Annotated in this window: 46 protein-coding genes and 2 riboswitches (2 of these 48 only partly in view); of the genes, 5 read left to right on the top strand and 41 right to left on the bottom strand. The window is 46.3% G+C overall.

Features of this window, described 5'->3' with window-relative positions:
• Nucleotides 1-1,330, top strand: partial view of a transglycosylase domain-containing protein gene (locus tag BN3261_RS16925; protein ID WP_059086826.1) — the 3' portion only. 1,307 nt of this gene lie to the left of the window's left edge; the window shows 1,330 of its 2,637 coding nt (coding positions 1,308-2,637); the start codon falls outside the window, past its left edge; the stop codon is at nt 1,328-1,330.
• Between the two features lie 177 nt (nt 1,331-1,507).
• Here the strand turns inward: BN3261_RS16925 and BN3261_RS16920 are convergent, their stop codons facing one another.
• The 4 genes from BN3261_RS16920 to ftsH all read right to left on the bottom strand — a co-directional run bounded on the left by BN3261_RS16920 (nt 1,508) and on the right by ftsH (nt 7,573).
• Nucleotides 1,508-2,443: an ROK family glucokinase gene (locus BN3261_RS16920; RefSeq protein ID WP_021651514.1), complete on the bottom strand. Its 936-nt coding sequence runs from the start codon at nt 2,441-2,443 to the stop codon at nt 1,508-1,510.
• A 13-nt stretch (nt 2,444-2,456) separates the two neighbouring features.
• The gene (hprK, locus tag BN3261_RS16915) at nt 2,457-3,404 is read right to left on the bottom strand and encodes an HPr(Ser) kinase/phosphatase (RefSeq protein ID WP_021651515.1); all 948 of its coding nucleotides are present in this window, start codon (nt 3,402-3,404) and stop codon (nt 2,457-2,459) included.
• 110 nt (nt 3,405-3,514) lie between these two features.
• Nucleotides 3,515-5,362, bottom strand: a complete 1,848-nt coding sequence (uvrC, locus tag BN3261_RS16910) for an excinuclease ABC subunit UvrC (RefSeq protein WP_059086825.1) — start codon at nt 5,360-5,362, stop codon at nt 3,515-3,517.
• 72 nt (nt 5,363-5,434) lie between these two features.
• Nucleotides 5,435-7,573, bottom strand: coding sequence for an ATP-dependent zinc metalloprotease FtsH (gene ftsH / locus BN3261_RS16905; protein ID WP_059086824.1), 2,139 nt, complete (start codon nt 7,571-7,573; stop codon nt 5,435-5,437).
• Nucleotides 7,574-7,748: 175 nt separating this feature from the next.
• Between ftsH and BN3261_RS16900 the strand changes: the two genes are divergently transcribed.
• Entirely contained in the window at nt 7,749-9,233 is a 1,485-nt protein-coding gene (locus tag BN3261_RS16900; RefSeq protein WP_059086823.1) for a DUF1846 domain-containing protein, read from the top strand.
• Between the two features lie 121 nt (nt 9,234-9,354).
• On the opposite strand, the gene BN3261_RS16895 is transcribed toward BN3261_RS16900, so the two are convergent.
• The 4 genes from BN3261_RS16895 to BN3261_RS16880 form a co-directional block, all read right to left on the bottom strand.
• Nucleotides 9,355-12,639 (bottom strand): SbcC/MukB-like Walker B domain-containing protein, encoded by a 3,285-nt coding sequence (locus BN3261_RS16895; protein ID WP_059086822.1) that lies wholly within the window; start codon nt 12,637-12,639, stop codon nt 9,355-9,357.
• Nucleotides 12,636-13,784, bottom strand: a complete 1,149-nt coding sequence (locus BN3261_RS16890; protein ID WP_059086821.1) for an exonuclease SbcCD subunit D — start codon at nt 13,782-13,784, stop codon at nt 12,636-12,638. The genes BN3261_RS16895 and BN3261_RS16890 overlap by 4 nt, the downstream gene beginning before the upstream one ends.
• On the bottom strand, nt 13,781-14,821 hold the full coding sequence (locus BN3261_RS16885) for an aldo/keto reductase (protein ID WP_059086820.1): 1,041 nt from the start codon (nt 14,819-14,821) through the stop codon (nt 13,781-13,783). The genes BN3261_RS16890 and BN3261_RS16885 overlap by 4 nt, the downstream gene beginning before the upstream one ends.
• 161 nt (nt 14,822-14,982) lie before the next feature.
• The gene (locus tag BN3261_RS16880) at nt 14,983-16,779 is read right to left on the bottom strand and encodes an L-fucose isomerase (protein WP_015525941.1); all 1,797 of its coding nucleotides are present in this window, start codon (nt 16,777-16,779) and stop codon (nt 14,983-14,985) included.
• A 205-nt stretch (nt 16,780-16,984) separates the two neighbouring features.
• Between BN3261_RS16880 and BN3261_RS16875 the strand changes: the two genes are divergently transcribed.
• A complete protein-coding gene (locus BN3261_RS16875) occupies nt 16,985-17,833 on the top strand; it encodes an AraC family transcriptional regulator (RefSeq protein ID WP_021651531.1) in 849 nt (282 codons plus the stop codon).
• A gap of 614 nt (nt 17,834-18,447) precedes the next feature.
• Here BN3261_RS16875 and recQ read toward each other — a convergent pair.
• Complete coding sequence (gene recQ / locus BN3261_RS16865) at nt 18,448-20,277, bottom strand: DNA helicase RecQ (RefSeq protein WP_059086818.1); 1,830 nt, start codon at nt 20,275-20,277, stop codon at nt 18,448-18,450.
• A gap of 288 nt (nt 20,278-20,565) precedes the next feature.
• On the opposite strand from recQ, the gene BN3261_RS16860 reads away from it, so the two are divergent.
• The gene (locus BN3261_RS16860; RefSeq protein ID WP_059086817.1) at nt 20,566-21,876 is read left to right on the top strand and encodes a hypothetical protein; all 1,311 of its coding nucleotides are present in this window, start codon (nt 20,566-20,568) and stop codon (nt 21,874-21,876) included.
• 110 nt (nt 21,877-21,986) lie between these two features.
• Here BN3261_RS16860 and BN3261_RS16855 read toward each other — a convergent pair whose 3' ends face one another.
• From BN3261_RS16855 to BN3261_RS16780, 16 genes are all read right to left on the bottom strand, one after another.
• Nucleotides 21,987-23,204 carry a cob(I)yrinic acid a,c-diamide adenosyltransferase gene (locus BN3261_RS16855; RefSeq protein WP_059086816.1) on the bottom strand — a complete coding sequence of 406 codons (1,218 nt, stop codon included), beginning with the start codon at nt 23,202-23,204 and terminating at the stop codon, nt 21,987-21,989.
• A 344-nt stretch (nt 23,205-23,548) separates the two neighbouring features.
• Entirely contained in the window at nt 23,549-24,700 is a 1,152-nt protein-coding gene (locus BN3261_RS16850) for a 1-propanol dehydrogenase PduQ (RefSeq protein ID WP_015525945.1), read from the bottom strand.
• 136 nt (nt 24,701-24,836) lie between these two features.
• The gene (locus BN3261_RS16845; protein ID WP_059086815.1) at nt 24,837-25,601 is read right to left on the bottom strand and encodes a DeoR/GlpR family DNA-binding transcription regulator; all 765 of its coding nucleotides are present in this window, start codon (nt 25,599-25,601) and stop codon (nt 24,837-24,839) included.
• A gap of 72 nt (nt 25,602-25,673) precedes the next feature.
• On the bottom strand, nt 25,674-26,222 hold the full coding sequence (locus tag BN3261_RS16840; RefSeq protein ID WP_015525948.1) for a BMC domain-containing protein: 549 nt from the start codon (nt 26,220-26,222) through the stop codon (nt 25,674-25,676).
• Between the two features lie 16 nt (nt 26,223-26,238).
• Complete coding sequence (locus tag BN3261_RS16835) at nt 26,239-27,567, bottom strand: 4Fe-4S dicluster domain-containing protein (protein ID WP_015525949.1); 1,329 nt, start codon at nt 27,565-27,567, stop codon at nt 26,239-26,241.
• A gap of 4 nt (nt 27,568-27,571) precedes the next feature.
• Complete coding sequence (locus BN3261_RS16830) at nt 27,572-27,838, bottom strand: EutN/CcmL family microcompartment protein (protein ID WP_015525950.1); 267 nt, start codon at nt 27,836-27,838, stop codon at nt 27,572-27,574.
• Nucleotides 27,839-27,906: 68 nt separating this feature from the next.
• Nucleotides 27,907-28,518 carry a phosphate propanoyltransferase gene (locus tag BN3261_RS16825; RefSeq protein WP_373152625.1) on the bottom strand — a complete coding sequence of 204 codons (612 nt, stop codon included), beginning with the start codon at nt 28,516-28,518 and terminating at the stop codon, nt 27,907-27,909.
• Between the two features lie 141 nt (nt 28,519-28,659).
• Nucleotides 28,660-28,938, bottom strand: a complete 279-nt coding sequence (locus BN3261_RS16820) for a BMC domain-containing protein (protein WP_005427721.1) — start codon at nt 28,936-28,938, stop codon at nt 28,660-28,662.
• Between the two features lie 72 nt (nt 28,939-29,010).
• Nucleotides 29,011-29,352 (bottom strand): BMC domain-containing protein, encoded by a 342-nt coding sequence (locus BN3261_RS16815; protein WP_021977483.1) that lies wholly within the window; start codon nt 29,350-29,352, stop codon nt 29,011-29,013.
• A gap of 43 nt (nt 29,353-29,395) precedes the next feature.
• A complete protein-coding gene (gene pduA / locus BN3261_RS16810) occupies nt 29,396-29,671 on the bottom strand; it encodes a propanediol utilization microcompartment protein PduA (RefSeq protein WP_015525952.1) in 276 nt (91 codons plus the stop codon).
• Between the two features lie 85 nt (nt 29,672-29,756).
• Nucleotides 29,757-30,071, bottom strand: a complete 315-nt coding sequence (locus BN3261_RS16805; protein ID WP_015525953.1) for a BMC domain-containing protein — start codon at nt 30,069-30,071, stop codon at nt 29,757-29,759.
• A gap of 24 nt (nt 30,072-30,095) precedes the next feature.
• The gene (locus BN3261_RS16800; RefSeq protein ID WP_059086814.1) at nt 30,096-31,328 is read right to left on the bottom strand and encodes a zinc-binding dehydrogenase; all 1,233 of its coding nucleotides are present in this window, start codon (nt 31,326-31,328) and stop codon (nt 30,096-30,098) included.
• A gap of 18 nt (nt 31,329-31,346) precedes the next feature.
• The gene (locus BN3261_RS16795; protein ID WP_059086813.1) at nt 31,347-32,735 is read right to left on the bottom strand and encodes an aldehyde dehydrogenase family protein; all 1,389 of its coding nucleotides are present in this window, start codon (nt 32,733-32,735) and stop codon (nt 31,347-31,349) included.
• 32 nt (nt 32,736-32,767) lie between these two features.
• Complete coding sequence (locus BN3261_RS16790; RefSeq protein WP_059086812.1) at nt 32,768-33,655, bottom strand: class II aldolase/adducin family protein; 888 nt, start codon at nt 33,653-33,655, stop codon at nt 32,768-32,770.
• A 186-nt stretch (nt 33,656-33,841) separates the two neighbouring features.
• A complete protein-coding gene (locus tag BN3261_RS16785) occupies nt 33,842-34,633 on the bottom strand; it encodes a glycyl-radical enzyme activating protein (protein WP_059086811.1) in 792 nt (263 codons plus the stop codon).
• A gap of 11 nt (nt 34,634-34,644) precedes the next feature.
• A complete protein-coding gene (locus tag BN3261_RS16780; RefSeq protein WP_059086810.1) occupies nt 34,645-37,170 on the bottom strand; it encodes a glycyl radical protein in 2,526 nt (841 codons plus the stop codon).
• 398 nt (nt 37,171-37,568) lie between these two features.
• Here BN3261_RS16780 and BN3261_RS16775 point away from each other — a divergent pair, with 398 nt between their 5' ends.
• The gene (locus BN3261_RS16775; RefSeq protein WP_015525959.1) at nt 37,569-38,285 is read left to right on the top strand and encodes a phosphatase; all 717 of its coding nucleotides are present in this window, start codon (nt 37,569-37,571) and stop codon (nt 38,283-38,285) included.
• Between the two features lie 107 nt (nt 38,286-38,392).
• On the opposite strand, the gene BN3261_RS16770 is transcribed toward BN3261_RS16775, so the two are convergent.
• The 16 genes from BN3261_RS16770 to BN3261_RS16695 form a co-directional block, all read right to left on the bottom strand.
• On the bottom strand, nt 38,393-38,680 hold the full coding sequence (locus BN3261_RS16770; protein ID WP_173723397.1) for a cysteine-rich small domain-containing protein: 288 nt from the start codon (nt 38,678-38,680) through the stop codon (nt 38,393-38,395).
• Between the two features lie 266 nt (nt 38,681-38,946).
• Nucleotides 38,947-39,117: riboswitch (cobalamin riboswitch) on the bottom strand.
• A gap of 232 nt (nt 39,118-39,349) precedes the next feature.
• Nucleotides 39,350-40,810 (bottom strand): C40 family peptidase, encoded by a 1,461-nt coding sequence (locus BN3261_RS16765; RefSeq protein WP_059086809.1) that lies wholly within the window; start codon nt 40,808-40,810, stop codon nt 39,350-39,352.
• Nucleotides 40,811-41,093: 283 nt separating this feature from the next.
• Nucleotides 41,094-42,584, bottom strand: coding sequence for an N-acetylmuramoyl-L-alanine amidase family protein (locus tag BN3261_RS16760; RefSeq protein ID WP_227588551.1), 1,491 nt, complete (start codon nt 42,582-42,584; stop codon nt 41,094-41,096).
• Nucleotides 42,585-42,868: 284 nt separating this feature from the next.
• The gene (locus tag BN3261_RS16755; RefSeq protein WP_015525965.1) at nt 42,869-43,855 is read right to left on the bottom strand and encodes a diaminopimelate dehydrogenase; all 987 of its coding nucleotides are present in this window, start codon (nt 43,853-43,855) and stop codon (nt 42,869-42,871) included.
• A gap of 193 nt (nt 43,856-44,048) precedes the next feature.
• A complete protein-coding gene (locus BN3261_RS16750) occupies nt 44,049-44,696 on the bottom strand; it encodes a J domain-containing protein (RefSeq protein ID WP_015525967.1) in 648 nt (215 codons plus the stop codon).
• Nucleotides 44,690-45,538, bottom strand: coding sequence for a DUF5685 family protein (locus tag BN3261_RS16745; RefSeq protein ID WP_015525968.1), 849 nt, complete (start codon nt 45,536-45,538; stop codon nt 44,690-44,692). The genes BN3261_RS16750 and BN3261_RS16745 overlap by 7 nt, the downstream gene beginning before the upstream one ends.
• Before the next feature lies 1 nt (nt 45,539).
• The gene (locus BN3261_RS16740; RefSeq protein ID WP_015525969.1) at nt 45,540-45,953 is read right to left on the bottom strand and encodes a hypothetical protein; all 414 of its coding nucleotides are present in this window, start codon (nt 45,951-45,953) and stop codon (nt 45,540-45,542) included.
• Between the two features lie 74 nt (nt 45,954-46,027).
• A complete protein-coding gene (locus BN3261_RS16735; RefSeq protein ID WP_059086808.1) occupies nt 46,028-47,230 on the bottom strand; it encodes a class I SAM-dependent rRNA methyltransferase in 1,203 nt (400 codons plus the stop codon).
• A 232-nt stretch (nt 47,231-47,462) separates the two neighbouring features.
• The gene (locus BN3261_RS16730) at nt 47,463-49,166 is read right to left on the bottom strand and encodes a DUF1002 domain-containing protein (RefSeq protein WP_059086807.1); all 1,704 of its coding nucleotides are present in this window, start codon (nt 49,164-49,166) and stop codon (nt 47,463-47,465) included.
• A 398-nt stretch (nt 49,167-49,564) separates the two neighbouring features.
• Nucleotides 49,565-50,668 (bottom strand): ABC transporter ATP-binding protein, encoded by a 1,104-nt coding sequence (locus tag BN3261_RS16725; RefSeq protein WP_059086806.1) that lies wholly within the window; start codon nt 50,666-50,668, stop codon nt 49,565-49,567.
• 3 nt (nt 50,669-50,671) lie between these two features.
• Nucleotides 50,672-51,691 carry a FecCD family ABC transporter permease gene (locus BN3261_RS16720; RefSeq protein ID WP_044961544.1) on the bottom strand — a complete coding sequence of 340 codons (1,020 nt, stop codon included), beginning with the start codon at nt 51,689-51,691 and terminating at the stop codon, nt 50,672-50,674.
• A 97-nt stretch (nt 51,692-51,788) separates the two neighbouring features.
• Entirely contained in the window at nt 51,789-52,934 is a 1,146-nt protein-coding gene (locus tag BN3261_RS16715) for an ABC transporter substrate-binding protein (RefSeq protein ID WP_059086805.1), read from the bottom strand.
• Complete coding sequence (locus BN3261_RS16710; RefSeq protein ID WP_059086804.1) at nt 52,931-53,830, bottom strand: hypothetical protein; 900 nt, start codon at nt 53,828-53,830, stop codon at nt 52,931-52,933. Before BN3261_RS16710 ends, BN3261_RS16715 begins: the two co-directional genes overlap by 4 nt.
• Nucleotides 53,831-53,951: 121 nt before the next feature.
• Complete coding sequence (locus BN3261_RS16705; protein ID WP_015525974.1) at nt 53,952-55,244, bottom strand: sirohydrochlorin cobaltochelatase; 1,293 nt, start codon at nt 55,242-55,244, stop codon at nt 53,952-53,954.
• Nucleotides 55,245-55,405: 161 nt separating this feature from the next.
• Nucleotides 55,406-55,581, bottom strand: a riboswitch (cobalamin riboswitch).
• 319 nt (nt 55,582-55,900) lie between these two features.
• Nucleotides 55,901-57,280: an NAD(P)/FAD-dependent oxidoreductase gene (locus BN3261_RS16700; protein WP_022426410.1), complete on the bottom strand. Its 1,380-nt coding sequence runs from the start codon at nt 57,278-57,280 to the stop codon at nt 55,901-55,903.
• A gap of 89 nt (nt 57,281-57,369) precedes the next feature.
• A protein-coding gene (locus BN3261_RS16695; protein ID WP_059086803.1) for a DNA internalization-related competence protein ComEC/Rec2 crosses the window boundary here: on the bottom strand, nt 57,370-57,671 show its 3' end. The gene runs 1,978 nt beyond the window's last position; the window shows 302 of its 2,280 coding nt (coding positions 1,979-2,280); its start codon lies off the right edge, out of view; its stop codon occupies nt 57,370-57,372.

Below are 57,671 nucleotides of genomic sequence, written 5' to 3'. Positions count from 1 at the left end.
CTTTGCGCCACAGCCACAGTCTTCCATGACTGTCATTGACCAGCATACCGGTTACGTAAAAGCCCTGATCGGAGGCCGTGGTGAAAAAACAGCCAGCCTGACTCTGAACCGTGCCACTGATACGACCAGACAGCCTGGTTCTACCTTTAAGATCGTTTCCACCTATGCACCGGCGTTGAACGAAAAAGGCGATACCCTTGCTACAACCTTTATGGATGAGCCTTACGAATACCCGGACGGATCTCCTGTCAACAACGCCTCAAGAAGCTACGGCGGCGAGACCACCATCCGCAAAGCGATCCAGAATTCTATCAACGTTGTAGCTGTTAAATGCCTGGAGCAGGTTACCCCGGCTCTCGGCCTTAAATATCTGGATGATTTCGGTTTCACCACACTAGCTCACGGAACTGAGGCAGATAAAGATGCCAACGGAAATATCTGGAGTGACGCCAACCTGGCTACTGCTCTTGGCGGTATCACCAAAGGTGTCAAGAACGTGGAACTTTGTGCTGCATATGCAGCCATTGCTAATGGCGGGAACTATATCAAACCGATCTATTATACACAGATCCTTGATCATGACGGAAATGTTCTGATCGAGAACTCCTCCGTTTCCAGATCTGTGATCAAAGACAGTACCGCTTATCTTCTTACAAGCGCCATGGAAGACGTTGTAAAAAAAGGTACCGGTACCGCCTGCCAGTTGGACAATATGACTGTAGCCGGAAAAACAGGTACTACAGAGGACTACAATGACCTGTGGTTCGTAGGCTACACACCGTACTACACCTGTGCAGTATGGTCCGGCTATGACAACAACGAAAAAATTCCGGAAGATGCCCGTAACTTCCACAAAAATCTCTGGAAAAAGGTTATGACCCGTATCCACGAGGGCCTGGAGGACAGAGATTTCGATATGCCTTCCAGTGTGGAAAAAGCCAGTGTCTGCGCAGAAACCGGTCTTCTTCCCAGATCCGGATGCCCGACTATCACAGAGTATTTTGATATCTCCAGTCTTCCCACCGAATACTGTGATCAGCATTTCTACGGCAGCAGCGATTACGATGAAGAGGACTATTATTATAACGAAGATACGGACGCCGATACCGATGCAGCAGCTGAAGCGATTCCAAGCGCAGCTCCGGACAGTACTGACAGCACCGACACTGACAATACTGACAATTCCGATGACGGTTCCGATAATACCGGTGATGATACTGACAATTCCGGAACAGACGACAACACCGGTGGTGATGACGGCAGCTATGATAACAGCAATGATACCGGTGGCGATGACACCGGCGAAGATCCGGTAGAATATTATGAATGATCTCCATTATAGGTATCTTTCATAAACAACATATAAAAAAAGTGGTTTCCTGAAATATGGAAACCACTTTTTTTACTTTTAATAACTTCTTACTGTCTCGCAGTTTATCAGTTCAGGCAAGTCCCACCCACCGCTTATTACTTTTCGCAATTGAAGCAGGGTACTTCCCTGGTTCGGTTAAAGTACCATCTTGGCTGCACCGTAGATTCCTGCATCATTGCCAAGTGTCGCGATCACGATAGGAGTATCCTTGCAGGATTCAAAAGCATACTCTCTGTAATATTTCCGGATACAGTCAATAAGCGGCTGTCCGGCCTTGGAAACTCCTCCGCCGATAACAATGGTCTCCGGATCTGTCACACAGCAAATAATGGCAAGAGCACCACCCAGCTGCTCTCCGACCTTTTCCATGGTTGCTACAGCTACCGGATCATTCTCCTTAAATGCGTCCAGAACTGCTTTTGCTGAAATCTCTTCGGCATCTCTGAGAACACTGTTCTCACCGGAAGCTGCAAGCTCTTTTTTTGCCATGCGGACAATTCCGGTCGCAGAAGCATACTGTTCCAGACAGCCCCTGTTTCCGCAGTTGCAGGATTCTGTTTCATGATGATCCACATTGGCATGTCCGATCTCACCGCCAGCTCCGTGATGTCCGGTCACGATCTTTCCATCAACAATGATACCACCGCCTACACCTGTTCCAAGTGTGACCATGATCACATCGGAGGAGCCTGCTGCAGCACCCTTCCATGCCTCTCCCAATGCCGCTACATTGGCGTCATTTCCAGCTTCCGCATGAAGACCTGTAAGTTCTTCCATCTCTCCCACAACGTTCTTATATCCCCAGAAGAGATTTACTGCACGTGATACTTCGCCTTTGGAGTTTACCGGTCCCGGAACACCGATCCCGACGCCTTCCACCTCCTCTTTGGAGATACCCTTTTCTTCCATCTTGGCATTTACTGCTGCTGCCACATCAGGAAGGATCTGATCTCCATTGTTTTCTTTACGGGTTGGAATCTCCCATTTCTCAACAAGAGTACCATCCGTACGGAAAAGTCCGCATTTTACAGTTGTTCCACCTACATCGATTCCAAAACAATATGTTCCCATTTCTTACCCTCTCTTATTCTTCGTCATCCGGATTTTCTCTTTTTTTCGCAAGATTTGCCTGTACACGCTTGTACAGAGCCTCTGCCGCATTGTATCCCATCTTCTTCTGTCTGTGATTGACAGCCGCTGCCTCAACGATGATCGCCAGGTTACGGCCCGGACGGATCGGAAGAGAATGGCATACTACCTTATTTCCAAGGTACTCTGTATACTCCTCATGCAGTCCAAGACGATCGTATTCCTTGTCTCTGTCCCACTCCTCAAGCTTGATCACGAGATCGATAGACTGGGTATCCTTAACGCTCTCAACACCGAACAGTGTTTTTACATCGATGATACCGATACCACGAAGTTCGATAAAGTGACGTGTGATATCCGGCGCAGATCCCACCAGTGTTACGTCACTGACCTTACGGATCTCAACAACATCATCACTGACAAGACGATGACCTCTCTTGATCAGCTCCAGGGCTGCCTCACTCTTACCGATACCGCTCTCACCTGTGATCAGGATTCCCTCGCCGTAAACATCAACCAGCACACCATGAATAGAAATACATGGTGCAAGCTGCACGCCCAGCCAACGGATGATCTCTGCCATAAAACTGGAAGTTGTTCTTTCTGTCACGAATGTCGGAACATTATATTTAACAGCCAGATCGATCATGTCCTGAGACGGACGAGTCATGGTACTGAAAATAACACATGGGATCTTGCTGGAAATGAAACGTTCATATTTAAAACGTCTCTCCTCCTCATTAAGCTGCATCAGATACGTATACTCTACATATCCGATGATCTGAACTCGTTCATTGGCAAAATGCTCCAGATATCCGGTAAGCTGAAGCGCAGGTCTGTTGATCTCTGCAGTCTTGATCACGATGCCTGACAGGTCGATCTCCGGAGTCAGATTATTAAGCTCCAGTTCCTGTACCATCTTTGTCAACTGTACACCCTTCATACTTTTGTCTCCTTTTCGCTGAAAGTTTGCATTCTCACTGCCGTTTTACCGGGGCGTGAGACACCTTATCTTCAATTATACACAATCACTGCTGAAACTGCAATGCAGCATCAGGATTTATGAAAAAATTCATAGACCTGACGGGCGCTTCTGGCATTCATGCTCTCTGTCTGTGCCAGTTCTTCCTCCGATGCATCCCGGATATTTTCCACAGATTTAAATTTACGCAGAAGGGCTTTCCTTCTGGTATCACCGATCCCCGGGATATCATCCAGGATAGAATGGACCTGTTCCCTGCTCCTGAGAGAACGATGGTATTCAATGGCAAACCGGTGGGCTTCATCCTGGATCCTGGTGATCAGGCGAAAGCCTTCGCCGGATGTGTCAATAGGAATCTCCACATTGTTGAAATACAGGCCTCTCGTCCGATGATGATCGTCCTTGACCATACCGCAGACCGGGATGCTTATCCCAAGCTCATTCAGCACCTTCAGAGCGATATTTACCTGCCCTCTTCCACCATCCATCAGGATCAGATCCGGAAGCCTTGCAAAGCTGTCAAATTCTCCGTTACTCTCATGAGTGAACCTTCGGGTCAGAACCTCTTCCATGCTGGCATAATCGTTGGGTCCCTGTACCCATTTGATCTTGAACTTACGGTAATCACTTCGTTTGGGACGGCCTTTTTCATAAACCACCATGGATCCCACAGACTCAAAGCCACTGATATTGGAAATATCGTAAGCTTCCATGCGCACCACGTTTTTCAGTCCCAGCCATTCTTCCACCTCGTGAACAGCTCCGATGGTTCGTCCTTCCTCCCGCCTGATCCGTTCTCTGTCCTTGGCAAGTACCATACGGGCATTTTCCAGGGCAAGTTCTACCAGCTTTTCCTTGGTTCCCTTCTTCGGGACCCGGATGTGTACCTTCTGCTTTCTTCTTCCTGACAGCCACTCCTCGATGATATCTGCATCTTCGATCTCACTTTGCAGCATGATCTCAGATGGGATAAATGGCGTTCCCGCATAAAACTGTTTCAGAAAGCTTGAAAGGACCTGCGCCTTTGTATCACCTTTTGCCACACGGAGATAAAAATGATCTCTGCCGATCAGCCTGCCATCCCGGATAAAAAATACCTGGACAACCGCATCCTGATCCCTGAGGTCTTCACTGTCATCCATGGCTACTGCAATGATGTCCCTGTCTTCCTGCCCGTAGCCGGTAATCTTCTGCCGTTCCCCGATCTTCCGGATACTGCTGATCAGGTCCCGGTATTCCATAGCATCTTCGTAGCGCATTTCCTCCGAAGCTTTCTGCATTTTTTCCATCAGCTCACTAATGGCGTCCTGAAAATCTCCATTCAGAAATTTGATCACCTTATTGATATTCTTCCGGTATTCTTCCTGGCTGATATATCCCTGGCAGGGTGCCTTGCACTGTTTCATATGATAGTACAGACAGGGCCGGTCCTTTCCGGTATCTCTCGGAAGACTGCGGTTGCAGGAGCGCACCTGATACAGCTTTCGCACCAGTTCGATCACGTCCTTTACTGCTCCGCCGCTTGTATAGGGACCAAAATATTTTGCCTTGTCCTTTTTCATTCTCCTGGCAAAAAGCACTCTCGGGTATGGCTCATGAACTGTCACCTTAATAAACGGATAGCTCTTGTCATCTTTGAGCATGGTATTATATTTCGGACGATGTTCCTTGATAAGATTACACTCCAGCACAAGGGCTTCCAGCTCCGAATCCGTAATAATGTACTCAAATCTCGTAATATGTGTAACCATCCGTTCAATCTTGGCACCTTTATTACGACTGCTCTGGAAATACTGGCGCACACGATTCTTAAGGCTTATGGCTTTTCCCACATAGATGATCTCGTCTTTCTCGCCATGCATGATATAAACTCCCGGTTTTGCCGGAAGCTTCTTTAATTCTTCCTCGATTATGAACATACTTTATTCTCCTGTTTTACTATTACAGTAATAAGAAAACCGGGATTTCTCCCGGTTTTCTTATGATCTGTTTTATGCCTGTGATCCCGGCTTTTCTTCTGTTTCTGTATGATCAGCATCTGTTGTCTGAGCAGATTCTTCTGTTTTCTCCGGTGCCTGCATATCCTCTGTCAGTTCCTGTCCGGATATCTCCGGTCTGAACTGAACCGATTCCGTACTTTTTGCAGTCTCGTTATTTTCTACAATCGTTTCAATGTCCTGTTTATTGGACACTTCTTTTTCATCCTCGGAAAGTACCAGATCATCCAGATCCTCCGGGATATCCAGGCCCTGCTGAACTGCACGGAGGATCTTCATGAACTCTTTACCTGTAATGGTTTCCTTGCGGATCAGATATTCCGCGATCTTATCCATCTCTGTTCTGTGACTTCCAAGGATCCTCTTGGCTTCCTCATAGGAATGGTGGAGAAGCTTCATCACCTCATGATCGATCTCTGTTGCGGTATCATCACCACAGTTTAAAACTGCTCTTCCGCTGAGATACTGATTCTCCTGTGTAGCAAGTCCCATCAGTCCGAACTTCTCAGACATACCATACTGTGTGATCATGGCTCTGGCCACCTTGGTAGCCTGCTCAATATCATTGGCAGCACCTGTAGTGACTGTGTCAAAAACGATCTCCTCAGCAGCACGTCCGCCAAGATAGCCTACCAGCATAGCTTTCAGTTCTTTCTTGGTGTTGAGATATTTTTCTTCCTCAGGTACCTGCATAACGTAACCCAGTGCTCCCATGGTACGGGGTACGATGGTGATCTTCTGTACAGGCTCCGCATCCTTCTGGAGTGCATTTACCAGTGCGTGTCCGACTTCATGGTAGGATACGATCCGGCGTTCCTGTTTGCTTAAGATACGGTCCTTCTTCTCTTTTCCCACCAGAACTACTTCTACGGATTCTTCCAGGTCCTTCTGTGATACAGCTTTACGTCCCTTCTTGACTGCAAGGATCGCAGCCTCATTGATCATATTGGCAAGATCAGAACCTACCGCACCGGAAGTTGCAAGTGCAACAGCTTCAAAATCAACGGTGTCATCCAGAAGCACGTTCTTGGCATGTACCTTCAGGATATCCACCCTTCCTTTAAGATCCGGTCTGTCAACGATCACACGTCTGTCAAAACGTCCCGGACGGAGAAGAGCCGGATCAAGAACCTCCGGTCTGTTGGTCGCAGCAAGGATCAGAAGTCCCTTAGATGTATCAAAGCCATCCATCTCCGCAAGCAGCTGGTTCAATGTCTGCTCACGCTCATCATTTCCGCCGCCATAGCGGGAATCACGGCTTTTACCAATGGCATCGATTTCATCGATAAATACGATACACGGAGCATTCTTCTTGGCTTCCTCGAAAAGGTCACGGACACGTGAGGCACCCACGCCCACAAACATCTCCACAAATTCCGAGCCGGAAAGAGAGAAGAACGGCACCTGCGCTTCACCTGCAACTGCCTTGGCAAGTAATGTCTTACCGGTTCCCGGAGGGCCTACAAGAAGTGCGCCCTTAGGCAGCTTGGCTCCGATGGCTGTGTATTTTCCGGGGTTGTGAAGAAAATCCACAACTTCCTGGAGAGATTCCTTGGCTTCATCCTGACCTGCCACATCCTTAAAGGAAACGCCCGTTTCCTGCTGCACATATGCCTTGGCTTTGCTCTTGCCTACGCCCATGCCCATGATCCCGCCGCCTTTGTTCATGCGGCGCATGGAGAACATCAGAAGTCCGAACAGAAGCAGTGTCGGCAGAACCACGCTCAGGATCATTGCAACAAATTCACCAAAAACATCCGGCGGATCGGTCTCAAACTTGATTCCCTTTCCTTCCAGTCTCTTGGTAAGTGCTGTACTGTCTTCGGTCTTCGTGGTGTAATAGCTCATATCCTCGTACTTGGAATTCTTTTTCTTGGGTACGATCGTCAATGTACTGGACTGGATCGTTACTTCCTTAACCTGGTCCTTATCCACCATATCGATAAATTTATCATAGGAGATCTCACTGCTGTTATCCTTCAGCATATTGGTAAACAACGCGAAACACACCAGTGTGACCAGGAGGCATATCAGAAAAGCCAGAATCGACTGATGATTTTTACCTGATCCCTGCCTGGGATCTTTGTTGTCAGGTCGCTTCCCGTCCTGATCATTATTCAGTTGATTATTCATTTTTTTCCTCCTCTTGTCATTTCTTTATTATAAAGAGAAAAACCATATAAATCAACTGCGAGATTACAAAAATACCATCGAAAAAACACCGCATTGGATATTGCCAGTGAACGTAAAGTTGTAGTATACTGTTCCCAGTGAATTGGAAAATTAAAGAGGAGAGGAAATCAGACAAATGAAAATAGGTTTTGATAATGACAAATATCTGAAAATGCAGTCAGAACACATCCGTGAAAGAATCGGTCAGTTCGGCAACAAGCTTTATCTTGAATTCGGCGGCAAACTGTTTGACGACTACCATGCATCCCGTGTTCTTCCGGGTTTTGAACCGGACAGCAAGCTCCGCATGCTGATGCAGCTTTCTGATCAGGCGGAGATCGTTATTGTTATCAGTGCCAATGACATTGACAAGAATAAAATACGTGGCGATCTTGGGATCACCTATGACGAAGATGTACTCCGTCTTATGGATGAGTTTTCAAGCCGTGGCCTGTATGTGGGAAGCGTATGCATCACACAGTACTCCGGCCAGGAAAGTGCCGATCTCTTCAAAAAACGTCTGGAGAAACTGGGAATCCGTGTCTACAAGCTTTACCTGATCCCCGGCTATCCAAGCAACACTTCCTTTATTGTAAGTGACGAGGGTTATGGAAAGAATGATTATATTGAAACTACCAGACCTCTAGTCGTGATCACAGCACCGGGACCAGGAAGTGGAAAGATGGCAACCTGCCTTTCCCAGCTTTACCACGAATACAAACGAGGAGTAAAAGCCGGCTATGCAAAATTTGAGACCTTCCCGATCTGGAACCTTCCTCTGAAACATCCGGTAAACCTTGCCTACGAAGCTGCCACTGCAGATCTGAACGATGTCAACATGATCGACCCGTTCCATCTGGAGGCTTACGGCAAAACTACCGTCAACTACAACCGTGACGTAGAAGTTTTCCCTGTTGTACAGGCCATGTTTGAGAAGATCATGGGCAGCTGCCCTTATAAATCCCCGACAGATATGGGTGTCAACATGGCAGGTAACTGCATCGTTGACGATGAAGTATGCCAGGAGGCTTCCCGCCAGGAGATCATCCGCCGTTATTATAAGAGCATGAACGCTCTGGTTTCCGGCTCCGGCACAGAGAATGAGGTACGTAAGATCGAGCTTCTTCTCCAGCAGGCACATGCAGAGCTCACTGACCGTAAGGTTGTTCCGGCTGCCCTCGAAAAAGAAAAAGTAACCAATGGCCCTGCCGCCGCTCTGGAACTTCCTGACGGAAAGATCGTATGCGGAAAAACCTCCGATCTTCTCGGCGCATCCGCTGCGCTTCTTCTCAATGCCCTGAAAGAGCTGGCAGGAATCGATCACGAGCTTCATGTGATCTCTCCGGATGCCATCCATCCGATCCAGCAGCTGAAGACCAAATATCTGGGAAGCAAGAATCCACGTCTTCACATTGATGAGATCCTGATCGCCCTTTCCATGAGTGCCGCAACCAGCGATGCCGCACGCCTTGCCCTGGAACAGATCCCGAATCTCCGTGGATGCCAGGCTCATACTTCCGTAATGCTTTCCGATGTGGATGTGATCAGCTTCCGTAAGCTTGGTGTTGAGCTTACCTGCGAAGCCAAGAAGGAACAGAAGAAAAATTATCAGAAAAACTGATTCTCTGATAACATACCTTCTGTATAAATAAAAAGCTATATAAGAAGCTCCGACCAGGACGATACATATATATGTCATCCCGGCCGGAGTTTTTTTATCTTATTTTTATCTTATTTCTGCGTTACTGTATCCGGATACTGCTTCCCACACCTTCTCCGCCACATTGCTTGGTAACGATGATCTTATTGTCAATTCGTTCCTTCAGCTCGGAAACATGGGAAATAATCCCTACCAGACGTCTGCCATCTGCAAGGCTGTTCAGCGCTTTTAATGCCTGCTCCAGAGACTCCTCATCCAGAGAACCGAATCCTTCATCCACAAACATGGAATCCAGCCGGATTCCCCCGGCTGAAGCCTGGATCTCATCGGAAAGTCCCAACGCCAGGGATAACGATGCCTGGAAGGATTCCCCACCGGACAATGTCTTTACGCTTCGTTCCGTTCCGTTATAGTGATCAATGACATTCAGATCAAGACCTGCTTTTTCTTTCTGATTTTTGCTTTGTTCCTGGCGTTTCAGCTCGTACTGGCCGCTGCTCATGGTCATAAGACGGAGATTGGCTCTTCGCAGGATCCGGTCAAAATATGCCATCTGGATATAGGTTTCCAGCTCGATCTTTGCCTTTCCGTTCAGTTTTCCATTGGCTGTATCCGAAAGATTCCTGATCCATGCATATTCTTTTTCCGCCGCAGTCATTTCCGTCTGACGTACCTGCACTTTCTGATATATTTCCTCATTTCCCTTCTGAACAGAAAAAAGTGCTTTTCGTTTTTCCGAAAGCTGTGTTTTCTCTTCCCTAAAACGGCTGTACTGCTCTCTGAGCGCATCCTCATCTACTTCTCCGATTTCTTTTTTCTGCTCCTCAAAGTTTTTTACAACCGCTGTTATTCTTTCCTTTTCCGCCCGGATCTCCTGTAATTTCTGTTGAGCTCTTCTGCTGCTTTCTTTCAGCTCTTCATACAGCTTCCTCTGTGTTTTTATTTCCTGTTCCAGCGATTCTTTTCCACCTTCTCCGATCTCTTCGTTCAGCTCATCCACTTTCTGTGCTTTGTTCTTCCTCTCTGTTTCCAGACGTACGATGTCCTGTGCAGCTTCATTGATAACTCTTCCCAGTTCTTTCAGAGTCTTTTCTCTTTCTATGATCAGCTTCTCAAGATCCTGTTTCTGTTTTGCTTCTTTTTCCTTTCCCTGAACTTTTTCTGACAGGCAGCTGAGCATATCCTGTATCTGTCTTTCAAATCCTGCAGCTGTGTTGTCCGTCACTTCTCCATTTCCTGCCACCAGACTTTTCTGAATCAGTTTTCGGATCTCTTCTGCTGTTATCTGCTGCTGCTTTTTGTTTTCCACGTCTCTTGTCTGAAGACCGGCCTGTTTTCTGTCACATTGATTTTTCTCTTCCTGTAACTGAACGATCTCTGTTTCCAGCTTTTCGATCCACGTTTCTGTTTCGTTCTTCTTTTTTTTACGTTCTATTGCTATGCGAATCTCTTCCTCGCTGTCTGCCAGCTGCTTTTCACATTGGTCCTGTTTTTCTTTCAGCAAAGGGATCAGCTTTTTCCATTCCGTCTCATGTAAAAGCTCTTGTGCCTCCCTCTGGATCTGATGCCATAATGTTTTCTGGCGTTCTTTTCGTTTTCCTGCTTCCACACTCTGCGTATTTGCGTCATTCTCCAGTCTGTCCAGTTTTTGTTTCTCTCTGTCCAGGATTTCCTGATCCACAACCTGTCCTTTGGGAAGTATTCCCGGACGCGGATGCTCGAAAGAACCACATACCGGGCATGGGCAGCCCTCTTTCAGTTCCTGCGCCAGGAGCCCTGCCTGCGCGTCCAGAAAACTCTGAAACAGTTTCTGGTAAACTTCTCTCTGCTTTTGTACTTTTTCAATGGAAATCTTATATTTTTCCTGCTGCTCTTTCGTGGCATTATAAGCCCCTTGAAACTCCTTAACCAGAGCAATCAGTCCTTCTAATTCTTTCTTTTTCCGAAGCCCTTCTGTCTTTTTCGTCTCTGCCTTCTGAAGTTCCAGCTCCGCGCTGTCCAACAGCGCCTTGTCTTTCTTTTGCTGCTCCAGCTCTTCCTTCTGCTGCGTTTCTTTCCGGATGATTTCTTCCTGCCATCCATCTATCTGTTTCTGTTCTTTTTTGATCTCTTCTTCCGTCAGCAGACAGCTGTCATAGCTTCGTTTTTCACTGTCCAGTTTATCGTACTCAAACTTGTATTTTTGTAGTTCTTCTCCTGCATCTGCCAGTATTGAAAGGCGTTTTTTTTCTTCCTCATCTTTTTTCTGCAAAAGCTGCTCTTCGGAAATATCATTCTCTTTTTTTTCACTGACTGTTTCAAGCTTTCCTTCGATTGTTTCCAGCTCTTTTTTCAGCTTTTCCAGCTCCTGATATTTTTTCAGCTTTTCTTCTTTTTCACGGATCCTGATTCCAAGCTCTTCACATCTGTGATCTGCATCTTTATATTTTTCCGCCTCTTCTACTGCAAGCTGTAGAAGTGGTGTTAATTCTTCCAGATCTTTTTCCGCTTTTTTCTTTTTCAGCTCCAGATTTCGTTTCTGAGCCACAAGATTTTGTGCCTCTTCTGCTTTTCGTATATCCTGATTAAGCGAGTCTTCTTTTTCCCGGAGCTCTTTTTCCTGTGCTTCACCATATTCCAGAAACTGCTTCAGAAGTTCCAGACTCCGCTCCAGTTTTCCCTCGAATTTTATCTTTTTCAGTTCGTCAAATTCCTCTGCCTCCTGCCATGAAGCAGTCTCCGTTTTCACTCCATCCAAATACTGGGCAATACTGCGGCGCATTTCATCATATTCCTTATATCTGGCTATTGACGCATCCTTAAGTTTCATCTGAATCTGCTGATAAAGTCCTGTGTGAAAGAGCTGTCGGAAGATCTCTCCTCTCTGTGTAGTTCCTGCCAGAAGTAATTTCTGGAAATCCCCTTGGGCGATCATTGCGATCTGTGTGAACTGATCATAACTCAGTCCCAGAAGCTGTTCCACTGCCGCAGTAACATCTTTTGCCTTTGTCACCGGCTGACGTTCATCCGGATAGATCAGCTGTGCTTCAGCTTTTCTAAGAGTCTGTCCGGTGCCTCTTTTTTTCGGAGCCATATATTCCGGACTCCGGCGCACGTGATAATTTTTTCCCTGATAGGAAAAAACAAGCTCCACAAAGGTCTCTGTGGAAGGCTCTGCATATTTGCTCCGAAACATGGCCGGATCTCTTACCTCTCCACTGGCTCTTCCATATAACGCAAAGGTGATCGCATCAAAGATCGTGGTTTTTCCCGCTCCGGTGTCACCGGTGATCAGGTAGAGACCTCCCTCTCCAAGCTTTGAAAAATCAATCTCTGTTTTGTCCGCATAGGGCCCGAAGGCACTGATGGTCAGTTTTTTCGGTCTCATTGTTTCACCTCCTGGATCTTACGGATCAGGTCTTCGGAATATTTCCGCTGTTCTTCATTCATGGGCTGGTTATTCTGCAGTTCAAAAAATTCCTCGAAATATTCCAGCTCGGATTTCCTTTTCACCGTTTCTGTACCTGCGATTTCCTGGTTTTCTCTTGTACGTCGGTTATCATATTCCAGCCTCATCAGATTCGGATAAACAGTACGGAGCTTCTGCATTCCATCTACGATATCTTCTTCATCTGTCAGCGTGATCTGCACATAATCCTCTGTGTTTGTGTCCTGATAACTAGACAGTGATGTGATCTCCATGTATGTGCCTTTCAGTTTTCGCATATCCCGAAGAGGCTTCAGCGGAATCTCCCTGATCCTGAGATTTCCTTTTTCCAGAAGCTCCACAACTGTCACGGATTTCTGCTGTCCTGCCTCGGAAAAAGAATATTTCAAAGGAGTTCCGCAGTAGCGGACGTGCTCGCTTCCCACATTCTGAGGACTGTGGATATGGCCAAGTGCCACATAGTCAAAATCCCGGAACACATCTGCCTCCACCTGATCGACACCTCCAACGGAGATCTCTTCAGAATCGCAGCGCATGGCACCGACCACAAACTGATGGGCGATCAATACATTGCGATAACGTTTATCAATCTCCATATGTGCAACTGCCGCCTGCACTGCCTCCTGGTAGGTACGGATCTCATCCACCTCTTCTTCTCCTTCCAGTCCGTGCCTCACAGTTGCCGGACGCACAAATGGAAGCAGATGGATCCAAACTTCTCCATAGCTGTCCGTTAAACAGTACTTTTCTGTTTTTCCATCGTATACCGGGGACATACAGATCCCGCTGCTGCTCATGATCTGTGAACCGAAAGCGATCCTTTCCGCACTGTCATGATTTCCGCTGATGGCATACATCGGGATCTTCCGTTTTGCAAGCCTGGTAAGAAACCGGTCAAAAAGCTGCACTGCCTCCGCCGAAGGAACCGGTCTGTCATAAAGATCACCGGCGAGAAGGATCCCATCCGGTGCTTCTTCATCAATGATCCTCAGGATTTCGTTCAAAATATATTTCTGATCTTCGATCATGGAAAACTCATTGACTCGTTTTCCTAGGTGAAGGTCTGATAAATGGATCAGTTTCATCGATCACCTCCTGCGCTCACCCAGCCTCCGAACAGTTCCGGTGCAAGATCGATCTCACAGGCATCCAGTACATCTTTTAGCTGTGAAGGATTGCTGACGCCGGTTACAGGCACAGTCTGGAATGGCTGATGGAAAAAGTATGCCAAAGACAGGGCCTGCAGGCTGTGGCCAGTTTCTTTCTGCAGCTTTAACAGCTTCTGATAGGTGCGAAGGTTTGTCTCGTTCCAGTAGGATCTTTTCATACTTTCTGAAAGACCTGTGATCTGTGTTTCCTTCTCCCGCATCCAGGATGCATCCACCTCTGCATCTGTACAGGAAAGCCCCATTTTCTGAAGTTTTGAAAAAAATCCCATTGCAGTGGAAGAAAACGGAACGGCAGCAGCACCTGTCTCACAGTGCCACTGATATTCTTCTCTGGAAAACTCCACAAGTGTAGGATCCGGATTTGTATTTCCTCCGGGATTGATTCCTGCAAGACTCCACTGATTGGATACTGCTGTGATCCCTGAAAGATTTCGTTCTCTCAGACACTGAGCAATTTCTTTCAGCCTCTCTGTGCGGTAATTGGAAAATCCATAATAACGGATCCGGCCTTCTTTTTTCAATTCTTCCAGAATATCCACGATTTCCTCCGCCGGTTTCTCCGGATCATCTCTGTGAAGCCAGTAAAAATCCATCTCATCTTTTCCCAGTGTACGGCAGCTCTCATCCAGGTCCATGCGGATATCTTCTTTGTTCACTCTGCTGCGGCCCGGATCCTCAAAGGAATAGTGCGCGCCCTTCGTTGCCACAATAACTTTTCCCTGCATGCCACTCTCTTTCAGCCATTTTCCTATGATCTGCTCACTGCAGTTTCCATGTCCTTTTAGCCATTTGCAATAGACATTTGCCGTATCAATAAAATTTCCACCTGCGCGTACAAATGCGTTCAGAATCTCAAAGCTTTTTTCCAGGTCTGATTTATCTCCAAATCCTGCTGTTCCGAGGCAGATAGGACTGATGTTCAGATCTGTATTGTTCAGCTGTATATATTTCATCTACGTAACCTCCCGTATTCATATATATCTTTTTCTATTATAACTTTTTTCCGTAGATCCGAACAGTATATTTCCCAACTATCCATATACCACGGCACAAAAAAATCCTCCGGCACATGCATGCCGGAGGATTTGATATTCCGTTATCTTAACAATATGATTTATTTGTAAAGTGGTCCATAGTTCTTGCAAGCGCGGAAGTCTGCACCCTCTTTTTCCATACCGAATGCGTTCCAAGCTGCCGGACGATAGATATCCTTCTCAGGAACGTTGTGCATGGATACCGGGATTCTCAGCATAGAACACATTGTGATCAGGTCTGCACCGATGTGTCCGTAGGAGATCGCACCGTGGTTAGCACCCCAGTTGTTCATTACATCGTAAGCTGTTTTGAACGGTCCCTCTTTGCCATCGCATCTTGGAGCGAACCATGTACATGGCCATGTGTAATCTGTACGTTTCCAAAGCTTGTCAGATACCTCTTCCGGAAGGGCTACTGTCCATCCCTCTGCGATCTGAAGAACCGGTCCAAGTCCTTTTACAAGGTTCAGACGGATCATAGTTGCAGGCATCTGAGCACGTGTTTCATAACGGCTGGAGTATCCGCCTCCACGGAAGTATCCGTTGTCGGCCATACACCACTCTGTATTGTCCATGATTGCTTTCTGGTCTGCCTCTGTAACATCCCACCACTGTTTCATAACTGGTGTTCCGTCAGCCTCTTTAGCCTGTCCGTTAGCATCCAGGCAAGCAGCACCGGAGTTGATCAGATGAAGGAATCCGCCAGCTTCTTTGGCAACACCCTCAAGGTCATATCCTGTAGCTTTCTTAACTGCCTCCGGGCTCCAGTATGTACGAACATCAGCGAAGATCTGAGCACGTCCTGTAAGAAGTTTCATGAACAGCATTCCAAGTCCGTTGAGAACGTCGTTCTCTGTAGCAAGGATGTACGGCTCACGAGCGCCATTCCAGTCGAAGGATGTGTTCAGCATAGCCTCTGCGAAGTCACCGTTCGGATAGAAGTCTGTCCACTGTCTCTGGCCCTGGAATCCAGCTGCAAGAGCATTGTGTCCGATTGCTTCCTCGGAGAATTCCGGAGCAAGATTATCACAGCCGTTCATCAGCTCTTTGATGATAACTGCCATCTTAACAACAAACTCGAACTGCTCCTCTTTCTTCTCTGGTGAGAACTGAAGCTCTTCCGGGTTCTTGTCCCAGCCGATCTTGCAGGTCTCTTTTGCCCATTTGAGAGCTTTCTCAAACTCTTCATGATCGTAGATACCCTCTGTCATACGACGGATGATCTCTACCTCATCAACAGACTCAACTCTCATTCCGAGATAGGACTCGATGAAATCAGAATCGATGATAGATCCGCCGATACCCATTGTTACAGAACCGATCTGCAGGTAGGATTTACCTCTCATGGATGCAGCTGCAACTGCTGCACGGCCGAATCTTAACAGTTTCTCTTTAACGTCTTCCGGAATGGATGTGTCGTCAGCTTCCTGAACGTCATGTCCGTAGATACCGAATGCCGGAAGGCCCTTCTGTGCATGTGTAGCAAGAACGGATGCCAGATATACAGCACCAGGTCTCTCTGTTCCGTTGAATCCCCATACAGCCTTGATGGTCTGTGGATCCATATCCATGGTCTCAGCTCCGTAGCACCAGCATGGTGTAACTGTAAGAGTGATATCTACACCCTCTTTACGGAATTTATCCGCACATGCAGCGCTCTCACCAACACGTCCGATGGTGGTATCAGCAATAACAACTTTTACAGGCTCACCATTTGAATATTTCAGGTTCTCCTCGAAAAGCTTTGCTGCGGATTTGGCCATGTTCATAGTCTGATCTTCCAGAGATCCTCTTACATCGAGGGCTCCTCTACGTCCGTCGATGGTTGGTCTGATACCGATAACCGGATAGCTGCCTACTAATCTGCTCTTTGCCATAGTAACAATTACCTCCTAAATTTATATTCACTATTATAACTTACTGTTTTTTTACGTTCCAACAACTCCTGTCCGAACTATGCTTTTATTATACGATTGCATCTTTTAAATTACTTGTGTTATAATAGCAAAAAACAGTACAATATTCACTTTTTCATATGAGTTCCTAAAAAATCTATAAAATTTAAGAAAGAAGGGTTGTATTTTGCACGATCTTGGAAGAAATGAGGACAGACTTCGAGGTACCTATGAATTTCCTTTTGAATTCCACCACATTGACAGCAGCCATCCACGCTATGTCATGTCCTACCACTGGCATGTAGAATGTGAAATCATGCGTGTATTACAGGGCACTCTCACCGTCACTTTAGACGAAAAAAGTTTTACAGCAAAAGCCGGAGATGTGATTTTTGTCAATAGTGGAGTTCTGCATTCCGGAATTCCTCAGGATTGTATCTATCAGTGCATTGTTTTTGATATGAACATGTTTCTGAAATTTAATTCCGTCTGCACAGAATATATGCAGAAGATCAGCCACCAGGAGCTGCTGATCTATCACCATTTCACCGAAAAGCAGCCTGATATCCAGAGAGCGGTGAACTCTCTTTTTGATTCTTTCTGGCAGAGGAAGCCAGGATATGAGCTGGTTGTGTTTGGACAATTTTACCACTTTTTCGGATTGGTTTTTGGTAATCATTACTACCTGGAAAGTCTGCGGAAAACCAGACGAGATTACAAGCGCATTGTCCAGCTGAAGCAGGTCGTGGAATTTATTGAAAAGAACTATGCCAGCCCCATTACCCTGCAGGAGCTTTCCGCTTCGGTTTCCATGTCTCCCAAATATTTCTGCCGGTTCTTTTCCGAGATGACGCATCAAACACCAATGGATTACCTCAACCGCCAGAGGATCGAGCAGGCCTGCTGCCAGCTGGCTACCACCGATGATTCCATCACGGAGATTGCCTATCGGAATGGCTTTAATGATCTGAGCTACTTTATCCGTACCTTCAAAAAGTACAAGGGGATCACCCCCGGCAAATATAAAAGACGCTGAAATATTTTTCCACGTCTTAATGGCACATACCAGAGTATTACATGACAAAAAGCAGGATCTCGCACATATTGCGGATATCCTGCTTTTTGAGGAATTGGGCTGTTTTATGTAAATACAGCTTTTTCGGCCTGGCGGAGAACAGTCATGCCGGAACGGATTCCCGTTTTGCAGACGGGCTATGTTCATGTCTTTATGAATACATGCTACTCTTCTGTATGAGAAAAAAAGCCGGCAGGGCAGATTTTCTGCATGAAAAAGCCGACGCAGATCGTGAAGGAGCCTGATCTCTGTTCACGCAGTGACCAGCACCAGATTATGTCTTAATTGAAAGCGGATACGATCATCCACCTCACTGCTTGCTTCTGACCAACGGATATCTCACACAGTCGGTCCATCTACTCGAAGGGATTCCACTGCTGCATAGAACTCTGCTTGCGAAATGCCTGTACGCTGCACCGGAACGTGCAGCAGAATATGATACAGTTAAAAACGATCCGGCCGCACTATAGCCGCCGGATGTTTCCTGCTTGTCTTATTCTAACAAATGCCTCTTTAAAATGCAAGAAATTTCAGAACATTTCGCTCTTCATTTTCCGACAGCAAAAGTCTCTTTCCTACAGATTTTTCACCGCGTCTATAAACCTTTTTCCGTATTTTTCGTACTTGTGCCTGCCGACTCCTGTCACATTCAGCATTTCCTCCTCGTTTCCGGGCTTCAGAATGCACATATGGATAAGGGTTTTGTCGGAAAAGACCATATAAGGGGGGATTTTTTCCTCTCTGGCGATTTCCAGGCGAAGAGCACGGAGCTTCTGAAAAAGGGGCTCATCCTGTTCTCCCAGCTCCCCGACTGCAGATTTCGGAAGTCTGCTCCGTTTCTCTTTTTTCTTCGTCTCCAGCTCTTTTGACATTTTCATTGTGAGGATATGCGCCTCCTCCAGAAGTGACCTGGAAGCGGCGGTCAGCTTCACAATCGTATATCCGTCATCCGTCAGATAAAGATATTCCTTCAGTACCAGATAATTAAAGATCTGCCGCAGCCGGTGTGCCGGAATCTTTGCACAGACTCCATATTCCGGATTTCCATCCATCTCATACTGCCGGATCTTCGCCGTAGATGCGCCGCGCAGAGTATCCAGGATCACGTTCACCCCGTATCTCTGACCACTGCTTTCCACGCACCGGATCATTGCCCTGGCCTCCTGGCTCACATCCTGCTCTTCAAACTCGGTCTGACAGTTCAGGCAGTTTCCGCAGTAGCTTTTTCCGTATTCCCCAAAATATTTCAGGATGTACTCACGCAGACAATCATGGGTAAAGCAGTAAAAGGTCATCTGCTTCAGCCTCTCCTGATCACGCTCCCGGACAAGGCGCCAGACTGCCGCTTCCATTTCCTGGTTATCCTGTCCTCTCTCGATAAGATACTGATTGGTAACCACATCCTTCCCGCTGTAAAGCAGGATACATTCCGCAGGATCGCCGTCACGGCCCGCACGGCCTGCTTCCTGATAATAGCCTTCCATGTTCTTCGGCATATTATAATGAATGACATAACGCACATCGGACTTGTCGATTCCCATTCCAAATGCATTAGTGGCTACCATCACACGACAGCGGTCATAAATAAAATCATCCTGATTGTTCCGGCGTTCCTCATCGGAAAGTCCTGCATGATATCTGGTGGCCGTGATGCCGTCACGGATCAGCTTTCCGCAGACCTCCTCCACCAGCTTTCTGGTGAGACAGTAGATGATTCCACTGTCGTCCGGATGCTCCAGTATGTAATCGTGTACTTCCTTATATTTATCTTTCGGTGTTTTCACTGCAAAATAAAGGTTTTCCCGGTCAAATCCTGTGGTTGTGCAAAAGGGATCCTGAAGCCCCAGAAGTCTTGCAATATCCTCCCTGACCTCCTTCGTGGCTGTAGCTGTAAATGCACCGATCACCGGTCTTTTTGGAAGCTGTGCAACAAACTCTGCGATCTTCAGATAGCTTGGCCGAAAATCCTGTCCCCACTGTGATACACAGTGTGACTCATCCACTGCGATCATGGAAATATCCGCACTCAGCGCAAAATCCAGAAACGCCTCTGTGGTAAGCCTCTCCGGTGCTACATAGATGATCGGATATCGTCCTGCCTTTGCATAGCGCAAGGCTGTGAAATACTGCCCCTGCGTCAGAGAGCTGTTGAGGTATGCTGCTGAGATGCCGACCTGGTTCAGGCTTCTCACCTGATCCTTCATAAGGGAGATCAACGGTGATATTACCAGTGTGATCCCCTTCATCATCAGTGCCGGTACCTGATAGCAGATGGATTTTCCTGCGCCGGTTGGCATCACTGCCAGAACATCTTTTCCTGCAAGAAGCGCATCGATCACCGCTTCCTGCCCTTCTCTGAATGTATCATACCCGAAATGGGTCTTTAAAAGTTCCTGTTTCGTCATAAATCGACATGATCCTTTCTGTTACGTTCCCACCGGAACTGTAACGCTTCTCTTTTTCATTGTCGAATCGCTGCTGTTTTCCGAATATTTCATTTTAACATATTTACAGATAAATTGCCAATTGATACAAAAAAATCACAATGCACTTCCTACCTGGTTTCCTGTTATAATGATATAAGAGAAAGAGTCTGTTTATACTGTTCCGCAGCAGAGGACCATGAATTCATGGAGTACCCGGGCCTCTGTTCAGTAACAGCCGGTATGCTCATAAAAAAAGGAGGGTTTGTTATGTGTAAAAGAAAAATAAAAACCATCGAAACAATTTTTTTCCTGATTCTTTTTTCCTTTATTGTGCTCCTGCTTCCCCAGGATGCTCACGCCAGAGTCCGGGTCGTGACCAAAGGAACCACTTCCACTATCCGTGATACCGACGGTGTGATCGAAGATGAGTCTTCAGACATTAATTTCCCGATCAACATCAAAAATGCAAACTGCCAAAAACGGGTCTATGCCGTGACAGTTCGTGTAAGCTTTTATTCACCCAAGGGAGTCATCCCAAAAAGCACCACATTTTCCATCGATGGGATCAATGTGGTTAAGCTGAGCACTTCAAATTATACACCACTGGCATACAAGGAAACCTTTTTCACCTACGATGACAACATAGAGGATGGCTACCTGGAGTTCGATTTCGGCAATAAAGAATGTCCGGTACCGGTAGACTGTGACTATGAGGTTACCATCAAACAGGCTGTTCCGGAAATTTTTATCACCAACAACAATTATCTGAACCAGAGCATCCGGACCGGAAAAACCACTTCCATCGGAATTGAGATTTCTGATCCCTACGTAAAAACCATCAGCAAATCAAAATTCAAGGTTACTTCTTCCAACAGCTCTGTTCTCAAGGTACAGAGCATCACTCAGGATTCCAAAAAACGCAGCCGTTTCACAGTTACCCTGAAGGGCATGAAAGCCGGATCCGCAAAGATCACTTTATCCTATCCAAAGGCCGCAGCCTGTAAGCTGACCGGAAAAGTAACCTCGCCTTCAAAAACCGTAGCAACCTTCCGCGCTTCCAAGACTACACTCAAGGTTGGCTCCAAGGTCAGCATGCGTTCCCTCATCAATCTGAAGGGCGGTACCAGTCTGACCATCAAAAATGCAAAATCCAGCAAGCCTTCCGTACTTGCCATTTCCGGAAACTATCTTGTCCCAAAGAAAAAAGGGTCAGCCACAGTTACCGCAAACTTAAACGGTGTCAATCGTAAGATCACTATTACCGTATCCGCACCGGCCGCCAAACCTACCGTCAAAAATCTGAAGATCAGTGTTGCCCGTATCAAGTATGGCCCCAATGACATGAAGACCTATTATACCTTAAAATTCACCAATACTTCTGCGAAAACCATCACCACCGCAAAAGTACAGATCATCACAGGTTCCGGTATCTATGACCAGATGTACTGGACCAAGAACCTGACACTGAACCTGAAGCCCGGAAAAACCATGACAAAAACCTATTTTATCCAGAACATGGTCCAGGCACCGGAAAAAAGTGATATTTCCGTTAAATGTCTGAAGATTAGCTGGAAGTAAATAATTCAAAAGGGACGTGCCGCAGTATTGATTTAAAAATCATCACTGCAACACGTCCCTTTTATTTATTCTCTCTGAGCTGTCTATACGTTTTGTTTTTATCCTGTATCCTACAGTACCTCATTCAGTACCTGCAGTCCATACTCTGCAAGGCTGTTATCCTCTTCGCCGGTACCACCGCTGATACCGAGACCGCCGATGATGGTGTCTCCAACCTTCAGGGGTACACCGCCTCCGAATATCACAATATTGTCACTCATTTTTCCAAGACCATAAAATGTCTGGCCCGGCTGTGTCAGTCTGGAAAGCTCCATGGTGGACATCTTCACTGCCACAGATGTATATGCCTTTTTTACGGCCATATCAAAGCTTACAAGAAAAGATCCATCCATCACATGAACCGCAACCGGATTTCCATCCGGGCTGCATACCGCAATTACAGAAGGCTTGTTTCTTCTCAAAGCTTCCTGCTCGATCTTCTCAATAAGCCTCTTGGCAGAATCCAATGTGATACGACCCTGGATACCCATACGCTTCAGCACTTCCTGGATCATCGCCGTGTTTGCTGCTATACTGTCATTCTGTGCCATCGCCGTATTTCCTCCCACTGCTGTCGTCACAGTCCCATTCTGCACATCAAAAGCCTGTACATCCCTTTTCTGCACCATCTGCGAATCCTGTGCTCTTACATCCACCGCTGATGTACCCGCTGCAACATCCGCACTACTTCCAACAGCCTCTGCCCCAACATTAGCTACAATCCCAGCAGTTTCTGCTTTCACAGATTCCTGAACACTTTCAGAAATATCTGTCTTCTTCTCTTCAATCTTCGCTGCATCCACATACCTTGCCAACACATAAAAATAATCCGACAATCGATTCATATATTTCTTGGCTCCGGTATCCGATCCAAACTTCACGCTGACCAGCGCAAGCTCTCTCTCAGCCCTCCGTGCCACAGCTCTTGTCACATCGATCTCAGCCGCAACTCGGGAATCCCCCGGAAGAATCGGAAGCCTCTCTCCGGAAAAAATCTCTTTCATCCGGCCAATCTCCTCCTCCAGAAGCTCCGTCCGGTCTTCACTGACCTTAAACTCCCGATTATAAGGATCAGAAACCCCATCTACGATCTTCTTCAAAGTCTCCGAGATCTTCTCCAGCATCCGGACAACATCCACATCATCAACCAGAACCCGCACAAGCCCAATATGACTCATCAGCTCCTCAACTGACCCCATCAGACAAATCCGATCATCCGACTTTGAAACATTCTTCGTATGGGAAAGATCCGTCATCCCCTTATCACCATACCCGGTATAAACCTCCATCCCAGCTCAACCTCCCAGCAATTCCTGATAAATAATCCCACCCATATCAGACCAATTTTACAATCCTCGAAATGCTACGCATACCACACATACGTAAACACACACCACAATCATCCCGGCAAACCAAGCGCGGCGTTCACAAACGCGCCAGCCTCCGCCAAAACGTCACACATTCAAGGCGCCCACAGCGCCCCATCGGCACAACGTTCAACCCGGAACAACCGCAGCATACAGGCACAAGTCAATAACCTTTCCGCCCGCCACAGTCAAGCACTCTAAAAAAAGCCCGAGGGGTGTGCAGAGGGGCCGCGGCTTTGCGGCCCCTTTGCGGTTTTCATCTTTTATCAAAAAGACCAAAGTTTAGTATAAATCTTAATAATATCCTCTTTCTTCGGTACACGCGGATTTGCCGCTGTGCAGGCATCCGCAAGTGCCATATCCGCCATCTTATCAACCGCCGCAAAATAAGCATCCGGTGTGATCGTCTTCATCTCTTCGATGGTAAGCGGGATATTCATCTCTTTCTGCATAAACTGGATCCAGTTTACAAGAGATCTTACGCTCATAACTTCGTTATAATTGCTCAGTCCAAGAAGATGTGCAATATTGGAATATCTCTTTACTGCCGGAAGATATTCTTTCTGGCTTCTGCTGCGTTTGTTGATATTTGCATTATATTCAACAATATGCGGCAACAGCATCGCATTAGCTCTTCCGTGAGGAATATGGAAAATAGCACCCAGCTGATGAGCCATACTGTGAGTAATTCCAAGACCTGCTGCATTGAAGGAAAGTCCTGCCAGACAGGACGCTACATGCATCTTCTGTCTTGCATGCATATCATTACCGTCAACATATGCACGATAAAGATATACGCCACAGATCTCGATTGCTTTCTCTGCAAGTGCAGATGTAAACTCATTATGGTTGATGCTGACATAAGACTCAATTGCATGAGTCAGAACATCCATACCTGTATCTGCTGTAATCGCAGGCGGAACACTGCGTACAAGCTCCGCATCCAGAATTGCCTCATCAGCGGTCAGGCTGTCTGAGATCAGCGGATACTTCACATGTGCTTCTGTATCATTTACAACTGCAAAAGAAGTAACCTCGGAACCGGTACCACTTGTTGTAGGAATGGCAACCAGTCCGACTTTTCCGTAATTATTGATCTTCAGGGCAAACTCACGGATTGCCTTGGAAGAGTCGATGGCAGAACCACCACCTACTGCAACAATAGCTTCCGGCTGATACTGAAGGAATTTCTTAACTCCTTCGGCAATTTTTCCAACCGGTGCATCCGGAACAACATCACAGAAAATATCAAATTCTTTTCCACCTGCCTGAAGCGGTTTTGTGATCATATCGATCATTCCGCTTTTTACAACAAACGGGTCTGTGATAACAAGGACTCTTTTGTATGGAATATCTCTCAGTCTTCCCAGGGCATCAGCTCCAAAATGGATGGCTGTTTTCATTTCAAATGTATTCATAGAAACTGCTCCCTCTCGTCAAACCGAAACACAGTTCTCTTTTGTCTGTCTGTGTTCGGATAAAGTAAAGCGGATCTCCGCATTCCGCATACACTGCATGCTCATGAACATAATCGTTTCACAATATATGTTCCGTCTATTTCGGGTAGATGCATTCGATCTTATGCCTGTTGAAATGATCCAACCACTTTTCAGACGGTTTTTTGTCTGTGATGATCGTCTCGATATCCCGCAGCTGTCCTGCCACGGAAAAAGCAGTCTGATCAAATTTCGTGCTGTCTACCACCAGAATACGCATTTTTCCGGAATTGATCATGGCTTTTTTTGTTGTTCCAAAGGCTTCTTTGGATTCCATGATCCCCATATCCTCGTTTAATGCCTTACAGGAAAAAATAACCTTGTCCACATAATAAGAACGGATCACTTCCTCGGTTCTGGCACCAAGAAATGCAAGATATCCTTCCTTCATCACTCCACCGGTGGAAATAATATTCCAGCCGGATACATCCGAGAGCTCCAGAAGGATCTCCATAGAATTGGTAACAACGGTAAGACGTTCCTTTTCTTTCAGAGCCTTGGCCACAAAAACTGCCGTTGTGCTGGCATCCAGAAAAATGTGATCTCCGTCATTCACCATGGAAGCAGCAATCTCCGCCATTTTCTGCTTTCCCTGTACATTCTGGTTTTTACGAATATTAAATGGTAAATCAATACCGACATCTTCGTTGATCACCGCACCGCCATAACTCTTTGTGGCAAGTCCCTCTTTTTCCAGCTTGTCCAGATCACGGCGGATGGTTTCTTCTGAGACATTATAAAGCTGGCTTAGTTCACTTACAACAACCCTTTTCTCTTCCTGTAATTTCTCGAGAATCAGATTTCTTCTCTCTAATGCTAGCATAAGATGCCTCCTTTTCAGATGTCATTGCAGGGATACCCTTCAAAAGGATATCCCTCAGATATAAAGACAATATTAAAGGATCGTATCGATCATTCTCTTGTCCGGATGAGCGATCACTGAGGAATCCATGTACATTCCTTTTTCAGCTACCAGCTCTTTTGCTCTTTCGATAGAAGCCTCTACTGCAGAAACCTCGCCGGTAAGAAGCATGTATGATTTACCGCACATACCCTTGGCGATACGAAGCTCGATCAGATCAACGATAGCTGTCTTAGCTGCCTGATCTGCCGCCTCGATGATAGATGCTGCATCATAGGTCTCAAGAATTCCCAGGGCACTGATCTCCTCGACCTGTGTGGTTCCGTAGATTGCCGGGAAAATGGACTCATGTGGATTGCCCAGTACAAAACTGTCAATACATTTGTCCTCGTATGTTGTTACAGCTGTGTCTACAGCAGCTTTTACTGCGCTTAAATCTCCGGTGATAATTGCAATATATTTTCCCGGACATACTGTCTGCGCCTCCACGATCTCTACTTCAGATGTCTTAACCATGGCATCTGCTGCAGTGATACCAGCTGGTGTGGTTTTAAACTCAATCATTCCGATTGCTCTACTCATTTTGTGCACGTCCTTTCTAATTTCTTGCAATTACAACATGGCGGTCTGTCACTTCTGTAACCTTACCGCTGATGGTTGCATGGATTCCGACACTTAATCCCTGTGCAGGCTGTGCGATCATCTGGCCTTCTGTTACCATATCGCCTACATTTACGATTGCCTGTGCCGGTGCACCGATATGCTGGCTTAAGAGAACCTTTACCTTCGATACGTTTACAAGTTCTTCCTGAAGCGGTGCATCCTTGTCATATTTGGTAAGTCCCAGACGTGCCATCAGACGCTCCTCAGGAACCTTGCGGTATTCTCTGGACTCCTGAACCGGCTTCGGCTGAACACCCTGAGGTGGTCTGATCCCTGCCTTACGAAGTCCGCCCTTCATATCTGCAAGCAGTGTTCTCGGAGCCAGGCTCTGCGGACACGCATACATCTCGCAGACACCACAGGAGCTGCAGAATGCAGAATTGATATAAGGATTTACATTTCTGAAATCCTGATTGGATGCTGCCATCATGAACATTGCCGGATCGATCGGGTGTCCCAGATTATGTCTCGGGCAAAGATCTGTACATGTATGGCAGTGGCAGCAGATCGATGCTGCTCTCTTCAGATCTATAGAAGAAGTCCGCTGCTTCTTCATGACAATAACATGGTCCTTTGGAAGAACCAGGATTGCATTCGTTGTTTTTGTAACCGGGTCTGAACCATTTCCGATACGTCCCATCATCGGGCCGCCAACGAAATATACAGGATCCTTTACAGTTGTACCGCCTGCCTGGGCAACAACCTCTTCCAGTGTACATCCCAACGGAACCTTCACTGTAACAGGGTTCTCAACCTCAGCAACAACGGAAACATATTTACATGTGACCGGTTTATGTTCTTCTACCGCGCGGTATACATTGTAGAGAGTCTCTACATTAAATACGGCTACTCCCTGCTCGATCGGCAGTCCTCCGGGCCGTACCACACGTCCGGTTGCCTCATAAATAAGAACAACCTCATCACCCATCGGATAAACCTCATCCAGAAGATGGATCTTAACCCTCGGGAATTCTTCAATATGCTGATTTAAAGCATTGATCGTCTGTACATAAGACTTTTTGATTCCGATAATGGCCTGTGAAGCTCCTACCGTCTCCGCAACCATATCGAATGTTTTCATGATCTCGTATGCGTGCTTCTCCAACAACTGTCTGTGAAGTTTCAGTAATGGTTCGCACTCTGCACAGTTCATAAGAATGGTATCCGCTTTGTCTGTCAGTTTCATGTATGTAGGGAAACCTGCTCCACCTGCTCCGACAACACCATTCTCCTGCATAATTTTCTGTAATTCTTTGATATCCATGGCGTTACTCCAATCCTGCACCGTCGTCTACGATACCGACGATGGCGGCATCTACCGGTGCTGTTTCTACGCCGCAGCCAATTCTTGCTGCGCTTCCTTGTGCCACCAATACATATTCGCCGATTCCCGCACCGATGATATCAATAGCGACAATCTGGCTGTGCTCGGCTTTCATATGATGCACCGGCTCCACGATCATGAATTTATTTCCTATGAGTTTTTCACTTTTTCGTGTGGAAACAATACTTCCAACTACTTTGCCTACGATCATATGAGCCTCCGTTTTTCTCTATATCCTCTGCTGGGGATGCCGGAAACGGCATCCCCGAAGGAGGAATATTATTTGATTATGGTAACTGTATTGCCTGTGGCAATTCTTGCTGCATTTGCTTCATCTGTATCAATATGCATTTCCAGTGTAAAGCTGTCATCAACACGGATCTTAACCTGATTAAAGATCGTTCCACGCTCATTGTCAGCTTTAACGGAAACAACATCACCATCATGTACACCCGCAGCCTGGGCATCCTTCGGAGCCATGTGGATGTGACGCATAGCCACAATACATCCCTCTTTCAGATAAATGGCACCTTTCGGTCCGACGATGGCGATCGGTGCACTTCCTGCAAGATCACCGGACATACGTACCGGAACCTTCATTCCCAGCTTGATCGCATCTGTTGCGGAAACCTCAACCTGTGATTTACTGCGGACAGGTCCGAGGATCCTTACATTCTCGATCGCACGGAGCTTCAGTCCCACAATGGTAACTGTTTCGTTAGATGCAAACTGTCCGCCCATCAGATCCTTTTTCTTTGTGAGCTGATAGCCTTCTCCGAACAGCGCCTCCACATGCTCCTGTGTCAGGTGAATATGTCTTGCGGAAACTCCGATAGGAACAACGAAACCATTGCCCTTGTCTTCGTTTTTGTTGATCGCATCGATCACCATTTTTGTGATCATTTCAATATTATTCGTTTCCAAGAGTACACCTGCTTTCTTTCGGTTTCATGACTGAACTTAACTCAAAACACACCGGCCGGAAGCCTTAATGGCCCTCAGGCCGGTGCGTCTTGGAACTGATCAGTTAGATTATTTAAGAACCGGAAGGATTTTCTCAACATCTGTATGAGGTCTCGGGATTACGTGTGTAGCTACAAGCTCTCCAAGTCTGGATGCTGCTGCGCTTCCGCTCTCTACTGCAGATTTAACTGCTCCTACATCTCCACGAACCATAACAGTTACAAGACCGGAACCGATCTTCTCTGTTCCTACAAGTGCAACGTTAGCTGCCTTGCACATCTGGTCAGCTGCCTCGATAGCTGCTGTAAGTCCTCTTGTCTCAACCATTCCTAATGCTTCCTGTGTCATGATTATATCCTCCTTATGGATTGCTAATGCTTTATTTGTTCTGTTTACTTCTGACTTTTTTGGTGCAGCAGTTTATTTTTCGCTGCTGTTTTTGCTTTCCAGTGCTGTTTCCGGATTCTCTTGCTGTTTCTTTTTCCACCGGCTTGCACTCAGCTCAACCAGTTTGACGATTTCCTCGTGAGGATTGGCAATTACCGCATAACTGGCAGGTTTCTTGATTGCCTGCTCTACTGCCGCATTGACAGCTGCTGTAACTGCTGATACATCGCCTTGTACGATCAGGGTCACCAGTCGTCCGCCCAGCTTACGCTCCCATGACGCCAGCTCAACGTCTGCCGTTTTGCACATGATGTCCAGGGCATTGATCGCCGCAACCACACCTGTGATTTCTATAAATCCATATGATTTTCCCATGAGCGAACTCCTTAATTAATTTCTGTTCCTCTCAAAGCCTGAATTAGAGCTTCGGAAGAATTTTTTCTACATCTGTATGAGGTCTCGGGATCACGTGTGTAGCTACGAGCTCTCCAAGTCTGGATGCTGCTGCGCTTCCGCTCTCTACTGCTGCTTTTACAGCGCCTACGTCTCCACGAACCATAACAGTTACAAGACCGGAACCGATCTTCTCTGTTCCTACAAGCGCAACCTCTGCTGCTTTTGTCATTGCATCTGCTGCCTCGATTGCAGCTGTGAGGCCTCTTGTCTCAACCATTCCTAATGCTTCCTGTGCCATGATTCTATCCTCCTGAATCTTATCTTCGTTACAATTTTATCATATATGATTCCGCCACTTTTGTAAAGTAAACTTCGGAATCCGCTTAATCTTTATCCAGGGCGCTGATTTTCAGCATTTTCTGTGTACCTGGTTCCGGGTTGGGGATTATGTAATGCTGTACCACGCCTGTCATGCTCTCTGCGACTTTCATGCCGGCTTCTACCGCTGCCGTGACATCTGACACGCTTCCGCGGTACTTGATGCAGACAAGAAGCGGTACTGGCAGGCTGTCCGCATTCGCCGGTTTATTCTTATCGAATACCTCCAGGTGGACATTTGCAGCCTTGCACCCGGCGTCAGCTGCCACAAAGGCTGTTGCAAGTCCGAAGACCTCAAGAATTCCTACAGCTTCTGCCATGTTGCTTCTCCTTTCCCGTTAAGGTTATTTATTAACAATCGCGATCTTAAGACCTGTCATTGCCAGGTTTGTCTCAAGTGCCTCGTTGATCTCCTCAAGCGGGAACTTGTGTGTGATCAGCTCAGACATCGGAAGTCCGATTGCTTTTGCTCTCTTAAGGAAATCAAATGTTGTTGCATAGTCTCTCAGGTTGTATACCCAGGAACCAACAAGGTTGATCTCTTTGGAGCAGAGGTCGAAGTGCGGGTTAATGGTTGCGTCTCCACCGTTGATGAAGAAACCAAGCTCGCAAAGACCGCCGCCGTTGCGGATGAATTTATAAATGTTGGAATGTGCATGAGGATTTCCAGTACACTGGAAAGCGAAATCTGCAAGATGTCCGCCCTGAGCCTCTTTAACAGCCTCAGTAAGTGCCTCAATGCCTTTGAAATTCATAAAGTTTACAGTTGTGTTTGCGCCCATTCTCTTGGCAAACTCAAGACGTTTCTCATTTCCGTCTACTGCACAGATATTGTGAACGCCCATTGTATGGAGAACAGCGATGCAGATCAGACCGATCGGTCCGCAGCCCTGAACAACAACTCTGCTGTTGAATTTCAGGATTCCTGTTGTTTTTGCTCTCTCTACTGCATGTACAAGTACTGCACATGGCTCGATGAGGATACGGGAATCAAGATCCAGGTCGCTTACATTGAAGAATGTGGAACCGAATTTTCCGCCTCTGATGAAGATGTAATCAGCGAACCATCCGTTGAATTTTACATCGTCATCTGGAAGAAGTCCGTATACATCAGCGCCGCCTACGTTCTTCTTGTTAAGGTCGAACATTGTGATTTCCGGATCATCTTTGAAGATCATACATGTAACGATCTTGTCGCCGACTTTAACCGGTTTACCAGCTGTATCAACTTTAACGTTTTTACCCATTTTTACGATCTCACCGGTTCCCTCATGTCCGAGAACTACCGGGATAAGACCGAACGGGTCATTTTTGTACTCATGAGCATCTGTTCCACAGACACCGCATCCCTCAACTTTAACAAGGATGTCGTCGTCGCCAACTTCCGGAAGATCATACTCCTGAAGCTCAAAATGTTTCTTCTCTGTCATCATTGCTACTCTTGCTTTTTTCGGAATTGTGTTTCCTGCCGGAGCAGCCGGAGCGCTTGGTGCAGCAGCTGCTGCCGGAGCGTTTCCTGTCATGCCGGAGAGAACCTGTTTAACGATTTCTTCGATATTTACATTGTTCATATCCATGATTTATGTTCCTCCTGATCAACGAATGCAAAGGCTGTCTGTCATTACGCAGCGTCTTCTCTTTGTGAATGTGCTTGCGCTTGTAAGTCCCTCACCTGTACGGCTTGCGATGGTAAATGTACAGAAACCTTCTCCTCCGAATCCAAGTGCGGAATAGGACGGGCCGTTCTTTACAAGGATCGCGGTATCGATTGCTTTCGCATATTTTGTAATGTTATCGATATTCTTGGAATGAATATGTGCGGAATGACGGTTGCCATGCTCAAGCCATACAGCCTGCTCTACAGCATCGTCGAAATCCTTTGCTCTTACGATTCCGAGAATTGGCATCATAAGCTCTGTTGTGATAAGCGGATGTTCCTTCGGTCCCTCGAAGATGATGCAGCGGGTATTGGCCGGTGCCTGAACTCCGATCATGGAAAGAAGGGTCTTCGCATCACGTCCTACACATTTACGGTTCAGCTTGCCGCCTGCAAGTACAGTCTCAACAAGTTTGTCCTGCTCTTCCTTGGATGCAAGGTAGCAGTCATTCTCTGTAAGCATGTAGTGCATTAACTCATCAACTACGGAAGATACTGCAACAACTTCCTTCTCTGCGATACATGGAAGGTTATTATCGAATGTACACCCGTTTACGATATCCCTTGCTGCCTTACGGATATCAGCAGTATCATCAACCAGTGCCGGCGGGTTACCTGCTCCTGCACCGATTCCTCTCTTACCGGAGGAAAGAACTGCTGTTACAACACCAGGGCCGCCTGTTGCTGCGATCAGATGGATATCTTTATGTTTCATCATAATATTGCTGGTCTCAAGAGTTGGTTTCTCAACTGTGACAGCGATATTATCCGGGCCGCCTGATTCCAGGGAAGCCTCATTTAAAAGATTGATTGCGTAAATAGAAGTTTTAACTGCTGCCGGATGTGGGTTGAATACGACTGTATTTCCACCTGCCAGCATGCCCATTGTGTTACAGAGAACTGTTTCACTCGGGTTTGTACATGGTGTGATCGCACCGATCACGCCAAACGGTCCCATCTCGATCAGAGTCAGTCCTCTGTCTCCGGACCATGCAGTTGTTGTGATGTCTTCGGTACCAGGAGTCTTATCTGCTACCAGGTGATGTTTGAGGATCTTATCTCCTACATTACCCATACCAGTTTCCTCAACACCCATACGTGCCAGTACTTCCGCATTCTCTTTGATCTTCTTGCGGATGCAGGTGATGATCTTCTCTCTCTGGTCCATAGACATTGTCTTAACTACCAGCTGAGCCTTCTTGGCTGCTTCGATAGCATCATTCATATCCTTGAAAACGCCATGTTTTCCGGCCGGAGCATCTGCAATCTGCATCTTTGCCATAACTTCCTGTACAATTTCCTGTACCATATTCTCACTTATTGGCATGAGATTGTCCTCCTTAATATTCCGTCAAAAAATTATTTCAGGCCAAGCTGAGCCATAACCTGTTTTGTGATCTGAGCAACGAGTTCTGCATCGTTGTTTGCAGCAGCCGGAGCCTCACCCTGAGGATCAGCAGCGCTTGTTCCGCAGTCTTTTCCAACGAAATCATACTGATATCCTGGGAACTGTTTGTAGTCCTCACTGTGGCATGCACCACCGCAGTTGTGGCAGTTCTTGCCGTCTTTGTTCAGGCAGAGGCTTGCCGGATGTTTACCAGGCATACCAAATTTACGACGGATCGCATAGAGTTTCTCGATGTTCTCTTTGTCGAATTCCTTCGGTCCGCCAAGGAGCTTGGTCTGATACAGAAGCTGTGCGTAGAACTCTACAGACTCCATCTTCATGTATGCAGCGTTAAGGTCTGTGCTCCATGTAAGTGCTCCGTGGTTCTCAAGAAGTACTGCATCAAAGTATGGAAGGTATTTCTCAAGGTTGTCCGGAATCTCCATTGTGGAAGGTGTACCATACTCAGCGATCGGAACGCATCCAAGAGCGATAACTGCCTCCGGCATGATCGGCTGTGTAAGCGGAATACCTGCGATTGCGAAAGATGTTGCATAGATCGGATGAGCATGTACAACAGATCCTACGTCCGGTCTCTTCTCATATACTCTCATATGCATCTTGATCTCAGATGATGGTTTGAATCCCGGGTTAGCCTGGATCACATTACCCTTGCCATCTACTTTACAGATGAACTCTGGTGTCATGAATCCTTTGGATACACCAGTTGGTGTGCAAAGATATTCATTCTCAGCTATCTTAACAGAAAAGTTTCCGTCGTTAGCTGCAACCATGTTACGGTTGTAGATTCTCTTACCGATGTCACAAAGCTGTTTTTTGATTTCAAACTCGTTTACCATGCTTAATTTCCTCCTTGAGCATTGGATTGCACTATTTTGTTTCTGAGAACATTTTACCCCATACCACAAAATAAGTCAAGGACAATCCGTTGTTTTATGTTGGTTTCTTGTTGTATTTCGTGTTGTTTTTATTGTTTTTTATATTTTCTGTTTGTAAAGGATCTTTTTTCTGTAATCCTGTATCTCTCAGCCGCCGATCTGGCAGTCCAGGCTGCATACCGCATGCACTGCATTCTTTAACATCTGCATATGTTCTGCTGTAGGCGGAAGGATTCCTTCCATTAAATAGGGTCTGCCAAGTCCTTCATATTTATCCTGCCCCAGTCTGTGGTACGGAAGAAGATGGATCTTGTTTACGCCCGGAAGGGATGCTGCAAATCTTGCGATCGCCTGGATCTCTTCCACAGAATCATTAAATGTGGGGATCACCGGAACGCGGATCACCAATCTGGTTTTTCCGTAGAGCGCGACCCTTCTTGCATTCTCCAGCATCAGTCCGTTGGCCCGTCCTGTGAATTCTTTATGTTTTTCCTGATCCATATGCTTGATATCCATCAGATATACATCTAGATAGGGAAGTACCTGTTCGATCTTTTCCCATGGGGCACAGGCCATGCTTTCCACTGCTGTGTTGATTCCTCTCTCCTTTGCTGCGCGGAGAAGGTCTCTGGAAAAGTCCGCCTGGCACATACATTCCCCTCCGGAAAGGGTGATCCCGCCTCCGGAACGGTAATAATAGGCACGGTCTTTTTCCACCTCTTCGATCATCTCACGAACTGTCACGTCGCGGCCGATCACTTTATCTTCTCCCAGAACCTTCATGTTCTGGATCCGGTATTCCTGTGATTCCGGATTACAGCACCAGCGGCAGCGAAGAACGCAGCCCTTCAGGAACACGATGGTACGGATACCCGGTCCATCGTGTACTGAATATTTCTGAACATCAAAGATCCTGCCCTTTGTATCCAAATAGTCCATTCGTTACTCCTTTAGAAGCCCTGCTCAGTACGTCTGATGATATCGTCCTGCAGAGATCTGGAAAGTGTAGTGAACAATGCGCTGTAGCCTGCAACACGTACAACCAGATGTTTGTACTTCTCCGGATGCTTCTGTGCATCCAGAAGTGTTTCTCTGTCAACAACGTTAAACTGCATATGCATACCCTTCTGATCAAAGTATCCGCGGATCAGTGCTACGAATTTCTCCAGTCCTTCTCTTCCTGCAAGTGCTGACGGATGGAATTTCTGATTAAACAGTGTTCCGTTGGATACGATAAAATGATCCAGGCGGGATACAGAAGTTGCCGCAGCTGTCGGTCCCTTCACATCCTTGCCGGCCGACGGGGAAACGCCATCTGCTACCGGAGTATGTGCGTAACGGCCATCCGGTGTTGCACCGGTCTGTCCGCCAAGCGGAACGTTTGCAGATACAGGATAAAGTCCTGCCTGATAATGTCCGCCTCTTGGGTTCATATATTTCTGAAGCGGTCTTGTGTAAGTATAAGCCACATCCCTTGCAAAGTAGTCCACATCCGGGATATCATTTCCAAACTTCGGAACCTCCTCGATCATCTTGTGGATCTCTTCGAATCTTGCCTTTTTCTCCGGAGATGGCTCTGTTCCGAGAGTTGCTGTCATAACAGCTGTTGCGGTCTGCTCATTTACGCTGATGCCATTCTCCTGAAGCTTCTGCATAACGATGGTGGTGATATCTGCTGCAGACTGTGCATCGATACCCTTGCCATAGTTCCATGCCAGAGCCTCCTTCAGCTCTTCCATGGTCATCTTCTTTTCTTCATATACAAGCTTGCGGATCGCATACAGAGAATCTGCCATGTTTGCAATACCAAATCCCTGAGGACCTGTAAAGTTATAAACAGCTCCGCCTTCCTGAACGGATTTGCCCCGTTTCAGGCAGTCATCCACCATACAGGAAAGGAATGGAAGCGGACATCTCTCCGCATGTGCCACATCAATGGCATTATCAGCATTTACAAGCAGGGAAATGAAATATTCCATCTGTTTCTTATATGCATCATAGAACTCATCGAAGCTCTTCATCTCTGTGACATCGCCGGTCTGGACACTGATCTGTACCCCTTTGTCCATACCATTAGAGAAAACCATCTCCAGCGGACGGCACATGTTAAAGAATGCAGCGTCATGCCAGCCCTCTGTCTTACCTGCCTTCTGCGGTTCTACACAGCCGATGATGTTATATTCTCTGGCATCTGCAAGAGAAAGGCCGCGGTTCTGCAGTGCAGGAATGATAACCTCATCATTGTAATAAGCCGGAAGTCCGATTCCTGTTCTTGTAAGCTCTGCAGCCTTGATCAGGAATTCATGTGGTGATCCGTTCCATACTCTTACAGAAAGAGACGGTGCCGGAAGGTGCACATGCATAGACGCCTGGATGCACATAAAGGAGAGATCATTGGTCACATCCTCGCCATCCTTGTTCTGACCACCTGCGATCAGGTTCTGGAAAAGGCTGTAGCCTGCAAAGCCTTCTGCAGATGCAGCATCACGGCATTTATTCAGGTCGTTTAATTTTACCCATATGCAGTCCATCAGTTCCTGGGCAAACTCTCTGGTAAGATTGCCTGCCTCCATATCACTCTTGTAATATGGATACATATACTGGTCAAAACGTCCCGGAGAAATAGAATGTCCGCTGCTTTCCATCTGGATCAGCTGCTGTACAAACCAGAAGGACTGGCACGCCTCATAGAAGTTACGGGCGCCCTTCGCCGGTACGTGTGTACAATTGGATGCGATCTGAAGGAGTTCCTGTTTTCTGGTCGGATCCTGACACTGATATGCCATCTGCTCTGCGAGCTCGGCATAGCGATGTGCATAGTCGATAACTGCCTGACAGCTCATGATAACTGCTTCCAGGAAACGGGATTTCTTTGCGTAATCACCATCTCCTACATTACACTCATCCAGTTCCTTCTGAGCTTTGGCAATGATCCCTTCATAACCGATCGCCAGAACTTCTTCATATTTAACGGTTACGTGTCCTACACCATTGTAGAAATAGTTTCCGGGTGTAAAAATATTGTGGTCAATGGCAAGAATCGCTTCCGGTGCCATGTAGGAGGTTGCAAGCTCACTGGTAGTCTTGCCTTTCCAGTATTTATGTACCTCACGGAGCTCCGCCTTGGTTTCCTCCGCAATATAAAATGGATCGGCTGTTCTGGTAGCCACTGTATCCAGCTCATCTTCCAGCCACTGGAAAGAATACTCCGGAAACGTCTGACATCCTCTCGGCGCCAAAGTGCTGCTTCCGACGATCAGCTCCTCATCACGGATGATGATCGGAATGTTGTGCAGGATGTGGGCAAATGCCTTGGCTCTGCGGGTGATGATCGGCTCGTCTTCTGTTGCTTTGTAAGACTCTGTGATCAGTTTTGCTCTGGCAGATTCGATCACCGGCATCTTTGCATAAAGATTATCTACAAGATGTGTGATCCTGTCTGTTTTCGGAACATCTGCTATATGAAATTTCTCCATGATTCTCCTTTCTCATAACCGGTTGTTTCTGGTGATCTGTCTGCCTCTACGCTTCCAGAACCGCTCCTGTCCGGCTATGTGCTCATGTAGTTTTATTATACCTTACCCCTACTTCGATGTCAACGAAATCCAACATGTGTTTATAGCTGTTTTTGTGGTTTTTATCGGTTGCGCCCTGTTGATTTTATTTGTTTTTTGTATTTTTATGTTTTTCTCTATTGACTTTGTTTTTCTGCTCTGCCATACTTGGATTTATATAGGAATTCATTTGTTTTTCTGCTCTGCCATACTTGGATTTATATAGGAATTCATTTGTTTTTCAGAAAAAATTTATGCAAAGCGGACATTCGTATTCCGCTCTGTCACATGTTCTCAAACAGTAAAAGAGGTGTATTTTTATGTATCTTTCTGATATGCATACCCACTCCATCGCCAGTGGTCACGGCACGGAATGTACCATCACAAACATGGCACGCGCAGCTGCCGAGAAAGGTCTCCGGCTTCTCGGGATCACTGATCACGGTCCCGGCACTCTGGCAGCCGGAACTTCCTCCTATTTCCGCAGCCTTACCTATTCTCCCAAAAAACATTTCGGTGTAGAATTACTCTACGGAATTGAACTGAATATCCTTGACCGCAGCGGAACGGTAGATTTAGATCAGGAATCATTATGTAAACTTGATTACGCCATTGCCAGCATGCATGCCTGGAATTACCGCTGCGGTACCAGAGCCGAAAACACAGAAGCTTTTATCAATGTAATGAAAAACCCCTGTGTAAAGATCCTCGGACATAGTGATAACACTCATTACCCGGTTAATTATGATGCGCTTGCAAGGGCTGCCAGGGAAACCGGCACGATCTTTGAGATCAACGAAGCTTCTCTTGCACCTTATGGCTATCGTGGCGACACAAGAGAAAACTGTTTCGAGATCCTTCGATGCTGCCGCAAATATGATCTGCCGCTGCTTCTTTCCAGTGACAGCCATGGCCCGGAGCATATCGGAGATTTTACCTGTGCTGCTGAGTTTGTTCATCAGGCCATGTTTCCGGAACAGCTGATCCTCAACAACCAGATTCCCAGACTCAAGGTTTTTCTCCAAACCAGAGAATGATCTTCTGTATCTTTTCCGACAGATAACAGATATTGTCCACTCCAAACAAAACAGGCCAGTTCAAACACAGGAATATACATTTTCCTGTATCTGAACTGGCCTGTTTTTTATTTTTCCCGCTGCTTCCGTACAATTTCCGCAAGCTCGCTATATTTACCTGTAACATATCCAAAATTTTCTCTTCTGTGAGGAAGCTTGCATTCGGTGCAGTCTTTAATCCCGCTTTCCGTAAAGCGGAAATTACCACCACATTTATCTCCCAGTGCATATAAAGGACAATAGCAGAACAGACAATTGAAGTTCTCCGGATCTGCTCCTTTATGGCACGGAAAATACTCACAGTTTTTGTGGCTGAAGTAAGAGTATTCTTTGCCTTCCCAGTATGGTTTCTCCATGGCTCTTTTCTCCTCTCCTGACATAACCACACATAACTTTTTCCTATAAAAAAGAGGTAGCGATGCCACCCCGGGGTAGAAATATAATCCGTTCATGAGTGCGCGGAGGGAACGAATGTATCCGGAGTAGTATCGCCTGCCATTTAATCATGTATAATTCATATGAACAGGCGCATTCCATAAAAAAATGCCTACTCTCGTAAAAAAGTAGACAACGTCCCAGGGGTGCGGAGTCCCTGAAATGGTTGTTACACTTTACACGGAAGTTTAACCTCGCCATAACAAGCAGGTTTCCTGGCTCCGGGATCATGGCTCCTCTCTCCTTCTCATACATACGTACAATGGACTATGAAATTCGCTCCTCCGTTACAGTGACCGGATCGCTCAGGTTTCACACCTGATTCCCTTTTCTGTGGACTTCTGATAATCAATATATAACTGTCAGCTATCCTCAGCACTTGCTATGTTCAATATGGAATTATACTGACATTATAATAACATCCTGTTAATTATATGTCAATACTGTTTTCAATATTTATACATTTTTGAGCATATTTTGTTGCTGTTCACTCCGTTCCATGGGTTTTTCAGTATTTTTTCCGACGTTAAAAACAGCCCGACAAACTGCTGTCGGGCTGCTGTATTTTTATTTTCTGTTGTACGTTTTTATTATACAAGACGTCTTACAGATACAATTGTTCTGTATGTAGCATCATTGCTGATCTTGATCCCGTCCTGAGAGTTCGATGCATGAACGATCTGGCCATTACCCATGTAAATAGCCACGTGTCCGCCATAGCAGATCAGATCTCCCGGCTGTGCATCTGCGTAGGATACTTCTGTACCTGCATTCTGCTGCTCATAGGAGGTTCTCGGAAGGCTGACTCCGAAGTTCGCATAGACACTCTGTACAAATCCGGAGCAGTCTGCACCATTGGTAAGGCTTGTTCCGCCCCATACGTAAGGATTTCCCACAAACTGTGTAGCATAATTCACAACAGAAGATCCTGAACCGCTACTGTAAGAAGAACTGTCACTGTCTGAAGATGTATCCTCTGCATTAGATGTGTCCTCTGCACTTTCTTCAGATGCGTCTGTGCTGTTATCGTAATCTGCGTCTGCATTATCCTCTGTATTCTCAGTATCCTCGGACGCATCATCATTCTCACCATTGTCTGCATCTTCATCCACAGCCTCGGTGTCATCTTCAGCAGTATCCTCATCTGCATTCTCGATCACGTCGCCGTCCTCATCGTACTGTCCGTCTTCGCTCTCGTCCGCCTCATCCTGCTGTGCTTCCTGCTCTGCCTGGCGTCTTGCTTCCTCTTCTGCCTCAGCCTGCGCTCTCGCTGCTGCTTCAGCCTCGGCCTGACGTCTTGCCTCTTCCTCTGCTGCAATACGCTCAGCCTCTAATCTCTGAAGCTCTGCAGTCTGCTCTGCAAGAAGGTTGGCATAATCTGTAGCCTGCTGCTGTGCGTAGGCAATCTCATTATCATAATCTGCGGATGTGGCACGCTTCTCATCCAGCTGTGCCTGCAGGTTCTGGGACTCTGCCTCATATTCCTGCTTCATTCCCTCCAGTTCTGACTTCTCCTGTGTGTACTGTGCCTCCAGGTTTGCCACCTGCTGGATCGTATTGGAATATTTTTCAAGACTCTTACGGTCCTGCTCATAAGTTTTCTGTGTGTACTCTGCTCTTGTAAGAAGGTCAGACAGGTTCTCTGCATTCAGCATCATCTGGAACCATGCATCGTCTCCACCCTTCTCATAGAGATACTGGATACGTTTCTTCATTGCCTCATACTGTTTCTGCTTGGCATTTTTGGCCTTCTCAAGGTTGGTCTGTGTAGATGCAATGTCGGCTTCCTTATTGGAGATATCTCCCTCCAGTGTCTGGATCGAAACCATCACGTTTACAAGATTGGCATCAAGAGTTGAAATCTCGCCTTCAATCTGTGACTTCTGTGAGGAAAGCTCATCCAATCTGGAATAAGTCGCATTCAGCTGTTCGTTGGTCGCATCCATCTCCTGCTGAAGCGCTGCCTCATCTTCTCTTGTTGCGCTTACGCTGACTACCTGTGCTCCGCTGATGATGAGCGCCAGTGTCAGACATAATATCCTTTTCTTCATGACTGTTCACCCTCGCAATCTGATTCTAATTTAATACAGCGGATCTGACCATCCGCTTCGTTGGTTTTCTTTGTAATACTTTTGCAATATCTTGTTTCAATCTTTTTATATATTAACACAGTGTTATTTGGATTGCAAGGATTTTCTATTAATTAGTTTAAAACTTTGTAACATTTATTAATGATTTTGACATTAAAAAAGGAGAACCCGGGTTATCTCAGGTTCTCCTCTCACGTTTCTTATTGCTATTTGTTACATACAAATTTCTTTCAGCACATCCTGATCAGAACAGATCTGCAAGGATCTGATTGGCTGTCTTGTTCAGATATCCGTTGGGATCGGAAAGAGTGCTTCTGTTCCATCTGAAGTATGCACCGTTTCGGATATAGTTACCACTGGATTCATGATAGTCATATTTGCTGGCTCCAGGATACCTAGACATATAAGTTTCTGCCAGCTTGATCGCCTGGCTTCCGTAAGTTCCGCTTGGTGTCGGTGTTCCGGAAATCTGTACGCCGGCATTCGGTGTACAGTGGAGGATCACGACACTCTTATCGGAACACTGTCCGAGAACGATCCAGGTATGTCCGCTGTTGTATCCGATATCCCCAGGATAAAGCTTCCAGTTTGAGCTTGCCAGCTGAGCCTGGGAAACAACGGTACCCATTCCCTTGCCGGAATACAAAGATCCAAGATTTCCGGAAACATCCGTGTACATAGGTCCACCGGATCTGCTCTGCATGATCTGATATACAGACCATCCTACAAAGCCGGAGCAGTCAAGGCCCTTCTGTTCTGTAGCTTCACTGAGATCCATATAATATCTGTAATTATAGGAGCTGGAATTGCTGTCATACCACTGTTTCCATTTTGGACTGATGCCCTTTCTGGTCGCATCCGACCAGTTGTGGCCGCCGCCCCATACGTAAAGAGTCTTTCCTACCGGAAGTAATGCATTGGCAAGGAAATTCTTGATAGTCCTGGAGCTTGTCGCTGTAGTAGTGCTTGGGTTGGTATCCAAGACACCATTGCTGCCAAATGTATACTTCTTGCCATCGATCGTCTTCGTTCCCGTAGCCATGACACCGGTTGACGGATCGAAATAATATTTATATCCTTTTTTGGAATTTGTGACCCAACCGGTAGCCATCACGCCGCTCTTGCTGTAAAAATAATAGGTATCGCTGCCGATCTTCTTGAAGCCCTTATACATAGCTCCCGTGTTTGGATCAAAATAACGCTTCTGCTGTTTCTTATTCGTTGCCCAGCCCTTTGCCATAAAGCATTTGCTGGTAAAATATCTGGTCACATTCTTCTTGTCTGTAAGGAATACACTTCTGGCTGCAGCACCACTGCCTCTGTAAAAATAATATTTCTTATTACTGATCGTGGCCCATTTCGTTGTCATATATCCGCTGGTGGGATTAAAATAGCGGGTATTGTTCTTACTGTCTGTAAGCCAGCCTGTTGCCATATAGCCCTTGGCACCGTTGACATTATAAAAATATCGTTTGCCCTTGGAATCCTTAGCCCAACGCTTCATCTGCACGCCTGTGGATTTATTAAAAAAATATTTCTTCCCGTTCAGTGTAAGCCAGCCTTTTACCTTCTGTCCATTCTGATAATAATAGGACTTTCCTTTTTCTGTTTTAAAGCCGTTTTTGGTCGCAGCCTGTACATCTGTTGCCGTTGTATGTACAGTTGCTCCGGCTGCAAAGAACATCAGAACAAAAAAAAGTCCCCAGAGTTTCCATTTTCTGCTTAATTTTCGCATACATACCTTCCTTTGATAGATAGATCATTGATATTTACTATTTCTTAAGTCCGACTGATCGTAAACGTTACAATTTTGTTACAATTTTACGTCCATATTATATAACATTCTTTACGGTCCGTCAACTCTTTCCTTTTCTTTCAGAAAAATCATCATCCAGGTATTACCAATGTTGATTTTATGCAGAAAAAAGCCCCGAAACATCAGAAATATTCACTGATGCTCCGGGGATATGATCTTTTATGCAGTTTTGCTCCTGTCTGTTACAGATCTGTTACAGATCCTTACAGGAATTTTTTGCGAAGCTCTGCTCCGTCAAGGGCACTTAAATATGCAGGTGCAACATCAAATACAGTCTTGCAGCCCTTCTGTCCTTCCTGGTTCATGCGGTATGCAGCTCTTGCATAGGCAACGATCACAGAAGATGTAAACTCAGGATTGGAATCCAACTTCAGGCTGTACTCGATCACATGGCTGTTCTCATTGTTCCAGCCTGTTTTTCCGCTGCGGATCACAAAACCGCCGTGCGGGATACCGCTGTGGTCACGGTCCAGCTCTTCCTGGGAAATGAAATGTACCGTTGTATCATACTCGTCAAAGTAGTTCGGCATGGTCTTGATCTCTTCCTCGATGCGTGCAAGATCAGCACCTTCCTCAGCAACTACGAAGCACTCTCTTGTATGTTTCTGGCGTGTGGTAAGCTCCGGATTTTCTCCGTTTCTTACTGCCTCAAGTGCAGCTTCTACCGGAATGGTGTACTGCTTTGCATCCTTTACGCCTTTGATGCGGCGGACTGCATCAGAATGTCCCTGGCTGACACCCTTGCCCCAGAATGTGTAGTCGTTTCCATTTGTAAGGATCGCATTTGCATACATACGGTTCAGAGAAAACATTCCTGGATCCCAGCCTACGGAAATGATTCCTACATGTCCACTCTCTGCTGCTGCCTTGTCAACATTTGCAAAATGCTCCGGGATTTTCTTATGTGTATCAAAGCTGTCCACAACATTGAAATATTTTACATACTCCGGTGTCTGAACAGGAAGATCTGTCGCACTTCCTCCACAGATGATCAGGACATCGATCTCATCCTTCAGCTTCTCCGCATCTTTTACAGAATAAACCTTTGCGGTCTCTGTAAGGATCTTTACAGTCTCTGGATCACGTCTGGTAAATACTGCAACCAGCTCTGTATCCGGATTATGCTTGATGGCGCACTCCACGCCGCGTCCCAGGTTTCCGTAACCTAAAATACCAATTCTTATACTCATAACGATTTCCTCCTCTTTTTCTCTGCAGTATGACATTTTCCGGACAGCATTGTGAATTTCTGTCAGAAAAATCCCTCTGCGATCTATATCGCAAAACGGATCTGCAGGATCCGCCTTACAAACATATGGATATGCTGCCTCAGGATATTCCGATTCTCAATTCCGGGATATCGATGACCGCTTTGTTCCTGCATCAGCAGCAGAAAAAGCCGCCCGGCCAGCACATGAAACAGGCCATGGTCCTGCAGCAGGCATCACACATATCCCCTTCTGCAGTCGGCATTCCCCCAAAGGGATCCTGCCGCTGCTGATACCAGCCGCCACCGCCTTCCATTCTCTGGAGCAGCATACGGTACTGCATATTATCCGGTTCCTGACGGACTGCTTCACGGATCTGATCCAGAGCTGTTACATTATTTCCCATTCCCATATTTGCCATAGCAGCCAGGTAATACCATTCCCCATTTTTCTGACCAAGAGAATCCAGTACATTCATAGCTTCCTGAAAATGACCGCTCTGCACATAATTGGCGGCCGCCCTTCTGCGCATACTTTCCTCATCCTGATAGGCACTGGAACCGGCATTTCCGTAATTTCCAAAACCACCGTAATTTCCGTAGCCGCCATAGCCATTCTGGGAACTACTTCCGTACTCACGCTCTTTCATGATCTGCTCGTAAGCCTGCTGCACTTCTTTGAATTTTTCTTCGGCCTGATCCTTATTCGGATTATTGATATTGGCATCCGGGTGATACTTTCGGCTCAGCTTCCGGTATGCCTTTTTTATTTCATCATCAGATGCGTTTCTGGGAACTCCCAGCACGCTGTATGGATCTAACATTTTTTCTCTTTCTCCCGTTCTTCCCTGCGCTTCTGTCCGATCGCCGCAAAGCGGCACCAGACGCCGGAATATAAAATATTTCGAAGGATATCTCCGTATCGGAGGATCGGCAGCTTTTCAAATTCTCTGCAGCATTCTGCAAGCATCATCATAAGAAGCCGACGTACCTCTTCCTCGAACCCTTCTATCTTATATTTTTCAAGGAAAGGATTGTAATTTCCGTTTTCTGCATCTTTTTCCACATCGTCATAAGCATCCAGGATGTAGATAAATTTTCCGAGATAAAATCCCAGACGGCGCAGGGACGATTCCCAGACATCCTTACGGAAGGCCAGAATCTCTTCCATGATACGTCCGGAACACCCGGCTACACGGTCCACATCGGTTTCCCCCTGTTTTTCCAGGGAAGAAAGCTCCTCTAGTGCGTTTCGGATCCTTTGGATCTTCTCCGGATAAGCGGACATATGCATATTTCCGCAATTCTTCAGAATTCCTGCATATGCATAGCGCAGTGGTTTGTGTTCATCCTGCCAGTCATCCATACATTTGTAATAGGTAAGGATCACATTCATATCCGCACAGTACTCAGTTACTGTATTTTTGCGCACCGGCTGGGGCTTCAGCGGATGGACCACACACCTGGAGGTTCCCTTCTTCGTTGGCGGTTCATAAAGAGCGCTTAAAAGAAGGACCACAAATGTCATATCATAAGTCAGTGAGATCTGTCCCGGTATCCCGTATCTCTCCCGCAATTCTCTGCAAAGACCGCAGTAAAAAGAACGGTACACATCAAAATCCTTGAATTTTATTTCCGGTTTATTAACGGTCACATATCCGAACATGTCAGCTCCTTTTTACGAATTTTGTGTGGCATTTCGGACATTCGATCTCGATCTTGCCCTTTCCCTTTGGAATACGTATCTTCTGTCCGCAGCCCGGACAGCTGTAGATGTGATGGGTCTTTCTCTGCTTCATCAGATCCTTTTCTTTATTAAAGCGAAAACGGAACTTTGACGTCATCTGAAGGAATTTCTGATTTTCGGCATAACGCTGCTGGATATTTCTGGAAAAAATACGTATATATGCATATACGATCGCTGCGACCCCGAGAATGTCAAGGGTGCTGCCGACAGTTCTGCTGAATATATTAGCAAACATTGCCAGAATGATCAGAACCAGTGCGACTCCCATGGTGAACCTGGAAAGATCATCCACTCCATAACGTCCCTGCATAAATTTATTGAATTTGTCTCTCATATGATCTGCATCTCCTTTTCACTGCCAGACGGCACTGCCCAAAAATTTCCGTAAAAAAATCCGGATGGCAGTTCCTAACGGTCATTGCATACCTGGAAAATGTAGAATTTCAGATAATAGGACTCATCTGCTGACCAGAGGATCGGATGATCCGGTGCCTGTGTACGGTACTCTACCTGGCGCAGTCTCTTATGGACATTCTTCGCTGCCTGACCGATGGTCTGTGTAAACAGCTCATACGTCATAAAATGAGAGCAGGAACAGGTTGCAAGAAATCCGCCGTCCTTTACAAGACGCATTGCACGGAGATTGATCTCACGGTATCCCTTGATGGCATTTTTTACAGAGCTTCTGGATTTCGTAAATGCCGGAGGATCCAGTACCACAACATCAAATTTCTCTCCCTTCTCCTCAAGCTCGGGAAGAAGCTCAAAAACATCCTCACAGAGGAATTTCACTGTTCCGTCCAGGCCGTTCAGACTGGCGTTTCTTCTTGCCTGCAGGACTGCAGTTTCCGACGCATCCACACCGAGAACACTCTGTGCCCCTGCAATTCCCGCATTCAGGGCAAAAGAGCCGGTATGTGTAAAGCAGTCCAGAACCTTCGCCCCCTTGCAGAGCTTCTGGATAGCAAGACGGTTATATTTCTGATCCAGGAAAAATCCGGTCTTCTGCCCGTCCCTGATATCTACTTCATATTTCACACCGTTCTCTTCAATCTGAACAAGTGTCGGAAATTCTTCTCCGATAAATCCCTTGGTAAGTTCCATTCCTTCCTGGCGGCGTACCTTTGCATCACTCCGCTCATAGACTCCACGGATCCGGATCCCATCCTCAGCAAGGACTTCCTTCAGTGCATCTAGGATCGTTTCTTTAAGACGGTCGATTCCCAGTGCAAGAGACTGTACAACAAGCACATCTGAAAACTTATCCACAACAAGCCCCGGAAGAAAGTCTGCTTCTCCGAAGATCACACGGCAGCTTCCGGTATCTACTACCTTCTTACGATACTCCCATGCGTCGCGGACACGTTGTTTCAAAAATTCCGGACTGATCTCTGTACGCTCATCTCTGGTAAGCATACGGACTGTGATCTTGGAATTGGTGTTGATAAATCCTCTTCCCATTGGATATCCGTCAAAGTCCCGGACCAGAACGATATCTCCGTTCACAAAGCTTCCCATGATGCTTGCGATCTCATTGTCATATACCCAGAGGCCTCCTGATTTCAGGAATCTGCCTTCGCCTTTTTTTAATGTTACTACTGCCAGGCTCATAAATTCTACCTTTTCCCTTTCTCGTTTCCCTATCACGGTTTGCGATGTATGAGTCCACAAAACCGATTTACGGTCAATTTTATCACAGAAAAATCCATTTTTCCAGTGCTTACACAAATCCTTGTCGTAAATCACAAAATTTTCATGATATCTTTCCGGCACGACAAAAAATACCGCAGCAGAGGTTGTTTTCTCTGCTGCGGTATTTTTTATCTCTTTTTCTGTAAATCTTTTATTCTGCTGCGGATTCCTCAGAAGAGTCCGTGTTCTCGCCGTAAAGACCTGCCAGATATTTCATGGTTTCTTTATAAAGTGTCTGCTTATCTTCCTGGGGAACATCTGCAAGAATAGCTGCTGTCACGTCTGTGGCCTCTGTGTCCTCCTGGGAACTGTCAATACCGAACAGCTTCTTCAGCTTCTGATCCATCATATTCAGCTCTGTACTCTGATATTTTTCTGTACCATCTGCCTCATAGGATTCTGTACCATCCTTCAGGATATCATAATAATCCTTCTCAACAGTTTCTGCCACACTCTTCGCTGTCTGCTCATCCAGTGTTACCGTTGCCACTGCCTCTGTATCCTCCGTTGCAGCGAGAAGGGAATCTGCATCTCCCTCATACTCGCCTTTTACAAAGAGGACAAATTTGTCATAATTGTTCTTTGCTTCTTCGCTGAGCACGGAAGTATCGTTTTCTGCACTGTCTGCCTGGTCTGAGCCGTCTGTACTTTCTGAAGATTCTGTATCTTCTGTTGCCTCCGGGATTCCGGTCTCATCGGATGCAGCCTCGTCAGAAGTGCTTTCATCTGTGCTGCTCTCGTCAGATGCACTATCCTCTGTGCTGTTCTCGTCAGATGCACTTTCGTCTGTACTGCTCTCGTCGGATGCACTTTCATCTGTACTGCTTTCGTCCGAGCTTTCCTCATTGCTATAGGTTCCGTCGTCGGTAGCATCCGGGATTCCGGTCTCATTGCTTGTATCCTGAGAATCTGCTCCTGTTTCTTCCTCAAGACCCGGATCCTCTGTGGAGCTCTGGATCACATCGTCACCAAGAATGCTGTCATTTACATTGTTGACGATATCATCAGAAGAATCTGCATCCACATCTACGGTTTCATCACTGCTCTCGCCATCCAGCGTATCATCAGAGGAAGAGGTCTGGCCTGTGGTATTGGCATCTACCTGCTCCAGTGTTTCCTTCACATCATCATAATTGTAATCCTGCTGTGAGATCTGCTTCAGAAGAGACACGATCCTGTCAATATCGTCCTGGCTTACGGAAATATTGTTCTGCTCAGCCACATTGATGACAATATTCTGGATCTCATCTGCATTCTGTACTCCGTTCTGGATCACATCCATCTTGGACTGGTTTACAACTGTTGTCGCCTCATTTTTACCAACCTTATCTGCAAGCTCACCGGTGGTTACGATCTCCTGGTTGGCAAGCTTCGTCTTGGTCTCATCCAGCTTCTCTCCACTGGCCTTCTCATATGCCATCTGGATGCCGGTAAGTGCGCCTGTTCCGGATACTTCCATCGGGCAGGCAGCAACTACTTCACAGTTCTTCACACCGGATGTGGAAAGTGTCGTTGCGATCATATTACCTGTCACCCAGTTCAGATTTGCTGTGCGGACCTTGATCCCGCCGGACTGTGTAGGCTTCACATAGGCACAGCTCAAAGTTCTGGAACCGATCTGGGACTGTGGTGCGATATTATCCAGGTGTTTATGCTCATCCTCATTTGTAATGGTCATCACCTGCACCTGATCGGAACTTACATTAAAATATTTCATCATTGTCTGCTTCTGAGCATCCGTAAGATCTGCTCCAAGTGTTACTACCTTCGATGCATCTGCAAATACGGGATTTACACTTCCTGCCACAAGGCATGCACTGCAGAGCAGAGCTGCGATCATGTTTCTTTTTTTCATTGATCTTCCCTCCATATATTTTTTCGGATCGATTGTATCTGCTTAACTTTTGCGGTGTAAAGCGGACATTCCTCTTCGTTACTTACATCTCCACGAATGCGAGCGCTTCACGATCTGTCGTTCTTGTCACATTATAACACAGCTGCTGAAATATTTGTAATTTATATTATATAAAAAACGCTGCCGGAAATTATATCGTTACTGTTCACTCCGTTCTCAGCAACACGCTTCGCGATGCACAGGATTTATGCTAATCGCATAAATCCGCGCGGTATGTCTCGGGTTTTCTGTGACCTTCGCTCACAAAAAACACCTCGCGGAATATTACCAGTGAACAGTAACATTATATCACTCATTTCTGACAGCATTTTATTGTTTTTCTCATTTTCCCAGAGAACTTATCTGATCTGGTTTAATTTTCCGGTTTCTTTTGCTTTTTTCAACAATTCCCGGTTTTTTTCATTCATGATACCAAAATCCTTCAGCGGACAGTACACTTTTTCACATTTTCCCATGAACTCCAGTGCTTCTTCAAAGGCAGACTCCGAAATGCATTCAAAAGGCTTCTCCGTGATCACTTTTGCAGCCAGTTCTTTTGCCACCTGATAATCTGCATCATTGGTATGGAGAACTCCGGTCACAAAAGGAATCCCCTGTCGCTGCAGCTTCCGATATACCGGAATCCCACTTCCATTTCCTCCGATCACAAACACCTCCGGTTTTCCGGCCGGAGGTTCCATTTCCACGCAGCCGAATTCTGCATTATAGCTTCCACGGGTGATGCCATAAAGCTTCCGAATATAATCGGAAGTAAAGATTTCCTCCGGTGCACCATATTTCTCAATGTGATCTCCATGAACACAGATCACCTGGTCAGAAATCTTCTGGGCAAGATCCAGCTCGTGAAGGGACATGATCACCGTCATCTGTTTTTCCAATACCATCTTCTTCAAAATGGCAAGAAGCTCCAGCTTATGCCGGATATCCAGGAAGGAGGTCGGTTCATCCAGGATAATGATCTCCGGTTCCTGGCAGATGGCGCGTGCCAGAAGGATACGCTGTCTCTGTCCGTCACTGATAGCTGTAAAATCCCGGTCCTTCAGATCCCAGGCGTGAACCATCTCCATGGCACTTTTAACTTTTTCCTTGTCCTCTGCGGAAAGGATCCCGAGAGTTCCGGTATAGGGATATCGTCCGGTGGATACCACATCCTCACAGGTCATAAGCTCCGGTCGCATGCGCTCGGTAAGTACTACAGCCAGTTTTTTTGACACTTCCCTGTTGGTCATCCGGCTCATCTGTTCCTGTTCCAGATATACCGTTCCGCTGATCAGGGAAAGCTGTCTTGTGATACTCTTCAAAATAGTAGATTTTCCGGCACCGTTGGGACCGATCAGTGTCAGGATTTCTCCTTTATTCAGCTGAATATTGATTTCTTTGATCAGCGGTTTTCCATCATAGCCTACGGTCAGCTGATCTGTATAAAAAAAATATGATTTCATCGTTTATATCCTCTGCTGTCTGCGAATCATGATATAGATAACTACCGGTGCTCCGAAAACTGCTGTCACAGAACTGATGCTCAGCTCCGTCGGTGCAAATACAGTTCTTGCGATCAGGTCACAGAACAGGCAGAACACTGCACCGCCCAGAAAACAGGCCGGGATCACAAGCAGCGGTTTGGCAGTCTTCAGGAGACTTTTTGCAATATGAGGCACAGCGATCCCCACGAAGGAGATCGGCCCTGCAAAAGCAGTCACACAGGCAGAAAGAATACTGGAAAGCAGGATCAGAAGTATCCGGAAAGCCTTGATATTAACTCCCATATTCTGCGCGTAAGTCTCCCCCAGCTGATAGGCGCTGATCGGTTTTGACATAAAAAATACGATCACCATGGTAAGAAGTACCACAGCAGCCATAGTCTGCACATTCCCCCAGGTCATACCGGAAAAGCTACCCAGTGACCAATTGTGAAGATTGACTATGTTGGAATCATCTGCAAAGGTCACCACAAAGTCTGTGATGGCCGAACAGATATAGCCGATCATAACACCACTGATGACCAGCATGGACATGTTGTGGACTTTTTTTGCCACAAGGAGCACAAAGCCCATGGAGATCATTGAGCCTGCAAAAGCAGCCAGGATCATGGCACCGGAACCGATGGACACCGATCTGCTTAAAAAAAAGATCATCAGAAGCGCCACGATCAGCTTGGCACCGGAAGAGATTCCCAATACAAAGGGTCCCGCGATAGGGTTGTTAAAAAAGGTCTGCAGCAAAAATCCGGAAACAGAAAGTGCTCCGCCAAGGATGATAACTGCCAGTATCCTGGGAAGACGGATCTCCCAGACGATATTATAAGAAGTTTCATCTCCCTGATGCCGGAATATGATATTCAGGATCTCCTTCACAGAGAGGTGGATACTTCCGGAATTTACATTCCATATAAATAAAAAGATTAAAAGTACCGCAAGGATCACAAAAGAGATCCCGTATCGGACTGCGCGTTTTCTGTCATTCATTTTTTCTGGTACACTCCTCTTCTGTTTTGTTATCCTGTCCTTTCGTTTCCTGCTCACAGGTGGAAACTGGCAAAGGAGTTAAAGCGAACACTGGAATTTATTTCAGTTTATGCATATAGGTCAGCTCATCCAGAGAATCATCATCTGTAGTCAGCATGGTGTGGATATCCTCGATCATGGTTCCAAGTCCGGTAGTTTCCTGGAAGAGATTTTTACCTGTGCACCAGACATTTCCGTTCTTCACTGCCTTGAAATCTGCAAGAAGCTTACTTTTGGAAAGAAGCTCATCAATGGTCTTAAGTTCCCCGTCGATCGTACTGTTGTAGATGATATAGTCTGCATCCTTCGCCTTGGCATAAAACTCCTCCATCTGCATATTCATGGTGGAAAGAGCATTGTCATTTACTCCCGTATCCTCCGGAACATAATTTCCCCCTGCAAGAGAGATCATTTCTGAAACATAGTCGCCGCTTTTTCTTATATTTACCGCACCTACGGAGTTGATATAAAAGAACGCTACGGTCTTGTCTGTTTTATCTGCTGTGAGAACCTTATCCAGCTTGTCCGTCTGCTCTTTGAAAACCTTTTCTGCTACATCTTCTTTTCCCAGAAGAACTGCGTAAAGCTTCATCCACTCGGTCCTTCCAAGAGGATGACTCTCATAGCTGGAACGCTCTACCATTACAGGGATCCCGAACTGCTCCAGTTTCTCCTGTACCTCCGGATTGTGATGGATCATGGTGGATTCAATGGCAAGGTCACAGCCCTCGTTCAGGATCAGCTCGTAATCCGGAGCATTGTACTTGCCGGCATAGATCATCTTTTTCTGTTCCATGGCGTCCTTTGCTTCCTGGATATACCATCCGTCTTCCTTGGTTCCGGAAAGCTTGATGCTGTCAATCCCGTCGATAGCGCGGAAAAGATCCATGGCCGAGGTTGCTACCAGATAGATATTGTTTATGGGCTGCTGCAGAACCGCAATGTCAGGATCCAGCCCCTCCGGTGCTTTCTTGCCTTCGGGAACTACAAGAAACTGTCCTTCCTGATCAATGGTGAGCAGCGCATAGCCATCGTTGTAGTAATCCACATTAAATTCCTTTGCGTAGGAAAGATCCATACTGTGGTCAAAGGTAAGGCCTGGAATATCCGCAGGCTTATGTTCTGTCTCTGCTGCCTGCACTGCAAAAGCACACCCCAGGATCAGGGTCAGCGTCAGAAATATGTATGAAATTATTTTTTTCATTTTTCTTCCTTTTTCATGCTTGAAGAATCAAAATTCAGGGTATACTCAATCTCGTGAGGAGTACTCATGGCTACAGTATCTGCAGTCACTTCCATTTCTGCGTCAAAGACTGTGACCGGGATCTCAAATGTGGAGTTTCCGTCTTTGTTCACCGGCTCATATTTTTCGCCGTCCACGATCATGTAATCATAATTCGGACTGCTCCAGATGATGGTTGCCGTAGCTTCTTTGCCCTTGATCTCTACTTTAGCTGGAGATTCTACAGATGCTCTTCCTGTTCCGCCTGTAAGGGTTACATCCGTCTCATAGGTTCCGTCCTCCAGCTTCAGCTCTTCCGGTTTTTTCCCTTCGGATTTTTTGTCGTCAGAGGTTTTTACAGGATTCTTTACGCTGACTTTATGGTCGTACCATTTGCCTTTTTCTCCCAGGATCGCCACGTTAAATTCCTCACCAATGGCCGGTACCGGGATATCAAATCCGTAAACCTCCTCTGTATAACCATCGCTGTACTTCACTGTATCTGTGGTCGGCTCAATGATCTCTGCTCCGTCCTTCTGGGCATCCTCGGCAGTTCCCGCAAACAGGTTAACGATCTTCTTGGAAACCAGACTTACGTGGATGGTCATTTTACCATCTTTGACCGTGAGCTCTCCTTTTTTGTCATTGGCCTCATTTACATGAAACATGCTGCTGTCTGTATCAAACTCTGCTGTATAAACGCCATCTTCCAGGGTATCTGCTTTGGCTGCATCTGTATCCTTTTCTTCGGAAGCTTCTGCTTCCTCACCGGACTCTGTTTTTGTTTCATCTGTTTTTGCCATCGCAGGCACAGAGCCCAGCACCAGGACTGATGCACTTGCCATTGCAAGAATTAAGTTTACATAGCGTTTTTTCATGATAATCTTCTCCCTTCCATAGATACAGCAATCTGCCCGGAAAACAGTCTTCCTGATCTTTCCGGGCAGTTACATTGATTTCTTATAGGTATCTGAACTCACTCAGATATTTTTATATTTATTATTCTGCGGACTCCTCAGCAGAATCAGCCTCTGTATCTGCTGCTGCATCAGAATCTGCGGACTCCTCAGTGCTTCCCAGAGAATCGATGGCTGCCTTTGTATGCTCTACATAAAGCTTCTCAACTGCTTCGATTCTTCCAAGACCCTCGATCTGGCAGTCAACCTTATCGAAGTTTCCGGATGCTACAAACTGGCTCTTCCAGGAATCCTCCTCATCACCGGCCATATCGTTATTTGCATGGTCTCCGGCAACAACCATCAGCGGACGAAGAACAACGTTCTTGTATCCTGCTTCTTTTACCTTCTCGATAACCTTGTCGCAGGCTGTATCTTCCGGCTTACCCTCTACAGTACCGATGAATGCGTTCTTCAATCCAAGGTTTTCCATCTGTGTCTGCATCTGATCGTATGTAACGTTAGCTGTATGAGATGTTCCATGTCCCATGAATACGAATGCTGTGCCAGCCTCAGCTGCTGCATCCATGCTGTCAAATCCGGCCTCTTTGCAAGCCGTATCTGTGATTGCCTGAGCAACGGCTTTCTTGTCATCATTGATCACAGTTGCATCGTCTCCAACCTCACCGAGCATTGGCTCTGCGATAGCTACAGACTCGAATTTATCTTTATAGCCATTGATCGCTTCTGTCATCTCATCGTACTCAGCACCATGCATCAGATGGGTAGGCTGTACAACCAGATTCTTAACACCATTCTCTACTGCACGGTCAAGAGCCTGCTGCATGTTATCGATCACTTCATCATCTCTTGCCTCTACATGGTTGATGATGATCTGTGCTGTAAATGCTCTTCTTACAGACCAGTCCGGATAAGCTTCTGCAAGAGCATCCTCGATTCCCTTGACATCCTCTGCACGGCTGTCATTGAAGGAAGTACCAAAGCTTACAACAAGAAGTTCATTCTCACCGATCTCATCCTGGTTACGCGGATCGTCCTTGGAAGCATCTCCTGTGTCACGTCCGAAATAATCCGGATCTGCATTCTCACCCTCTACCAGCTCTTTCTGAGCATCTGTCAAAGCATCCCATGCTTCTTTGGCTGCCTTGCAGTCCTCATCTGTTGTGTCGTTTCTTTCCTGTACATAGATCTTGTCGATCAGAGCTGCTACATTATCTGCTGCTTCCTGATCTGCATCAGAAGCCTCTGTGGTATCAGCTGCCTCAGCGTTCTCTTCTGTAGCAGAATCCTCTGCTGCCATTGCTGTTGTAGCCGCACCCATAGAGCATGTCATGGAAACTGCGAGCATCAGAGCTAACATTGTTTTTCTTTTCATTTCTCATTGTCCTCTTTTCATGTATTTCCAGAATACTGATATGTACAAAAAAGCAGCAGCTCTCTGCGGCCGCCTGCTCACACATGATTCTCTGCGCAATACAAATACATAAAAAGAAGTTCTGTATTGTTATGGAGAATACCGATTCGTAAACCGCGAATCCCTGGATCTCACAATAAGGCAGTTCTCCTGACTTGGTTCCACGCTGCTTTCCCTTCCCGGTCTCCCAGTGGTTATAAAAGCAGCTCCCCTTTCACAGTGACGGTATCGTTCCGGATTCTCACCGGATTCTCTTTTGCACATCCGACTGGATGCAACCTTATCATTATAACATTTGCACATATTTTCTTTTACCTGGTTATCTAACTTTTACCACAAACTCACAAATTTGTCAAGATTGATGTCAGACGATTCACGGTTTTCTGTGATCTTCGCTCACAAAAAACACCTCACGAAATATTACCAGTGAACAGTAACCGGTTTTCTCCCTGTATCTGTCAGTTATTATCAGAATACTTTCTCCAATATTCATGCATATCCTGCATAAAAAACAGCCCCTTTCTGTCATCACCCTGATATCAGAAAAGGACTGTCTTACACTGGATATTCGCAATCCGCTTCGCTACTTGCTCATAACAGATAAACTGCTCTGCAGTTTATCTGTTAAAATACTCCTGCTCCAGGTATCTGGCTACGTAGATTCCGCTGGCAGATGCATGGGACAGAGAATGGGTCACGCCGCTACAGTCTCCGATAACAAAGAGACCCTTGTGGCAGGTTTCCAGATTTTCGTCGATCTCGACCTCCATGTTGTAGAATTTAACCTCAACGCCATAAAGCAAAGTATCATCATCTGCGGTTCCCGGTGCGATCTTATCCAGAGCATAGATCATCTCGATGATGCCATCCAGGATACGTTTCGGCATAACAAGACTTAAATCTCCCGGTGTCGCAGAAAGTGTAGGTGTTACGAAACTTTCCTCAATACGGGCTTTTGTGCTTCGTCTTCCGCGGATCAGATCTCCAAACCGCTGTACCATAACACCACCGCCAAGCATATTGGAAAGTCTTGCAATGCTCTCACCGTATCCGTTGCTGTCATGGAACGGCTCTGAGAAATGCTTGGATACCAGAAGGGCAAAGTTTGTATTGTTGGTATGCTTTGCCGGATCTTCGTAGCTGTGACCGTTTACTGTGATGATACCGTTGGTATTTTCATTCACGACAACACCTCGCGGGTTCATGCAGAAGGTACGGACCATATCCTCAAACTTCTCAGTTCTGTAAACGATCTTGCTCTCATAAAGCTCATCTGTCAGACGGCTGAAAACCTCTGCCGGAAGCTCCACACGGACTCCGATGTCCACACGGTTGGAAAGAGTCGGGATCTTAAGCTCTGTACATACCGTCTCCATCCATTTACTTCCGCTTCGTCCTGCGGAGATGATACAGTAAGTTCCCTCGTAACGCTCATCTCCTACAAAAACTGCATAACCGTCTTCAGTTTTTTCTACTTTGTCAACAGATGCGTCAAAATAGAAGTCCACATGGTCTTTCATTTTTTCATAGAGGTTCTGAAGCACCACATAGTTGATATCTGTTCCCAGATGACGGACTGATGCATCCAAAAGATGCAGGCCGTTCTGAAGGCAGAGCTTACGGATCTCGCTGTTTGTGGTAGAATAAAGCCTGGTTCCTTCACCACCATGCATCAGGTTCAGTTTATCTACATATTCCATCAGCTCTGTGGCTGTATCCTTGCCGATATGCTGGTACAGAGTTCCGCCAAACTGATTGGTGATATTATATTTTCCGTCGGAGAAAGCGCCTGCACCGCCAAATCCCTTCATGATCGCACAGGTTTTGCAGTGGATACAGGATTTTACTTTCTTTCCGTCGATGGGACATTTTCTTTTTTCCAGAGGATGACCGGCTTCAAAAACCGCGATCTTTTTCTCCGGATCATTATTCATCAGTTCATAGGCCGCAAAGATTCCACCGGGACCTGCTCCTACGATCAGTACATCATATTTCATAAATAAAAACTCCTTATCTTGTATTGCACATTTTCAGTGCTTTGTTTTTGCACAAACCCTGTCTATTCTACAACAAGTGTGTTCAAAAGTCACCTGTTTTTTCGGAACCTTCCGATCTTAAGCTTCTTTCCATCTGTTTCCACGGTAATAGCACCGTTTTTCATGGTGTATTCCACCTGACTTCCGGCCGCTTTAAGCCGCTCTACGGTTTCCGGTGACGGATGTCCGTAGGTGTTGGTGGAAGAACAGGAAATGATCGCCACTTCCGGCTTTATTTTCTCAAGAAATTCTTCTGTGGTAGAATAACGGGAACCGTGATGTCCCACCTTCAGACAGTCAACATCCTCAAGCCCCCCGGCTGCCAGAAGCTTTTTCTCCGTATCTGCACCGA

This window comes from Blautia massiliensis (ex Durand et al. 2017), from assembly GCF_001487165.1.
Classification (GTDB): Bacteria; Bacillota; Clostridia; order Lachnospirales; family Lachnospiraceae; genus Blautia_A; species Blautia_A fusiformis.
This window is presented reverse-complemented; position numbering and strand designations above follow the sequence as displayed.

Coding starts and splice junctions, on each gene's coding strand:
- ftsH (WP_059086824.1), bottom strand. CDS start 7,573: ATGAATAATCAACTGAATAATGATCAGGACGGGAAGCGACCTGACAAC.
- BN3261_RS16750 (WP_015525967.1), bottom strand. CDS start 44,696: ATGTTAGATCCATACAGCGTGCTGGGAGTTCCCAGAAACGCATCTGAT.
- BN3261_RS16885 (WP_059086820.1), bottom strand. CDS start 14,821: ATGAAATATATACAGCTGAACAATACAGATCTGAACATCAGTCCTATC.
- BN3261_RS16710 (WP_059086804.1), bottom strand. CDS start 53,830: ATGAAAAAACGCTATGTAAACTTAATTCTTGCAATGGCAAGTGCATCA.
- BN3261_RS16735 (WP_059086808.1), bottom strand. CDS start 47,230: ATGAGCCTGGCAGTAGTAACATTAAAAAAAGGCGAAGGCAGATTCCTG.
- pduA (WP_015525952.1), bottom strand. CDS start 29,671: ATGGCACAGGAAGCATTAGGAATGGTTGAGACAAGAGGCCTCACAGCT.
- BN3261_RS16790 (WP_059086812.1), bottom strand. CDS start 33,655: ATGGTAAACGAGTTTGAAATCAAAAAACAGCTTTGTGACATCGGTAAG.
- BN3261_RS16815 (WP_021977483.1), bottom strand. CDS start 29,352: ATGGGAAAATCATATGGATTTATAGAAATCACAGGTGTGGTTGCGGCG.
- hprK (WP_021651515.1), bottom strand. CDS start 3,404: ATGAAGGGTGTACAGTTGACAAAGATGGTACAGGAACTGGAGCTTAAT.
- BN3261_RS16780 (WP_059086810.1), bottom strand. CDS start 37,170: ATGGAGAAATTTCATATAGCAGATGTTCCGAAAACAGACAGGATCACA.
- BN3261_RS16765 (WP_059086809.1), bottom strand. CDS start 40,810: ATGAAGAAAAGGATATTATGTCTGACACTGGCGCTCATCATCAGCGGA.
- BN3261_RS16740 (WP_015525969.1), bottom strand. CDS start 45,953: ATGAGAGACAAATTCAATAAATTTATGCAGGGACGTTATGGAGTGGAT.
- BN3261_RS16855 (WP_059086816.1), bottom strand. CDS start 23,204: ATGGAGGTTTATACCGGGTATGGTGATAAGGGGATGACGGATCTTTCC.
- BN3261_RS16805 (WP_015525953.1), bottom strand. CDS start 30,071: ATGGCAGAAGCTGTAGGAATTCTTGAGGTCTTCGGACTTGCAACAGCC.
- BN3261_RS16825 (WP_373152625.1), bottom strand. CDS start 28,518: ATGGTGATCGATGCGATCAACAAAAACGAAGACAAGGGCAATGGTTTC.
- BN3261_RS16755 (WP_015525965.1), bottom strand. CDS start 43,855: ATGAGTATAAGAATTGGTATTTTAGGTTACGGAAACCTGGGACGCGGC.
- BN3261_RS16770 (WP_173723397.1), bottom strand. CDS start 38,680: ATGGAGAAACCATACTGGGAAGGCAAAGAATACTCTTACTTCAGCCAC.
- BN3261_RS16845 (WP_059086815.1), bottom strand. CDS start 25,601: ATGCTAGCATTAGAGAGAAGAAATCTGATTCTCGAGAAATTACAGGAA.
- BN3261_RS16835 (WP_015525949.1), bottom strand. CDS start 27,567: ATGGATATCAAAGAATTACAGAAAATTATGCAGGAGAATGGTGTTGTC.
- BN3261_RS16850 (WP_015525945.1), bottom strand. CDS start 24,700: ATGAATACATTTGAAATGAAAACAGCCATCCATTTTGGAGCTGATGCC.
- BN3261_RS16860 (WP_059086817.1), top strand. CDS start 20,566: ATGTGTAAAAGAAAAATAAAAACCATCGAAACAATTTTTTTCCTGATT.
- BN3261_RS16725 (WP_059086806.1), bottom strand. CDS start 50,668: ATGAAATCATATTTTTTTTATACAGATCAGCTGACCGTAGGCTATGAT.
- BN3261_RS16760 (WP_227588551.1), bottom strand. CDS start 42,584: ATGCGAAAATTAAGCAGAAAATGGAAACTCTGGGGACTTTTTTTTGTT.
- uvrC (WP_059086825.1), bottom strand. CDS start 5,362: ATGTTCATAATCGAGGAAGAATTAAAGAAGCTTCCGGCAAAACCGGGA.
- BN3261_RS16775 (WP_015525959.1), top strand. CDS start 37,569: ATGTATCTTTCTGATATGCATACCCACTCCATCGCCAGTGGTCACGGC.
- BN3261_RS16920 (WP_021651514.1), bottom strand. CDS start 2,443: ATGGGAACATATTGTTTTGGAATCGATGTAGGTGGAACAACTGTAAAA.
- BN3261_RS16720 (WP_044961544.1), bottom strand. CDS start 51,691: ATGAATGACAGAAAACGCGCAGTCCGATACGGGATCTCTTTTGTGATC.
- BN3261_RS16830 (WP_015525950.1), bottom strand. CDS start 27,838: ATGATCGTAGGCAAAGTAGTTGGAAGTATTGTTTCCACACGAAAAAGT.
- BN3261_RS16890 (WP_059086821.1), bottom strand. CDS start 13,784: ATGAAACTGATCCATTTATCAGACCTTCACCTAGGAAAACGAGTCAAT.
- BN3261_RS16785 (WP_059086811.1), bottom strand. CDS start 34,633: ATGGACTATTTGGATACAAAGGGCAGGATCTTTGATGTTCAGAAATAT.
- BN3261_RS16730 (WP_059086807.1), bottom strand. CDS start 49,166: ATGAAAAAAAGAAACATGATCGCAGCTCTGCTCTGCAGTGCATGCCTT.
- recQ (WP_059086818.1), bottom strand. CDS start 20,277: ATGACGAAACAGGAACTTTTAAAGACCCATTTCGGGTATGATACATTC.
- BN3261_RS16700 (WP_022426410.1), bottom strand. CDS start 57,280: ATGAAATATGATGTACTGATCGTAGGAGCAGGTCCCGGTGGAATCTTT.
- BN3261_RS16705 (WP_015525974.1), bottom strand. CDS start 55,244: ATGAAAAGAAAAACAATGTTAGCTCTGATGCTCGCAGTTTCCATGACA.
- BN3261_RS16880 (WP_015525941.1), bottom strand. CDS start 16,779: ATGGCAAAGAGCAGATTAGTAGGCAGCTATCCGGTTATCGGTATCAGA.
- BN3261_RS16715 (WP_059086805.1), bottom strand. CDS start 52,934: ATGAAAAAAATAATTTCATACATATTTCTGACGCTGACCCTGATCCTG.
- BN3261_RS16895 (WP_059086822.1), bottom strand. CDS start 12,639: ATGAGACCGAAAAAACTGACCATCAGTGCCTTCGGGCCCTATGCGGAC.
- BN3261_RS16840 (WP_015525948.1), bottom strand. CDS start 26,222: ATGAGTAGAGCAATCGGAATGATTGAGTTTAAAACCACACCAGCTGGT.
- BN3261_RS16900 (WP_059086823.1), top strand. CDS start 7,749: ATGAAAATAGGTTTTGATAATGACAAATATCTGAAAATGCAGTCAGAA.
- BN3261_RS16820 (WP_005427721.1), bottom strand. CDS start 28,938: ATGACACAGGAAGCATTAGGAATGGTTGAGACAAGAGGACTTACAGCA.
- BN3261_RS16795 (WP_059086813.1), bottom strand. CDS start 32,735: ATGCCAATAAGTGAGAATATGGTACAGGAAATTGTACAGGAAGTTATG.
- BN3261_RS16745 (WP_015525968.1), bottom strand. CDS start 45,538: ATGTTCGGATATGTGACCGTTAATAAACCGGAAATAAAATTCAAGGAT.
- BN3261_RS16800 (WP_059086814.1), bottom strand. CDS start 31,328: ATGGATATGAACAATGTAAATATCGAAGAAATCGTTAAACAGGTTCTC.